This is a genomic window from Bradyrhizobium jicamae (assembly GCF_001440395.1).
Taxonomy (GTDB): domain Bacteria; phylum Pseudomonadota; class Alphaproteobacteria; order Rhizobiales; family Xanthobacteraceae; genus Bradyrhizobium; species Bradyrhizobium jicamae.
Genome location: NZ_LLXZ01000011.1, coordinates 1 through 49,950, shown reverse-complemented (window position 1 = coordinate 49,950; position 49,950 = coordinate 1). Strand labels below are relative to the sequence as shown.

The window sequence follows — 49,950 nt, the reverse complement described above, 5'->3', positions numbered from 1 at the left end:
TTCATGCCGGCGGCAACCGACTTGGCGCCTTCACGGACGATCGCAGCCGCCAGAACGGTTGCGGTGGTGGTGCCGTCGCCGGCAGCGTCCGCGGACTTGGAGGCGACTTCGCGCACCATCTGCGCGCCCATGTTCTCGAACTTGTCGTCGAGCTCGATCTCCTTGGCGACGGTGACGCCGTCCTTGGTGATGCGGGGAGCGCCGAACGACTTGTCGAGCACGACGTTGCGGCCCTTCGGACCGAGCGTGACCTTCACGGCATTGGCGAGAATGTCGACGCCGCGCAGCATGCGGTCGCGGGCATCAACGCCGAATTTGACTTCTTTGGCTGACATATTTGGTTTCCCTGAGTTGATCTTTGTTTCTCACCCTGTCGGGGAGGCGCCTCGCGGGCGCTCCTCAGGGTGAGCGTGGCAGGCGAAGGGCTTAGGCGGCCTTCTTCTTGGAGGCGGGGACGTCGAGCACGCCCATGACGTCGGACTCCTTCATGATCAGGAGATCTTCACCGTCGATCTTGACCTCGGTGCCCGACCACTTGCCGAACAGGACGCGGTCGCCAACCTTGAGGTCGATCGGGATCAGCTTGCCGGCTTCGTCACGGCCACCCGGGCCAACGGCGACGACTTCGCCCTGGGAGGGCTTTTCCTTGGCACTGTCCGGAATGATGATGCCGCCAGCGGTCTTCTCTTCGGCGTCGATGCGCTTGACCACGACGCGGTCGTGAAGCGGACGGAATTTCATGCAGTCCTCCTAAGTTTCTGAAGATGTTATCAGAATTGGCAATTTTGGCAGTCCGAGCCAGCGAGTGCTAACTCGGCTGCGGCTGATTTAGGCCAGTATTCTTCGGGGGACAAGGGCTTCTAGCAGAAAAATTGGCACTCAAATATGACGCCTGCCAATTTCGTTAGTCATGATTAACCGGGGCGGACGTACTCCGGGACCCCGTATTAGCACGTGCGGTAAGCTGCTGCTAACGCGTGAATTTTCAACAGTTCATTAAACATTTAGACTTGTGATGGGTTGGTCTCGTGCGTCACATTTCTCTCATGTGAGCGCATCTCCGCCGGGGTGGCTCGGTGTGTGGCCACCACGTGAAATGCGCTTCCAGCAATGGAGGTTTGGCATGGTGTCGCGGGTTGGAGTTGCTTCCGACGACTTCCGGAAGCAGGTGCTGGGTTACGGGCTGACGACGGCGCAAATTCTTTATCGGATGCCGGATCACCCCTCGTTGCTGCAGACCTATGTCTGGCAGAACTACGATCTGTTTCCGAAATTCCCGGCGCTGAAGGATTTCCTCGCCTTCTGGCAGGAAAAGCTCGATGGCCCGCTATTTTCCGTGACGGTTGCGCATTCCAGGCTGATCAAGCCGGCCGAGTTGCGCGCGGTGGACGGGGTTTTCAGGCTGCATTGATTGAGATGCTGTAGGGCGGGCAAAGGCGCTTGCGCCGTGCCCACCATCTGACACTCTGCTAGTGGTGGTGGGCACGCTTCGCTTTGCCCACCCTACAAAATTGAATTCGTGTTAGCCTCTTTGCATAAACAAAAAAGGGAGGCTCCCATGGCCAAGAAGAAAGTGACGTCACGTCCCGCGGCGCAGCCTGCCGTGAAGAAGAAATGGTCGGGCCACAAGACAGCCGCCAAATCCAGAGCCCGCAAGGCCCTCAAATCCAAGGGGCGTGTGTCGAAGGCCAAGCCGGCCAAAAAGGCGCGGCCGAAGCAGACCATCGCCATCAGCCATCACCGCGAAGAGGATTTCAAGGCCGACGGCCTGCGCACCTACGCCAAGTACCGCGACCTCGGCATCAAGGATGCGACCCACGGCCTGGCGCAGGCGCATGTGATCCGCCTGCAGGGGCCCTGCAATCCGGCGGAAGTTTCAAAGCTGCATTACCACGACGTCGAATTCCAGATGGTTTATGTGCTCAAGGGCTGGGTGAAGACCTACATGGAAGGGCAGGGCGAGACGCTGATGCAAGCGGGCAGCGCCTGGACCCAGCCACCACGCATCAAGCACCTGATCATGGATTATTCGGACGACGTCGAACTGCTGGAAGTGATTTTGCCGGCGGATTTCAAGACGGTGGAATTGGCATCGTAAGGCTCGCCGTCATTGCGAGCGAAGCGAAGCAATCCATTCCTCAGTCCGGGATAGATGGATTGCTTCGTCGCTTCGCTCCCTTGCGCAAACGCTTCGCGTTTGTCGCTGGCAATGACGAACCTACGTCAACACCCCCACCACCGCGCCCATCAAACACGTCGCCAACGTGCCTGATACGATCGACTTCAGCCCGAGCGCATTGATCTCCTCGCGCCGCTCCGGCGCCATGGTGCCGAGGCCGCCGATCATGATGCCGAGGCTGGCGAAGTTGGCAAAGCCGCACATCGCGTAGAGCATGATCAGCCGCGAGCGCGGATCGAGCGCGTCAGCGCCGAGCTTCGACAGTTCGACATAGGCGATCAGCTCGTTGAGGATAGTCTTGATGCCCATCAGGCTTCCGGCCGTGACGGCTTGCGGCCAGGGCAGGCCCATCAGCCAGCAAACGGGCGCCATCAGGTAGCCGAGCAGCCGCTGCAGCGAGATTTTGGCGCCGCCAATCTCGGGCAGCAGCCCCAAAATCGCGTTGGCGAGATAGACCAGCGCCACCAGCACCAGCAGCATGGCGACGATGTTGAGCAAAAGCTCGAGCCCCGCCGTGGTGCCCTTGACGATCGCATCCATGGTGCTCGAGACCTGCATGTCAGGATCTTCCAATGATCCCCCGGTGCGCTTGTCCGACGTCTCCGGCACCATGATCAGGCTGATCAGGATCGCAGCCGGCGCGCCGAGCACCGACGCAATGACGAAATGCGCCGCCGCATCCGGAATCAGCGGGGCGAGGAAGGTCGCGTACAGCACCAGGACCGTGCCGGCGATGCCCGCCATGCCACCGGTCATCACCAGGAACAACTCGCTGCGCGTGAGTTGCGCCAGATAGGGGCGAATGAACAAGGGCGCCTCGACCATGCCGAGAAAGATGTTGGCCGCGGTCGACAGGCCCACCGCGCCGCCGACGCCGAGCGTACGCTCCAGCAACCAGGCCATGCCGCGAACGACCGGGGGCAGCAGGCGCCAGTAGAACAGCAGCGTGGTCAGAACGCTCATGACGAGTACGATCGGCAGCGCCTGAAAAGCCAGGATGAAATCCGCGCCCGGGGCCTTGAGATCGAAGGGAAGGGGGCCGCCCCCGAGATAGCCGAACACGAAGGAAGTGCCGGCGCGCGTCGCCGCCGAGATCGTGTTGACGGCGTCGTTGATGGCGCCGAACGCTTTTGCCACCGGCGGCAGCTTGAGCAGCACCAGTGCGGTGACGATGGTGACGGCAAGGCCAACCGCCATTTGCCGCAACGAGACCGCGCGGCGGTTCTCGCTGAGCGCCCATGCGATTGCCAGCAGCGCCAGCACGCCAAACGCTGATTGCAGTTGCAGCATGAATCCCCCGAAGCCCCGGCGCGCGATTATGCCAGCGCCGCGTGGCCGCGCAATGCCGTGTTGCGGGCCTGCCCGTTGACATCGGCGCCGCGCTCGGTCACCCGTCTCGCCCATGTCCTCGACGATACCGGTGGGCGCCCGCGAACTGCTCAGGCACGCCCCGTTTCTGTATTTTCTGCTTTCGCGCAGCCTGTCGCGCTTCGCCAGCCAGATCGCGGCGGTCGCGATCGGCTGGCAGATCTACGACCTCACCGGCAGCGCCTTCCAGCTCGGCATGGTCGGGCTGGTGCAATTCCTGCCGACGGCGCTATTGGTTTTCGTGGCGGGGCACGCCGCCGACCGGTTCGAGCGCAAGCGCGTGGTGCAGCTTTGCCAGATTGCGGAAGCGGTGACCGCGCTGTTCCTGGCGGTCTCGACCTTTGCCGGCTGGCTCGACGAGGTGCAGATCTTCATTGCCACCTTCGTGATCGGCATCGCCGGCGCCTTCGAGAGCCCGGCGACGGCCGCGCTGCTGCCGCTGATTGCGCCCAGAGGCTCGCTGCAGCGTGCGACCGCGATTTCCTCGGGCGCCGCGCAGATCGCGACCATCACCGGTCCCGCACTTGGCGGTCTCATCTACGTCTTTGCGCCGAGCCTGCCGTATCTCGTCATCGTCGTGTTCTGGCTGGCGGGCGCGGTTCTCACCGGCTTCATCCACACGGAGAAGCAGGAGCTTTCGAAAGAGGCGACGGTCGCAGACGATGTGTATGCCGGTGTTCGCTTCATCCGCAACAATCCGGCGATCCTAGGCACCATCTCACTCGACCTGTTTGCCGTGCTGCTCGGCGGCGTCACGGCGCTGCTGCCGATCTATGCCCGCGACATCCTGCAGACCGGTCCGCTTGGCCTCGGCGTCCTGCGCGCCGCGCCCGCGGTCGGCGCGCTGTTGATGACCGCTTATCTCGCGCGTCACACCATCAATCGCCATGTGGGATTGCGGATGTTCCAGGCCGTGATCGTGTTCGGCGCGGCGACCATCGTGTTCGCGCTGTCGCAATGGATGTGGCTGTCGGTACTGGCGCTGGCGCTGTTGGGCGCCGCCGACACGATCAGCGTGGTGATCCGCTTCTCGCTGGTGCAGCTCGCGACGCCCGATGAGATGCGTGGTCGTGTCGGCGCGGTGAATTTTCTCTTCATCAACGCTTCGAACCAGCTTGGCCAGTTCGAAAGCGGCGTCACCGCGGCGCTGTTCGGCACCGTGCCGGCGGCCGTGCTCGGCGGCGTCGGCACCATCGCGATCGCGCTGTTGTGGATGAAGCTGTTTCCGTCGCTGCGGAAGGTGGAGCGGTTGGAGTAGGGGCTACGATGTCTCAGCATGTCGTCCCTGCGAACGCAGGGACCCATACCGCGTGAGCCCATCATGTGCACACGAACGGTAGAGACCTCGTAACCCAACGAGCGCTGCGGAGTATGGGTCCCCGCTTTCGCGGGGACGACGTCAGAGTGGCGCTAGCCCCGTCCGACGAACGGCATCTTGGTCGCCATGACCGTCATGAACAGCACGTTGGCATCGAGCGGCAGGCCCGCCATGTAGGCCACCGCATCGCCGACTGCCTTAGCATCCATGCGCGGCTCATGCTTCATCGTGCCATCGGGCTGCATCACGCCGGGGCCGGCGACCATGCGATCGGTCATCGGGGTGGCGGCATTGCCGATGTCGACCTGGCCGACTGCGATATCATACATGCGGCCGTCGAGATTGCTCGCCTTGGTCAGGCCGGTGATCGCGTGCTTGGTCGAGGTATAGGCCGACGAGAACGGCCGCGGGGCGTGCGCCGAGATCGAGCCGTTGTTGATGATGCGGCCGCCGCGCGGGGTCTGGTCCTTCATGATGCGGAAGGCGTGCTGCGTGCACAGGAATGGGCCGGTGAGGTTGGTGTTCACCACCGCCTGCCACTGCTCGAGGCTGAGGTCTTCGAAATTGACCGGTGGCGCGCCCATGCCGGCATTGTTGAAGAGAACGTCGAGCCGGCCGTAGGTATCCTTCACCTTGGCGAACAAGGCCGCGATCGACTCCGGCTTGGTCATATCGGCGGAAACGCACATGCTCTTGCCGACATTGTCGCCGAGCTTCTTGGTCTCCTCCAGCATCTCCATGCGGCGCCCGGCCAGCACCACGGTGTAGCCGGCATTCATCAGCGCCAGCGATGCGGCGCGTCCGACGCCGGTGCCTGCACCGGTAACGAGCGCGATCTTGTTGGTTGCGTCGGCCATTGTTTTCCTCGCCTTTACTTCTTTGCTTCTGTTTCGGATTTGTAGGGTGGTCTTGGAATATTCTGGTGTGCCGCGCGTAGCGCCGCCGACCAGCGCGCGCGCAGGTCGTGGAAATAGGGCTCGCCGGCCTCGATGCGGTGGTTGAGATCGGCCTCGCAGGCATCCGTGCGCACCACCAGCACGTCGATCGGCAGGCCGACGCCGAGATTGGAGCGCATGGTCGAATCCATCGAGATCAGGCCGGTCTTCAGCGCCTCATACAATTCGACGTCGTAATGCATCGCTCGGTCGAGCACCGGCTTGCCGTATTTGTGCTCGCCGATCTGCAAATAGGGCGTGTCGGTGGTGCATTCGATGAAATTGCCGGCGGTGTAGACCATGAACAGCCGCATCCGCGAGCCCTTGATCTGCCCGCCGAACAGGAAGGAGACATCGAAAGAGACGTCTTCGGACCGCAGCGCCGGGCCCTCGGTGGCATGGACCTGGCGGATCGCCCGCCCGATGCGCTGGGCCGCCTGGAACATGGTCGGCGCGTTCATCAGTGTCTCGACCTCGCCGGTGTTGGGGTCCTCGATGCCCTCGGTCAGGGTCGACAGCACCGACTGGCTGATCGCCAGATTGCCGGCGCTGGCAATCGCCATGATGCGCTCGCCGGGCTTCGAGAAAATATGCAGCTTGCGGAAGGTCGAGACGTTGTCGAGGCCGGCATTGGTGCGGGTATCCGCGATCATGACCAAGCCGTCCCGCACCAGAATTCCGCAGCAATAGGTCATTCAAAGTCCCCGACGCGTCCGTTTTTCGGCGGCCAAACTAGTAGCCAATTTCGGGGGGCCATCCAACCCCAATTCCCCTTGGCGCGGCATGCTCCGGGCGGCACGAACCTGCTCCGCTGGGCGGCGTAGCGGCTTGTGCCGGAGGCTTACCGCCGCCTGGACCCATCCCGGAGCTCAAACCGGGATCAGGCCCGCGCCAGAACGACATGCGCCTGGATCTTGGCGGCAACTTCGCCGTTTCCATGCTTGCGCGCGATGGCGGCTGCGGCGTGGTCGGTGGCGGCCTCGAGCTTGTCGGCGGCACGCGCCTCAATCTCGTTGCGTAGCGGCGTTCCCTGGCAATAGGCGGTCGCGATATGACGGGGCGAGGGTCCGCGGCTCTCCTCCGCCCTGGTTTCGATGGTCACGTTCGAAAAGCCTGCTTTGGCCAGATCGCTGCGGATCAACGCGACGTCGTGATAGCCGTGCGGCGTGCGCGCCAGAAAGCGCGGCGGATCGTTTGCAAAGAATTCCGCGAGCGCGTTGGTCACGTCGTCCGCGAACACGTTCTCCTCGATGCGGTCCCATGCGTTGAACAGGAAAGTTCCGCCCGGCTTGAGCACGCGCCTGGCCTCACGATAGGCCGACGGGCGATCGGGAAAGAACATCCCGCCAAACTGGCAGCAAACCAGATCGAAGGTGGCATCTTCGAACGGCAGTGCCTGTGCATCCGCTGTGCGCCAGCTGATGCGATCGTCGGCATTTTGCCGCGTGGCGGCATAATCAAGCATCGGTTGATTGAGGTCGGTCACGACGTAACGGGCATCGGAAGAAAGTCCGGGCGCCAGTGCGCGTGTCACCACGCCGCTGCCGGCCGCGATTTCCAGCACGGCCTTGGGTGAAAGTGCCGCAGCCTTTTGCGCAATATCCCGGGCGTAGCTCTCGAAGATCAAGGGAACCATGTAGCGGTCATAGTTTTCCGGGATCGAACCCGCGAAGATCTTGTCGCCTGCTGACATGGCCTGTCCTCTGCGTTACGCTTCGATCTCTCGTCATTCTAATGAAAAAGAAAATACATGGGGAGGCCGTCGTGCGCGTCAGAAAACTGCCGGGCAAGTCACATGCTGCGTTGGCGTCGCTTTTTTGCATTGCACTGATTGCCGCAAGCCCTGCCGCGGCGCAGAAAAAAGGCGGCACGCTCCGGCTCTATCACAACGACAATCCGCCCTCGACCTCGCTGCATGAGGAAGCGACGATTGCCTCGGTGACGCCGTTCGCGGCGATCTTCAACAATCTCGTGGTGTTCGATCCGGCCAAGGTGCACGAGAGCATCGACACCGTCATTCCGGATCTCGCCGAAAGCTGGTCGTGGGATTCAACCAACACCAGGCTGACGTTCAAGCTCCGGCAGGGCGTGAAATGGCACGACGGCCAGCCGTTCACGGCCAAGGACGTGCAATGCACCTGGCGGATGCTGATCGGCAAGACCGAGACCCAGGACTTCAAGCGCAATCCGCGCAAGGTCTGGTACACGAAGCTGCAGGACGTCTCCATCAACGGCGATTATGAGGCGACCTTCGAGCTGAGCGAGCCGCAACCGAGCCTGCCGGTGCTGCTGGCGAGCGCGTTTTCGCCGGTTTATCCCTGCCACGTGCCGCAGCAGGCCATGCGCACCAAACCGGTCGGCACCGGGCCGTTCAAATTCGTCGAGTTCAAGCGGGGCGAGTCGGTGCGCCTGGTGCGCAATCCCGACTACTGGAAGAAGGACCGTCCCTATCTGGACGAGATCACGTTCCGGATGATCGACAGCCGCGCGACGCGGATGCTGGCCTTTGCCACCGGCGAATACGACATCACCTTTCCCTCCGACGTCAGCGTTCCCCTGATGAAGGATGTCAAGGCGCGCGCGCCGAACGCGATCTGCGAGATGACGACGACGGGGACGCAAATCAATCTGATGGTCAACCGCGTCAACCCGCCGTTCGACAATACGGATATCCGCAAGGCGATGTCGCTGGCGCTGGACCGCAAACCCTTCAACACCATCCTGATGGAAGGGTTGGCGCGCATGGGCGGGGCCATGCTGGCCAAGCCAGAGGGCGAGTGGGGCATGCCGCCGGACATGGTATCGTCGCTCACGGGCTATGGTCCTAACGCCGAGAAGAACATCGCCGAGGCGCAGGCGATCATGCAGAAGCTCGGCTATAGCGATGCAAAGCCGCTGCAGATCAAAATCCAGACCAGGAACCTGCCGACCTATCGCGACCCCGCCGTGATCCTGACCGACCAGCTCAAGAAGATCTACATCACGAGCGAACTCGACATTCTCGACACGCCGCGCTGGTACGCGCGGCTGGCGAAAAAGGATTACACGATCGGGCTGAACGTCACCGGCGTCAGCGTCGATGATCCCGACGGCAACATCGTCGAGAACTATTCCTGCAAGTCGGAGCGCAACTACACCCAGTATTGCAACCCCGAGGTCGACCGGCTGCTGGCGGCGCAATCGAGCGAGCTCGATCGGGAGAAGCGGAAGAAGATCGTCTGGGAGATCGAGCGGCTGCTGGTCGAGGACGCGGCGCGGCCGATCATCCTGCACTCGTCGGCCGCCAATTGCTGGCAGCCCCATGTGAAGAACTTCCAGCCGCACGACAACAGCCAGTACAACAATCTGCGGTTCGAGGACGTGTGGTTGGACAAGTGACGGCCGTAGGGTGGGCAAAGCGGAGCGTGCCCACCATCTGGCATCACGATCGTAGATGGATGGTGGGCACGGCGCGATGCGCCTTTGCCCACCCAGGCTCGTCGCAATGCCGGCTGAATGCTACTGCGACTGGCTCTGCCACTGGCCGGGACGTCCCGCTTGTTCGACTTTCACCGCCACCGTCAGCGTCTCCGCGCCGCCGCCATAACGCGTGCCGCGCACTGGGGCGGCGCCGAGATAGTCGAGCCCGATGGCGACGCGGGCGTGGGCATCGGTGGTGCAGATGCCGTTGGCGGCATCGAAGCCGACCCAGCCAAGATCCGGCACATAGGCCTCTGCCCAGGCGTGGCCGGCCTGCTGATGAGTGGTGCCGTCGGAGCGCAGGAAGTGTCCGGAGACGAAGCGCGCCGGAACGCCGCCGGAGCGGGCGCAGGCGATGAAGATGTGCGCATAGTCCTGGCAGACGCCGCGCTTGAGCGCGAAGGCTTCCGCCGCCGAGGTGCCCGAGTTGGTCGGGTCTTCGTCGAAGATCATGTGCTCGTTGATCTGCACCATCAGCGCATGCAGGAAGCCGAGCACGTCGCCGTCGGATTCCGAGCGCATTTCGCGGGCGAACGTCGCCATCGCCGGGTTGACTTCGGTCAGCGCGGTGGAGCGCAGGAACAGGCTCGGCGGAAAGCGTTCGTCGGTGCCGCGCAGCACGCCGCCGGTGTCGTGGGTCTCGATCAGCCCTTCGACATGAATAGACAGGTCGGCGATCGGGCCGTGAGTCAATACATGGGTGACGTTGCCGAACGCGTCCTGATGGGTGTCGAGGCGGGAATCGGTCGAGACGTCGATCTGCCATTCGGCGACATATTGCCCGTCATGGCTGCCGGGCGTCATGCGCAGGATCTGGATCACGCCCGAGGCCGGGGGCTCGTAGCGATAGCTCGTGGTATGGGCAATTCGCAGGCGCATTGGGTGTCTCTTCTTTCGCGCCGTCATTCCGGGGCGATGCGAAGCATCGAACCCGGAATCTCGAGATTCCGGGTCTGGCGCTTGCACGCCATCCCGGAATGACAGCGCTCGATCAAATCAAATACTGCCTGGTGATGATCTCGCCCAGCCTTGAATTGTCCGCGATGAATTCCTGGATGAATTCATGGACGCCGTGCTGGAAGATATCGTCCATATGGCTGTGTTCAAGCCGGTTTCGCACCCCGCGGGCATGGCGCTGGGAGGCGCCCTGGCGGCCATAGGCGACGCCGATCTGGTCGAGATTGCGCACCAGATTGCTGTAGCAGCTCGCCAGCGACCGCGGCAGCGTGTCGTTGAGGATCAGGAGGTCGGCGATCAGCCACGGTTTCAAGGTCTCGCGATAGACCCAGTGATAGGCCGTCAGCGCCGACACCGAGCGGAGGATCGAGGTCCACTGGTAGTAATCGAGCGGACCACCGACATGCTCCTCCTCGGGCAGCAGCACGTGATACTTCACGTCGAGAATGCGGGCGGTGTTGTCGGCGCGCTCCAGGTGCAGCCCGAGGCGGGAGAACCAGTAGGCGTCGTTGCGTAGCATGGTCCGGTAGGCGGAGCCGTCGAATCGCAGCGAGGTCTCCTGCACGAAGCGGAGAAACCGCGCCAGTTCCTCGCGGCTGGAGGTGCCCTTGCCCCAGACTTCCTGCAATTCGATCCAGGCCGAATTGATGGTGTCCCACATCTCGCTGGTCAGCGCCGTGCGCACCGAGCGCGAATTGAGCCGGGCCGCTTCGATGCAGTTCTTGATCGAGGAGGGATTGGCCGGCGAGAACGCCAGATACTCGACGACGTTCTGCTCGGTGGCTTCCTGATAGGTCTCGTAGAAGCTGGTGCTGACGCCGGCCGTCAGCAGCGCCGATTCCCACTCATTGGTCTTGCCGATATAGGCGGCGGGAAGCGCGGTGACGCGCAAGGTGGCGTCGATGGTGCGCGCGATATATTCGGCGCGCTCGACATAGCGGGCCAGCCAGTACAGGTTTTCGGCGGTGCGCGACAGCATACGAAAATTTCGCTCTCTATTCGTCCAGTATCCAGGTGTCCTTGGTGCCGCCGCCCTGGCTCGAATTGACTACCAGCGAGCCTTCCTTCAGCGCTACCCGCGTCAATCCACCGGGCACGATGGTGACGTGCTTGCTGCCCGTCAGCACGAACGGCCGCAAGTCGACGTGGCGGGGTGCAAGACCGGAGGCAGTGCAGGTCGGGCAGGTCGACAGCGCCAGCGTCGGCTGGGCAATAAAGCCCTCCGGCTCGCGCTTGAGCTTGTCGCGGAACGCCTCGATCGTCGCCTTGGTGGCGGCGGGGCCGATCAGCATGCCATAGCCGCCGGAGCCGTGCACTTCCTTCACCACGAGGTCGCCGAGATTGTCGAGCACGTAGGCGAGGTCCTTCGGCTCGCGGCAACGCCAGGTCGGCACGTTCTTCAGGATCGGCTCTTCGCCGAGATAGAATTTCACGATCTCCGGCATGTAGGAATAGATCGCCTTGTCGTCGGCAATGCCGGTGCCGACCGCGTTCGCCAGCGTGACGTTGCCGGCGGCATAGGCCGACATCAGCCCGGGCACGCCGAGCGCCGAATCCGGGCGGAAGGTCAAGGGGTCGAGGAAATCGTCGTCGACGCGGCGGTAGATCACGTCGACGCGCTTCAGCCCCTCGGTGGTCCGCATGAACACCTCATCGTTCTTGACGATGAGGTCGCGGCCCTCGACCAGCTCGATGCCGAGCTTGTCGGCGAGGAACGAGTGCTCGTAATAGGCGGAATTGTAGACGCCGGGCGTCATCAGCGCGACCGTCGGCTCGGCGGAAGCGGAGAGCGGCGCAACCGACCGCAATGCCGACAGCAATTCATCAGGATAGCGCTCCACCGGTGCCACGCGGTGGCGGGCGAACAGGTCCGGAAACAGCCGCATCATGATTTCGCGGTTTTCCAGCATGTAGGAGACGCCCGAGGGCGTGCGCGCATTGTCCTCCAGCACGATGAAATTGTCGGCGTCGACCCGGACGATGTCGATGCCGGCGATGTGGACATAGACGTCGTGGGGGACGCTCTGGCCGTTCATCTCGGGCCGGAAGACCGGGTTCTGGAAGATCAGGTCATCGGGAATGAGGTTGGCGCGCAGGATGTCGCGGCCGTGATAGATGTCGCGCAGAAACATGTTGAGTGCGCGGACCCGCTGCTTCAGGCCCTTTTCCAGCGTGGTCCATTCCTTGGCCGACATGATCCGGGGGATCACGTCGAAGGGGATCAGCCGTTCCTGGGCTTCGGCGTCGCCATAGACGGCGAAGGTGATGCCGATCCGGCGGAACAGGAGTTCCGCCTCCTGACGGCGATATTCCAGGGCGTCCGGAGGCGTCTCCTTCAGCCAGCGGGAGAGCTCCCGATAGGCCGGGCGGAGGTCGCCGCCGGGCCCGTTCATTTCATCAAAGGCAACTGCCATAAATCCTGACTATCTCGCAAAGCCATGCGGCACAGTGCATGACTTCACGGGATGGTAGCAAGGCTCGGGCCAGCGCGATATGCATTGGCTTGCGGCATTTCGTGTGGGTAGCCGGCCACGCTGCCCTAAAAAAAGGCGGCCGGGTGCTTATTTCGGCAGCAAAGCCTCGTGACTTCAATGCGTTGCTTGCGCAAAGTACGGGGACAGGTGAGGGGAAGTCATGAGCGAGATCGTCACGGCGGGAATTCTGGTCATCGGCGACGAGATCCTGTCCGGCCGGACCAAGGACAAGAATATCGGCTTCATCGCCGAGTATCTGACCAATATCGGCATCGACCTCAGGGAGGTCCGCGTCGTCGCCGACGACGAGGCCGATATCGTCTCGGCTATTGATGCACTGCGAAATCGCTACACCTATGTCTTCACCACCGGCGGCATCGGGCCGACCCATGACGACATCACCGCAGACAGCGTCGCCAAGGCGTTCGGCGTCGCGATCGACCATCACCCGGAAGTCGTGGCGCGCTTTCGCGAGCGCTGGAGCGAGCAGGACCTGAACGAGGCCCGGCTGCGCATGGCCCGCGTGCCCGACGGCGCCGAACTGATCCAGAGCGCGACCATCCTCGCGCCCGGCTTCAAGCTCGGCAACGTCATCGTCATGGCCGGCATCCCCTCGATCATGCAGGCGATGATGGACATCGTCGCGCCCAAGCTGAAGTCGGGCGTGCGGATGCTGTCGGATTCGGTCCGGGCCAATGCGCGCGAAGGCGATATCGGCGGGCCGCTGCGGGACATCGCCAACGCCCATCCCGACACCATCATCGGCAGCTATCCGTTCATGGACGAGGACAAGAAGCCGAACACCAATCTCGTGGTCCGCTCCCGCGATCCCGAAAAGCTCAACGCCGCCATGACCGCGGTGAAGGAGATGCTGGCGGGATTGAACGTGCCGCGATAGCAGGTCGGCAAGACGAGGCGAACCAACGTGGCAGACAGTAATTCTGAATCGAGCCCTGACGCGCGGGCCGGCCGGCCCTTTCCGGTTTCCTGGGACCAGTTTCACAGGGATTGCCGTGCGCTGACCTGGCGGCTCAATGACGTCGGGCCGTTTCACGCCATCATCGCGATCACCCGCGGCGGTCTCGTGCCGGCCGCGATCGTGGCGCGCGAACTCGGTATCCGCATCATCGATACCGTCTGCATTGCCAGCTACGACCACACCAGCCAGGGCGACCTGCAGGTGCTCAAGGGCGTGTCTCCCGAGGTCGCCAAACTCGGGGGCGGCACGGGCAAGGGGCTGTTGATCGTCGACGACCTCGTCGATACCGGCGCCACCGGCCGGCTGGTACGCCAGCTGCTCCCGGACGCCCATTTCGCCACCGTCTACGCCAAGCCGAAGGGCAAGCCGCTGGTCGACACCTTCATCACCGAAGTGTCGCAGGATACCTGGATCCACTTTCCCTGGGATACCGCGTTGTCGTTCCAGCCGCCGATCCGGCCGTGAGGGGTGGCGTGATGCCTCCCGGTCATTGCGAGCGCAGCGAAGCAATCCATAGCGCGGCATAACGGATAGATGGATTGCGTCGTCGCTGCGATCCTCGCAATGACGCCGTAGCTAACGGGCAATTTCGATGCCTCTCCAGAACCGTGTCACGCCATCAGGCGACATCATCGCCACCACGCATCGCGGGCAGTTCACCGGCAATCGCGGCATCATCCATGATCCCGCGACAAAGACGTTATTGAGAAAGCGCTGGTCGAGCCCGGCCTGGATTACCTGTCTTTGCGAATTCCGGGGCTGGCGGCGGCCGGTGATGGGCCGGCGGAGCTGGACCGAGCTGTTCTTTCTCGACGAGGCCACCGCCTTCGCGGCCGGTCATCGCCCTTGCTTCTTCTGCCGCCGCGACGACGCCAACCGCTTTCGCGCCGCGTGGGAGAAGGGCAATGGCGTTGCGGATATTCGTGCGCGGGAGATGGATAGCGTGTTGCATCGGGAGCGGTTGGAGCGCGGCAGGAAGCGGCTGCATCCGCTCCCGGTGCCGGTGATGCAATTGCCCGACGGCGCGATGGTGCAGTTGGGTGAGGAGAGCTTTCTAATCGTGCGGGGCAGGGCGTTGCGATGGTCGATGGCTGGTTACAGCAAGACCGAGGCGACGATCGAAGACGCGCAGCTGCTGACGCCGCCCTCGACGCTGCGCGCACTCAATGCTGGATACCGCCCAGTGCTGCATCCGAGCGCGAGTTAGTTAGAAAGTGATGCCGCCTGCGCGGTCTGCCCTCTCTCCCGCTTGCGGGAGAGGGGACTGAAGCATCACCCCAGCCGCTCCCGGGCCAGCTTCGCGCCCGCACCCAGCGCGGCCAGCTTCGCTTCCGCGATATCCCGCCGCATCGGGGCCATGCCGCAATTCGTCGTCGCGACGATGTTGCTGAGCGGCACGAATTTTGAGACCGCCTCGATCACCTTCACGACGTCCTCGGCGGTCTCCACCGTGTCGCTGGCGACGTCGATCACGCCGGCCTGGATCACCTTGCCGGGGAGCAGCGCCAGCAGATCCAGCGGCACCTTTGAATTGCGGCACTCGATCGCGACCTGCTGGATCGGGCTTTTTTCGATCGCCGGGAAAATATCCTCGTATTGCCGCCACTCGCCGCCGAGCGTCTGCTTCCAGTCGGTGTTGGCCTTGATGCCGTAGCCGTAGCAGATGTGGACGGCGGTGGTGCAGGTCAGGCCTTCAGCGGCGCGCTCGAGCGCTCTTATGCCCCAGTCGGAGACCTCATCCATGAAGACGTTGAAGGCGGGTTCGTCGAACTGGATCACGTCGATGCCGTCGGCTTGCAACGCCTTGGCCTCGTTGTTGAGCAGTTCGGCAAAGGCGAAGGCCATCTTGACCTTGTCGCCGTAATGGCTGTCGGCGACGGTGTCGGCGATAGTCATCGGGCCGGGCAGGGTGAATTTCAGCTTGCGGGTGGTATGGCTGCGGGCGACGCGGGCTTCGTCCGCATGGACGCGGCCCTTCAGGGTCAGCGGTGCAACCACCTGTGGCACCATCGCCTTGTAGCGGTCCTTGCGGATGCCCATCTCGACCTTGTGGGCGAAATCGATGCCCTCGACCTTCTCCAGAAAACCATGGACGAAATGCTGGCGGGCCTGCTCGCCCTCGGTAACGATATCGATGCCGGAATCTTCCTGCAGCTTCACCGCCAGCATGGTGGCGTCGCGCTTGGCGCGGGCGAGTTCGTCGCCTTTCGACCGCCAGGGGGCCCACAGCGTGTTGGGCTCGGCCAGCCATTCCGGCTTGGGCAACGAGCCTGCGATCGTGGTTGGAAACAGCATGGGAGCCTCCCGTTCGGTTCGGATTGAGCGCCTGTCTGCCATGTCTTAAGATCGAGGTACAGAACAACAAAAGTCGCCACCGCGGGGAATATTTCCGCATCGACAGCCAGGGGAGCCATGATCGACCTGCATTACGCGCCAACGCCGAACGGCTGGAAAATCTCGATCATGCTGGAGGAACTCGGGCTTCCCTATCGGGTCATTCCGGTCAACATCCGCGCCGGCGAGCAGTTCAGGCCGGAGTTTCTGGCGATCAGCCCGAATAATCGCATTCCGGCCATCGTGGACCACGAACCCGCCGACGGGCAGGGGCCATTCTCGGTGTTCGAGACCGGGGCGATCCTGATCTATCTCGCCGACAAGACCGGGCGTTTCCTGCCCACGGAGATGCGGGCACGGTCCCAGGTGATGCAATGGCTGATGTGGCAGATGAGTGGGCTGGGGCCTATGCTCGGCCAGCACGGCCATTTCGCGCTCTACGCGGCGGAGAAGATTCCCTACGCGATCGAGCGATACCGTGACGAGGCGGCGCGGCTTTACGGTGTGCTCGACACGCAATTAGGCAAGACCGGCGCCTATATCGCCGGCGACTATTCGATCGCCGACATCGCCTGCTTCCCCTGGACCATGACCCACAAGGCGCAGGGCTTTACGCTCGACGACTACCCGAACGTCAAGCGCTGGTACGCGGACGTGCGCGCACGACCGCAGGTGCAGGCGGGGCTGGCGATCGGCAAGTTCGTGAAGGAGCCGTTCGACGAGGAGGCGCGGCGGAATATGTTCGGTGCGCGCGCAAAGGAGATGGCGGGGAAGAGTTGAGCCCCAGCCATGCCGTCATTGCGAGCGCAGCGAAGCAATCCATTCTTTCTTTGGGCGGCGCGATGGATTGCTTCGCTTCGCTCGCAATGACGGTGGAAACAGCACAAGTCTGAATAACAAGAGGAAACACCCATGATCGAATTCTTCTTCGACTGTTCCAGTCCCTGGACCTATCTCGCCTTTCACAACATCCAGCCGCTGGCCAAAGAACTCGGCGTCGAGATCAGCTGGCGGCCGATCCTGGTCGGCGGCATCTTCAATACCGTCAATCCGAGCGTCTACGCGCAGCGCGAGACCCCGGTGCCGTTGAAGGCGCGCTACATGAAGAAGGACCTCGGCGACTGGGCACGCTCCGCCGGACTCGCGATCAAGATGCCGCCGACGGTATTTCCCGTGAACAGCGTCAAGGCGATGCGCGGCTGCATCTGGCTCGGCAACAAGGAGATGGTGCCGTTCGCCACCGCGGTGTTCGAGACCTATTGGGGCGCCGACAAGGACATCTCGCAGGACTCGGTGTTGACGGAGATCTGCAAGAAGGTCGGCATTGACCACGTCAAGTTCTTTGAAGGCATTGGCCAGCAGGCGATCAAGGACCAGCTCAAGGCCAACACGGACGAGGTAATGGCCCGCGGCGGATTTGGCTCGCCGACGATCTTTGTCGACAAGACCGACATGTATTTCGGCAACGACCGGATGCCGCTAATCCGCGAAGCGCTGGAGCGCGTGAAGGCGCGGGCCGCCTGATGCCGAGGGCTGTCGTCTGCCGCGAGCTCGGTCCGCCCGAGAGCCTGCGTCTGGAAACCTTTGCCGCGGTACCGCTGGCGCCCGGGCAGGTGCGCGTCGCCATTCGCGCCGCCGGGTTGAATTTCCCTGACGTGCTGATGGCGGCGGGCGAATATCAGCTCAAGCCGCCGCTGCCGTTCACGCCGGGCATGGAAGCCGCCGGCGATGTCGTCGAGGTCAACGAAGCCACGGGCGTTACGGTTGGCGACAAGGTGATCGTCAAGATGCGTCACGGCGCCTATTCCGATGAGGCCGTCGCCAGCCCGTCGCAGCTCGTCAAACTGCCTTCCACGTTCGACTACGCGGAGGGCGCGACGTTCCTGGCCGGGCACGGCACCGCCTATCACGCGCTGATCGATCGCGGCCGGCTCCAGCCCGGCGAGGTGCTGCTGGTGCACGGCGCCGGCGGCGGCGTCGGGCTTGCCGCCGTCGAGATCGGCAAGATGCTAGGGGCCATCGTGATCGCGACGGCGTCAAGCGACGAGAAGCTTGAGATTGCGAAAGCGAGGGGCGCGGATCATCTCATCCGCTACGACCGCGAACCGTTCCGCGACGCCGTCAAGCGCATTACCGACGGGCAGGGCGCGGACGTGGTGTTCGATCCCGTCGGCGGCGAGGTGTTCGAGAATTCGATGCGCTGCATCAACTGGGGCGCGCGGCTACTCGTCATAGGGTTCACCGGCGGCATCGGGCTGGCAAAGACCAATCTGTTGATGATCAAGGGCGCCAGCGTGCTCGGCGTGCGCGCCGGCGAAGCGGTGCGGCGAAATCCCGCGCTCGGCGAGGTCAGGATCAAGGCGCTGACGGAATGGGCGGAGGCCGGGAAGGTGCGCCCCAACGTCTCGCACCGGTTGCCGCTGGAAGACTATGCGAAGGCGATGCGGCTGTTGATCGATCGCAAGGCGATTGGACGTGTGGCGCTGACGATGGGATGAAGTCGTAGGAGGGCAAAGGCGCACTTGCGCCGTGCCCACCATTCTCGCGGCGTAAAAGGATGGTGGGCACGCTGCGCTTTGCCCACCCTACGGCCGGGCTATTTGTATTCCCGCTCGTCCCACCACGGGAAATAGTCGGGCATGTCAGACGAAACCTTGTTCTTGAACTCGGCCGGGCGCTTTTCCAAAAATGACACTACGCCTTCCTTCACGTCGTCCGAGCGGCCGCGGGCGTAGATGCCGCGGCTGTCGACCTTGTGGGCTTCCATCGGATCGTCGGCGCCCATCATGCGCCACATCATCTGCCGGATCAGCGCCACCGATACCGGCGCGGTCTTGGCGGCAAATTCTTTTGCCAGCGCGCGGGCGGTCGGCAACAGATCGTCCGGCGGCACCACCTTGCTGACGAGACGGCCGGCGAGCGCTTCCTGCGCCGGGAAGACGCGGCCCGAATAGCACCATTCCAGCGCCTGCGAGATGCCGACGATGCGCGGCAGGAACCAGCTCGAGGCGGCTTCCGGCACGATGCCGCGCTGGGAGAACACGAAGCCGAAGCGCGCGGCGTCCGACGCAATGCGGATATCCATCGCAAGCTGCATGGTGACGCCGATGCCGACCGCTGGCCCGTTCACCGCCGCGATCACGGGCTTCAGACATTTGAAGATGCGCAGCGTCACCTGACCGCCGCCGTCGCGCACCATGGGATCGCTGTAATCCACCGCGCCGCTGGTGAGCCGCTTCACCGGGCCACGCCGCGCGTCGCGGTCGAATGTGTTGGCGCCGGAAGAGAGATCGGCGCCGGCGCAGAAGCCGCGGCCTGCGCCGGTGACGATGATGGCGCGGACATTGTCGTCCTTGTCGGCGGCGTCGAAGGCGTCGATCAGCTCCTGCTGCATCGTGCCGTTGAAGGCGTTGAGCTTGTCGGGCCGGTTCAGCGTGATGGTGAGAATCTGTTCGTCGACCTCGTACTTGATGGTCTCATACGCCATGGGAGCGGTTCCTCGCGTAATGCTTGCTGTTGATGTTCATCTTGTCATTGCCGGGCTTGACCCGGCAATCCATCTTTTATGAAGACGATGGATGCGCGGGTCAGGCCCGCGCATGACAATCCCGCATGTCCCTGCAGGTCTTGCGTTTACTTCTTCGGCGGCGTCGGCCACGGCTTCTGCGGCCCGCGCAGGCCCTCGAACGCCTTGGCCATGCCGAGCACGCCGAGATCGTCGAAGCGGCGGCCGATGATCTGGACGCCGATCGGAAAACCCTTGGCGTCGTACCCGCCATTGATCGAGAGCGCCGGATTCTCCGCCATATTCCACGGCACGGTATAGGCAATGTGCTCGAACGGTTTATCCGGATCGTTAAGCGGGGCGGCAAACTCGGCCGGGAAGTTGACCACCGGCGATACCGGCGAAATCACGTAGTCGAACTCGCAGAACAGTTTTGCCGCCGCGGTGCGGATCGCCATGGTGGCGTTGAAGCCCCTGATGACGTCGACGCCGGAAAGTTTTGCACCGGCTTCCGCCCATTTGTGGATGTAGGGCAGCGTCTTGCCGCGCTCCTCGGGCGACAATTTTGACAGATCGTCCCACAATCGCGCCCGCCAGAAATTGTCGAGGCCGTCGATGATCTCGCGCGTCAGGACGCCGCTGACCTCGCTGACGACGGCGCCGGCGGATTCGAACGCCTTGGCCGCGTTGACGGCAACGTTTCGCACGTCGCTTTCCAGCTTCTGCCCGGCGCCGGCATCGAGCATGAGGCCGATCCGAACCTTGCGCGGCGACTTGTCGTGCGCCCGCCAGTTGATGGTATCAGCCGGCAGGCTCATGCCGTCGCGGCGATCCGGCTTCGACAGCACGCACATCATCAGCGCCGCATCGTCGACCGTGCGGGTCATGGGGCCGGCGACCCGGCCGACATAGGGCGGATCGATCGGAACGCGCCCGAGGCTCGGCTTCAGCGCGACCAGACCGCACCACGAAGCCGGCAGCCGGACCGAGCCGCCGATATCGGTACCGAGATGCAGCGGGCCGTAACCGGCCGCGCCCGCCGCGCCCGCGCCCGACGAGGAACCACCGGGATTCTTGCTCAGGTCCCAGGGATTGCGGGTGAGGGGATGGAAGCTGGAGAGACCTGACGACAGCATGCCGTAATCCGGCATCGTCGTCTTGGCGAAGATGATCGCGCCGGATTCGCGCAAGCGTGCGGCGGGCGGTGCATCCTTTTCCGCCGCCACCAGTTTCACGCTGGCTGACCCCAGCGGTATCGGCTGACCCTTGGTGGCGATATTGTCCTTGATCGTCACCGGCACGCCGTCGAGCGTGCTCACCGGCTCGCCCTTCTGCCAGCGGTCGGTCGATGCTTTCGCGACCGCGCGTGCGCCGTCGGGATCGTACAGATACAACGCCTTGATGTGCGGCTCCCACGCCGCGACATGCTCGATCACTTCCTCCAGCACTTCCGAGGGCGAGAACTGCTTTGCGCGATAACCTGCGATCAGATCAGTGGCGGAGAGGTCATGCAGCGAGGTGACCTCTTCCTCGGGGGCTGCGTTCTGCATGCTAACCTACCGGTAGCCGGGTTTCGATGATGCGGGCGAACATGCTGGCGCCGATCGGCAGGATCTTGTCGTCGAGTACGTAGCCGGGATTGTGCACGGGCACCGAGCCATCATGGCCGACCCAGAAATAGGCGCCGGGCACCACCTGCATCATGTCGGCGAAATCCTCGCTGCCCATCTTTGGGGCCGAGCGCGTCAACACGTTGGCTGGATCGACCACCGTCTTTGCCACGGCTTCGACCACCTTGGACTGTTCCTCCTCATTGATGAGGACGCTGAACGTGTCGTTGATGTCGGCGGTGATTTCGCACTCGAATGTCGCGGCAACGCCGGCGCAGATCTTGCGCATGCGCTCGCGGATCAGCGCGCGCACGCCGTCATCGAAGGCGCGCACGGTGCCGCCGAGCCTAGCCTCGCCGGGGATCACGTTGTTGGCGGAGCCGGCATGGATTTGCGTGACCGACAGCACCGCCGACTTCAACGGGTCGACGTTGCGGCTGACGATGGTCTGCAGTGCCTGCGCCAGCGTCGTAGCGATCACCACCGCGTCCTTGGAGCGCTCGGGCATCGCGCCATGCGCGCCATAGCCCTGGATGGTGATGTCGAAGAAGTCGGCGCCGGCCATTGCCGGGCCCGGCAGGATCGCGATCTCGCCATGGTTCAGGTCCGGCGCGTTGTGCAGCCCGTAGATCTCGTCGCAGGGAAACTTCTGGAACAGGCCATCCTTGATCATGGCGCGGGCGCCGCCGAGCCCTTCCTCGGCCGGCTGGAAGATGAAATGCACGGTGCCGTCGAAATTCTTGGTCTCCGCCAGATAGCGTGCGGTACCGAGCAGCATCGTGGTGTGGCCGTCATGGCCGCAGCCGTGGAAACGACCGGGAATGGTCGAACGCCATTTCAGGTTGGTGTTTTCCTCCATCGGCAGCGCGTCCATGTCGGCGCGCAGGCCGATGCGCTTGCCGCCGCTGCCCTTGCCCTTGAGGACGCCGATCACGCCGGTGCCGCCGAGTCCGCGATGCACCTCGATACCCCAGCCCTTCAGCTTCTCCGCGACGATACCGGAGGTGCGAACTTCCTCGAAGCCGATCTCGGGGTGGGCATGCAGATCGCGACGGATGGCGGTGAGTTCGTCGGCAAAGCCGTCGATGCGTTCAATGTTAGGCATGTCTGTTATCCCGTGACTGAAGATTTTGAGCGTGATTGGGCGGATGGGGTGAAGGCGGCGCCGTTCGGCTTGATGCGGATGCCCGGACGCAGCCGCGTCCAGGGCAGCGTGGCCGTATCGGCCGGCATCGCGCCGGGCGCGGCGCAGATCAGGAGCTTTTCGGCGATCGGTTCGAAATCGGCGCGGAAATGCACCGAGCTTTTGTTGACCAGGATCTTCTGTTCGGTCGGCTCGATGCCGACATAGCGGTACATCGACTGATCCGCAAGTTGCGCCTTGTAGGAGCCGACGACGACCCTGACATCGCCGATGCGCAGGCAGGCCGACGGACCCATGTCCATGTCGCGGCCGCCGTAATAGGGGCCGGACGCCACGAATTGTCCGTCCGACAGTTTCTCGACGAAAAAGGTTTCCTTGTAGGGCGTATCGCCCGGAATGCCGGACTTGCCGCCGAGCTCCAGCGTGACGGTCGCGCCGACGCCGGCCGCATGCGCGGCCTTGGCCGACTCCGGATCGTAGATCACGCCGGTGGCACCGGACGCCTTGTTGCGCACCAGCGCGCGCAGCATGCCGGTGGTGTCGGAATCGCCGCCCGCACCGGGATTGTCCTGGGTATCGGCAATGATGATCGGCCTTGTTGCCGATTTCGAAAGCTCCATGGCGAGGCGCACGCCGTCATCGGGCGAATAGATGCGGCCGTCGAAATCGTCCTCATGGCTCTCGATCAGCGCGACGATCCTGTCGGCGGCGGCATCGGCGTCGGCCTGCGTCCGGCCATAGGCAAACACGCTCGGTCCGCAATGAGGAAAATCCGCCGCCGGAAAGCCCGGCGCAAAGGACAGCGTCGGCACCGCGTCGCTTTCGAGCGCTGCGAGCCCTTCATAGATGCCTTTGGTCGGCTGGTCGTTGGTGCATTGCCACGAGATCGGGATCAGGAACGGCAACTGCCGGAATGCCTTGGCGAAGCGTTGCCCGCTCTTCAATATCAGCGCGAGGTGCCTTGCACAGGCTCGGCCGGTGTCGGCCATGTCGACGTGAGGGTAGGTGCGGTAGGCAATGAGTGCATCCGCATGCTCCACCATCTCGGGCGAGACGTTGGCGTGGAGGTCGAGACTCGCGACCAGCGGCAGATCCGGGCCTATCACCTTGCGCACGCGGGCGAGGATCTCGCCTTCGCCATCATCGTGCTGCTCGGTCACCATGGCGCCGTGCAGATCAAGGTAGACGGCGTCGATCGGGCCGGCATTGGCGATGCCGTCGACCATCTCCTTCATGACGCGTTCGAAGGCATCGGTCGTGACATGCGCCGATGGGCTGGCGGCCGCGGCGATGGTCGGGACCAGTTCCCAGCCATTGGCCTCAGCCGTCTCGACGAAGCCGGCAAGGCCGACATTGATCTTGCGCATGACCTTCAGCACATCGGGCCCATGGGCCATCGATGGCCAGCCGCCGCCATGAACGAAATCGGCATAGGTCGCCTTGGTCGGCGCGAAGGTGTTGGTCTCGTGCAGGAAGCCGCCGACGGCGATGCGGGTCATATGTCTCAGCCGGTGTTTTTCGTTGGGGGGACGTTAAGCGGGAGATCGCGGCAAGCGCAAGCCGCGGAGCAATTCCGTTTTGCATGCCGCGTGGGCGTTAGTAATTGTCTTGCACCGCCATAAGCCCGTCATTGCGAGGAGCAAAGCGACGAAGAAATTCATCTATCCCCGCGCGGAGAGATGGATTGCTTCGTTTCGCTCGCAATGACGCAGAAAGGCCGTCGCTACTCCGCCGCGACCTCCACTGGCCGGAAATTCGCGAAATCCCAGCCGCGGCCGGGCGCGGCATCGAGCAGCGCCTTGGTATAGGGCTGTTGCGGATGGGTCAGCACCTCTGCCGCCGGTCCCTGTTCCACAATCCGGCCATGTTGCATCACCGCGACGTCGTCGCAGATCTGCGCTGCAACACGAAGATCGTGGGTGATGAACAGGAGCGCGATGCCCAGCCGCTTCTGGATTTCGTCGAGCAGTTCGAGCACCTGCGCCTGCACCGAGACGTCGAGGGCGGAAACCGCTTCGTCCGCAACCAGAACGTCGGGATCGAGCGCGAGCGCACGCGCGATCGCGATGCGCTGGCGCTGGCCGCCGGAGAATTGGTGCGGATAGCGCGAGACCGCATCCGCCGGCAGGCCGACCAGCTCGAGCAGCTCGCGCGCCTTCGCCAGCGCCTCCGCACGCGGCATGCCGTAATTGATCGGGCCTTCCGCGATGGTCTCGCCGACGGTGATCCGCGGATTGAGCGAGCGATAGGGGTCCTGGAAGATGATCTGGATCTTCTTGCGATGCGGCTGGAGCAGCCGCCGCGACAGGTCGGAAATCTCGCGGCCGGCGAGCCGTACGCCGCCCGACGTCGGATCGATCAGGCGGACGATGCAGCGCGCCACCGTCGATTTGCCGGAGCCGCTCTCACCGACGATGCCGAGCGTACGGCCCTTGCGCAGCGTGAGAGTGACGTCCTTGGCGGCGGCGACTTCGCGGGATTTTCCGAAGAAGGAACGCTCGCGGTAGACTTTGCCGAGTTCGTTGGCTTCCAGCACGATCGGCTCGTCGGTTTCCGCGCGCGGCGCCCGCGGCACCAGGCTCGGCACCGAGGAGAGCAGGTTGCGGGTGTATTCCATCGCCGGCGTGCGCAGGATGCCGTCGAGCGTGCCGGTCTCGACCAGCCGGCCGTAGCGCATCACGGCGACGCGGTCGGCAATCTCCGCGACCACGCCCATGTCATGGGTGATGAACAGCACCGCGGTGCCGTGGTCGCGCTGCAGGTCGCGGATCAGGGTGAGGATCTGCTTCTGCGTGGTGACGTCGAGCGCGGTGGTCGGCTCGTCCGCGATCAGGAGTTTCGGTTCGAGTACCAGCGCCATCGCGATCATGATGCGCTGGCGCTGTCCGCCGGACAGCCGGTGCGGGTAGGAGGCAAAGATGCGCTCCACATCCGGCAGCCGCACATGCTCCATCATCGCCAGGATCTTCTGGCGGCGGGCGCGGGCATCGAGGTCGGTGTGGGCGCGCAGGACCTCGTCGATCTGGCGGCCGACGGGCACCACCGGATTGAGCGCCGTCATCGGCTCCTGAAAGATCATTGCCATCCGTGTGGCGCGCAATTGCCGCAGGCGCTTGTCGGTGGCGGTCAGCAGTTCTTCGCCGACCAGCTTGACGCTGCCGCCGGAGGGCACCAGCGCGCCCTTTTGCAGCAGGCCCATCACGGTGAGCGAGGTTACGGACTTGCCGGAGCCGCTTTCGCCGACCACGCACAGCGTCTCGCCTTCGCGGACCTGCAGCGAGACGCCGTCGATGATGCGCTGGCCGGACGGATTCTTGCCGAGGCCGACGACGAGGTTGTCGATGTCGAGAACGATGTTTTTCATCTCAGTTATTTCTGCCGTCATTGCTAGGAGCGGAGCGACGAAGCAATCCATTCTTTCTTCGTGCGGCGAGATGGATTGCTTCGCTTCGCTCGCAATGACGGGGAGAGGTCGAACTCATTTTCCGGCCTCCCGCTGCTTCATGCGCGGATCGAGGGCATCGCGGGCGGCGTCGCCGATCAGGTTGATGCTCAGGATGGCGATCGACAGCAACAGGCCCGGCCAGAAGATCAGCGACGGCTTGACCTGGAAGTAGGCGCGGCCCTCGGCCATGATGTTGCCCCAGGTCGGCGTTTCCGGGCTGATGCCGGCGCCGAGGAACGACAGGATGGCTTCGGTGAGGATGGCGGAAGCGCAGACATAGGTGCCTTGCACGATCAGCGGCGCGACCGTGTTCGGCATCAAATGCCGCCACATGATCTTGGGCAGGCTGGTGCCGACCGAGATCGCGGCCTCCACATAAGGCTCCTCGCGCGCCGACAGCACGACCGAACGCACCAGCCGCGCCACGCGGGGAATTTCCGGAATGGTGATCGCGACCAGCACCGTCGTCAGGCTAGCGCCCGACAGCGACACCACGGCGATCGCGAGCAGGATGGACGGGATCGCCATCAGGCCGTCCATCACCCGCATCATCACGGCGTCGACCCAGCGGAAGAAGCCGGAGACGAGCCCGATCAGAAGGCCGATGCCGATCGAGAAGACTGCGGCGCCAAGGCCGATCAGCAGCGAAATCCGTGCGCCGTAGATGATGCGCGACAGCACGTCGCGACCATAGGCGTCGGTGCCGAGCAGGAATGTCGCGCTGGCCGGCTTCAGCCGTTGCGCCGGCAACAGCAATTGCGGGTCGTGCGGCGCGAGCAGGGGCGCGAGGATTGCCATCAGGATGATCAACCCAAGGCAGATGCTCGCGGTCGCGATGATCGGGGTCGCCGTGAGGAATCCCAGTTTCGGCCGGAACGGCGTGGTGACCGGGATTGACGGTTCGGGAAGGGTTTCGATTGCCATCGTGCCGAACCTCAGTAACGAATTCTTGGATCAAGAAGGGTGTAGGCGAGGTCGATCAACAGGTTGACGGTGACATAGATGCCCGACGTCAAAAGGATCATCGCCTGAATCACCGGATAGTCGCGCGCCAGCACCGCATCGACGGTGAGGCGGCCGATGCCGGGCACGTTGAACACGCTCTCGGTAACGACGACGCCGGAAATCAGCAGCGCGAAACCCGTTCCGATCACCGTGATGACGGGCACGGCGGCGTTGCGCAGTGCATGGCGCAGCAGCACACCGGTCTCGCTGATGCCTTTCGCCCGCGCGGTGCGGACGTAATCCTCACCCAGCACATCGAGCATTGCCGCCCGCGTCATGCGCGCGATCAGCGCAACGTAGATGAAGGAGAGCGTGCAGGTCGGCAGGATGATGCGCTCGAAGAATGGGCCGAACCCTGCCGTGATGCTGCGGAAACCCTGCACCGGCACCCAGCGCAGTTCGATCGCAAAGATCTGGATCAGGACATAGCCGATCACGAACACCGGCACCGAAAAGCCGATGACCGACAGGCCCATCACGAAACGGTCGATCCAGGTGCCGTGCTTCCACGCCGCGATTACGCCAAGCGGCACGGCGACAATGACAGCCAGGATGATGGTGCAGAGCGCGATCGAGATCGACGGCTCGACGCGCTTGCTGATCATCGTCAGCACCGGCACGTTTGATATCAGCGACATGCCGAGGTCACCCTGCAGCAGCTTGCCGATCCAGGTGAAGAACTGGGTGTAGAGCGGCTCATTGAGGCCGAGCGACGTGCGGATGCGCTCGAGCTGCTCGGGCGTCGCATTGTCGCCGGCCAAAATCGCGGCGGGATCGCCCGGCGTCAGCCGCAGCAGGAGGAACACAAACAGCGCGACCACGCCCATCACGGGAATGGCGGCGAGAATGCGGCGAAGCAGATATCCGAGCATCTTGATCCGTCAGTTGTGGGTGAATTGGGCAGCGCCGGTCTTGGAGTTGGTTTCCGCGCCGTCAGCGTAGCATTTCAGCAAGTCCCGTGCCATTGCGCCTGCGTTTTTTGCGATGCAGCTAAGCGGTTCGAAGGAAGAACATTCGTCCTCATTACGAGCAAAGCGAAGCAATCCACGCATCCGCCGAAAGATGGATTGCTTCCGTCGCCAAGCCTTGTCATCGGCCGCGCATTCACGCGACCCGTTGGCTCTTCTCAATGACGGCGCAGGGCAATCGCCATTACTCCAGCGTCGCCAAAAGCCCAGCCATCAGCCGGCCGCGTTCGGCGAGGCTGTCGACCTCGATATGTTCGTTGAGCGTGTGGGCATCGGCGCCGCGGACGCCGAGGCCGTCCAGCGTCGGGATACCCATCGCGCCGGTAAAGTTGCCGTCGGAACCGCCGCCGGCGCTGCCATGCGGCAGTTCGAGGCCAAGCTGCGCGGCAATGCCGCGGGCCTTTTCGTACAGCGCCATGGTACCGGCATCGGGCTCCCAGACCGGGCGGGTCACGCCGCGCGTCACGGTGAAGCTCACGTCATTGCTCGTGCCAGACAACGCCAGCATGCGTTCGACGCCGCGGTCGAGATCGGCCTGGCGCTTGGCCATGCTGAGTGCCTCGCCGGTGCAGGTGGTGGCGACACAATTGACCCACTGGCCGCCATGCACGATGCCGACCGAGAACGTACAATCTTCGGTCGTCATGCCGTCGATGGCTATAATCTGGCGTGCCATTTCGCGGATCGCGGAGCGGCCGGAGGAGAGCGTCGCGCCGGCGTGGCTCGGCTTGCCGACAGCTTCGAGATTGAAGCGTGCAATTGCGTAGCGGCCGGTGACGACGCCGTTGTTGGGCCGTCCGGGCTCCGGCACCAGCACATATTTGTTGCGCGCCGCTTCCGCCTCGATGATGTCGCGGGTCGAGGGCGTGCCGACCTCCTCATCCGGCGTGAACAGCACGGTAATCGGCAGGGGTGTCGTGAACGCGGCGCGGGCCAGTTGCCGGATCGCTTCCAGCGAGAGGTAATTGCCGCCCTTCATGTCGAAAATGCCGGGGCCGAAGCATTTGCCGCCCTCGCGCCGCCATTTCAGTTTCTCGATGGTGCCGACGGGGTGGACGGTATCCATGTGGCCGGCGATCAGGATGCCGGGCTCGCCTTGTTTGGGGTGCGGAAAGCGGGCGCGGACACAGCCGGCAAAACCTTGGCGGCCGGCGATGCGCTCGATGGTCGCACCCATGATCGCCATGTCGCGTGCGGCGAGGTCAAGCATGCGCTCGACGGCGCTCTTGTCCCAGGTCGGGCTTTCGCATTCCACCCAGCTACGCAGACCCTGCAGCATGGCCTCGGAATCAAAGGGAAGATTGGCTGGGTTCATGGACTTCTCTTGGTTTTCTTGATCTTGGGTTTCGACTAATCGGGCACCGGTCTCGCCGCCTACGAGAATGATCTCGCGCGGATTTGTAAAGTGAAACATGAGCGCGCGTCCGCGGTATCCGCAGGGTGGTGGTCGCCTCAAAGCCGATTGACGTGCCGCGCGCTTGATGCAAGTCTTCAAATAGTCAGGATTTACAGCGTGTTAGTTCGCCCAAATAACGAACCGCATGCATAATGAATCAGCGGACTTTGACCAGTTTCACGTCAGGAGAGATCGAATGTTCCCCATCATGCGTTGGAAGCGTCCCACGATAGCGTCCGCATTGTCGGCGCTTGCGCTGTCGGTAGCGGTGACGTCGCTAGCCCTGAGCTCGCAGGCCATGGCCGCCGGCAAGAAGACCATCACCGCCGTGATGCATTCCGACCTGCGCGTCATCGATCCCGGTTTCACCACCGCCTACATCACCCGCGACCATGGCTACATGGTCTACGACACGCTGTTGGCGACGGATTCCAGCTTCAAGATCCAGCCGCAGATGGCCGATTGGAAAGTCAGCGATGACAAGCTGACCTACACATTCACGTTGCGCGATGGCCTGAAGTGGCATGACGGCCAGCCGGTCACGGCGGAAGATTGCGTCGCCTCGCTGAAGCGTTGGGGCCGCAACGACACGATGGGCCAGAAGCTGATGGATTTCGTCGCCAGCCTGGAGCCGATCGACGCCAAGAGCTTTGCGCTGAAACTGAAGGAGCCCTACGGCCTAGTGCTGGAGTCGATCGGCAAGCCGTCGTCCTACACCCCGTTCATGATGCCGAAGCGGCTGGCGGAAACGCCCGCCGGCCAGCAGATCAAGGAACAGGTCGGATCAGGTCCGTTCAAGTTCGTGCAAGCGGAATTCCAGCCGGGCGTGAAGGCCGTTTATGAAAAGAACCCGGACTATGTCCCGCGCAAGGAAGCGCCGAGCTGGACCTCCGGCGGCAAGGTCGTGAAGGTCGATCGCGTCGAATGGATCACGATGCCGGATGCGCAGACCGCGGTGAACGCGCTGCAGTCGGGCGATATCGACTTCATGGAGAACCTGCCGTTCGATTTGCTGCCGGTGCTGGAGGCGAACAAGGACATCAAGGTCGACGTCCTCAACAAGTTCGGTTTCCAGACGCTGGGCCGGATGAACTTCCTCTATCCGCCCTTCGATAACGTCAAGGTTCGCCGCGCGGCCTTCCTGGCCATGAAGCAGAAGGACGTGCTCGACGCGCTGGTCGGCAATGCCAAGTATCAAAAGATCTGCGGTGCGATCTTCGTATGCGATACCCCGCTGGAGAGCGATGTCGGCGCCGAGAGCCTGGTGAAGGGCAATGCCATGGCGGAAGCGAAGAAGCTGCTCGCCGAGTCCGGTTACGATGGCACGCCGGTCGTGGTCATGGCGCCCGGTGACGTCGTGACGCTGAAGGCGCAGCCGATCGTCGCGGCGCAATTGCTCCGCGAAGCCGGCTTCAAGGTCGACGTGCAGGCCACCGACTGGCAGACCGTCGTGACCCGCCGCGCCAGCCAGAAGCCGCCGAAGGAAGGCGGCTGGAACATGTTCTTCACCAACTGGGTTGCCGCCGACGTTTCCAACCCGGTCGCCAACGCTTCAGTGGGCGGTCGCGGCAAGAACGGCGGCTGGTTCGGCTGGGCCGAAGACGCCAAGATCGAAGAGCTCCGCGACAAGTTTGCGCGCTCCGCCACGCTGGACGAGCAGAAGAAGATCGCTGCCGACATCCAGAAGCAGGCCTATGAACAGGTGATCTACATCCCGCTCGGCCAGTATTTGATCCCGAGCGGCTGGCGCAAATCGCTCACCGGCATCGTCGACGGCCCGGCAACGCCGGTGTTCTGGAATATCGACAAGAGCGAGTAGGGCGCACCAGCTTCAAGCGGACAGCAAAAAGCGCGACGGAGGTTTCGTCCTCCGTCGCGCTTCGTTTTTTTGCAGTCGGCTTCAGCAGTGGCTGTCGCGCTCCAGTTCCGGGCCGTCGTTCAGAAGCGGCGAGCGAACCTGTGGCTGTTGTGGCTGACGCGCCTGGTTCCGGGCCGGCTTGCGGTTGGTTGCGGCGGGTTTATCCAAGGGTTGTTCGTTGGCCAATTTGTCGTGCTCCTTTTTGTGCACGACAACATTCTTGCGTGCGTTGCGTTCCTTACATCGGATGCGCCGCGAGATGTTCCAGCATTAATTCGCATACACGTTCCGGCGCCTGATCCGCCGCAAAGTGGCCGACGCCGGGCAACTCCTCGAAGCGATAGGGCGCGGCGATGAAATCGACGGTGCCTTCGGCCGCGATACGGCCGACGGTGTCGTCGGCATCGCCCCAGACATAAAGCGTCGGCACGCGGATCGGGCCGAGCGGCCCGCGGATCGCGCCGCGCGCGCGATACCAGGCCAACGCGGCTTCCATTGCGTCTTTGTTGCCGAGTACGGCGAGATGCATCTCGATCGCGTCCGCGGGAACGCCGTTGGCGGTGAGACGCTCGCGCAGCCATCTGGCGTCGTCCGCGAGCACAATATCGGCGGCGTCAGGTTCCAGAAACGCCTTGTGATGTTTTGAGCGCTGCGCCTGTTCGCTGTCGGTTTCGAGCGCGCGGTTGAAGGCGTTTGGATGTGGCCGCGAGAGAATCGTGAGCGAGGCCAACCGTTCGTGGTGGCGGTCGGCGATGCCCCAGGCGATGCTGCCGCCCCAGTCATGGCCGGCGAGATGAAAGCGTGCGTCGCCATAGCCTGCGGCCGCGGCGATCGCCAGCGCATCGTCCATCAGGCGGTCGATCAGGTAGTGCGAAAATTCGCGCGGATCGGGGCGGGCGCCCGGCGAATAGCCGCGCTGGCCCGGCGCAATGGCGCGATAACCCATGTCGCCGAGCGCCGTGACCTGCGCGCGCCAGCAATGCATCGATTCCGCAAAGCCGTGCAGCAACAGCACCAGCGGCGCGCCGGGCGGGCCGGCCGTGATGGCATCGAAGACGAGATGCGGCGCGATGACGATCTTTTCGCTGTCGGGCATGCGGCGATCCTGGACGGATAATCGGGCCGATCCATGTCGACGCCTATTTCAGCCGGGCGGGCGGAATTGTGCAAGCCGGGAAAAGTGCTGTATGGGAAGCCGCATCAGAGGCCCGAGAGGACGGAACGTTTGCATTATCTGAGGTCCATACTGTTCGATGCCGTCGTGGTGATCCTGACGGTCGTCGTTGCATCGACGGTGCCGTTCATGGCGCTGTTCAACGCGAGCAGCGCGACGGTGCGTGCGGTGTCCCAGGTGTGGGCCAAAGGCATCATGTTCCTGATGAAATACGTGGTCGGGCTGGATTATCGCGTCGAGGGGCGTGAGCACGTTCCCGACGGCCCCTGCATCATTGCCTGCAATCATCAATCGCTGTGGGAGACCGCAGCGCTCTGCGTGATCTTCCCCGACGCCAGCATCGTCGCCAAGAAGGAGCTGAGAAAGCTACCGATGGTGGGCTGGTTTCTCGAGCGCTATCCAATGATCCTGGTCGATCGCTCGGCCGGCCGCCATGCGCTGCGCCAGATGGTCGATGAAGCCAAGCGCGCGGTCGGCGAGGGCCGCAAGGTGCTGCTGTTTCCGCAAGGGACGCGGCAGGCGATCGACGAGCCCGTGGTGTTTCAGTCCGCCGGCATCTCCGCGCTCTACACCAATCTCGAAGTCCCCGTGGTGCCGGCAGCATGCAATTCCGGGCTGTTCTGGGGCAAGAAGACCCTGATGATGCACTCCGGCACCATCACGCTCTCGTTCCTGCCGCCGATCGCGCCGGGCCTGCCGCGCAAGGAATTTCAGGAAAAGATGGAGCGGATGATTGCGGAGGAGGCGAGCCGATTGCTGAAGGTGAGCGAGGCGAAGGTCGCGCGCTAGCTCTCGCGCCGCGCGGCGAGCCAGCCTGCGAGCGGCGCGAGAAACGCCAGGCACCAGATGAGCTGTGAGATTCTCGGCGCGGCGAAAGCTACGACCGTCCCGAGCACGAACACGCCCAGTGGAAACAGCGCCGTCGCCAGCAACTGCGGATTGCTTTGGCCCCGCAGCGCTAGCACCCACAACAGCGCGTTCAGCGCGGCGATCACGGTCAGGTGGAATCCATAGAGCACCGCGATCACGCCATCGACCCGATAGACGCCGTAGAGACCGTTCGTCACCGGCAGGATGATGATCGAGAGCAGAAAAAACAGATTGAGAAACACTACGCCGCGGCCGCCTTCCGGCGCGACCGCAAGCCGCCGGTGATGACTGAACCAGAACAGCCCGGCGACGATGAAACTGATCGTCAGCGCGATGACGGGATGCGCGTAGACGTGAATCAGACCCATCCAGGTCGGCGCTTCCTTGAAACTGCTGGCCTTCGGCAGATCATAGGCGAGCAGCGTCATGGCAACGCCGAAGATGGTGTTGCTCAGCATCTCCAGCCGGCGCATTTCGAAAAGACCGATTTGCGGCAATGTAGTCCCCCGTCTCCCAAGTCCGTTCCCGGCCACACGGCTCAAGCTATGCCTCGCAGGGCGCGGCTTGCCTAGCCATAGCTCGCGGCCGAAAAGCCTGCCTTCGCCTGTCGGCTTCGGCGCGGCAGCCTTCACTCGCTTTGCGAGCGAAGGCTGGTGCGGGCGGTGGGACTCGAACCCACACGACGTTGCCATCGAGGGATTTTAAGTCCCTTGCGTCTACCAGTTCCGCCACGTCCGCTTAGTCTCAGGAGATCAGATACTTAGCGCGTTTTCCGGAGAAGTGAAATTGGGTTATTCTCCGGCCCGAACGCCCCCCACCTTTAAGTGAGCGCGCGCGCCAAAGCAAAGCCTCAATGCGGACACTTGGGGTGTTTACTTGCGGCGAGCTTTAGGCGATCTCAACATAATCCACCTAACGAAGGTCCGATGTCGAACTCGTTGTCCCATCGCCGGTTATTTTCGCGGAGCCTTGCCGCGCTGGCGCTGGTTGCGCTCAGCGTCGGGCTGGCCGGCTGCGCCAGCATGAGCGATACCATTTCGCCGGCCTTCGCCGATCCCGCCAAATACGATCTCTACGATTGCAAGCAGCTCGAGCCGGAGCGCAAGAGCCTTGCCGCGCGCACCGCGGAATTGCAGGGGCTGATGACGAAGGCTGAATCCGGCGTCGCCGGTCCGGTGGTGGCGGAGATGGCCTACCGCAACGACTACATCGCGCTCCGCGGACAATCGAAGCTGGCCGAGGAGGCGTGGCAGAAGAACCGCTGCTATGAATCGCAACCGGAAGCCAGGCCGGCGCCGACCCCGCCATCGATTGCGCCGGCTCCCGTCGCCAAGAAGGGCCGTACGAAGACGAGCGGCTAGCGCAAATTAGTAGCTGTCTTGTAGCCCGGATGAGCGAAGCGACATCCGGGAATTACGCGGGTAGCCGTTTCCGTTTGTCGCTGCGCTCATGCGGGCTACGGTCTCCCCACTACACCCGCCAGTCATAAATCCAGTTCTGCCGCGCCAGCATGCGCTCCCGGCCCATCGCCTTGATGGCGAGATCGCGCGCCAGCGCCAGCGGTCCGGTGAGATGATAGATGCGTCCTTGTTGTCGGGCGGCGCGCTGCACCCGCAGCACGCGGCCGCGACGCTGCCGGCCATAGCGCTTCAGCGCCGCCGGGATGCCAGCGATATTGTCGCCCTGGCTCTCGCTCAGGCATTTTGCGAGCACCGCAGCGTCTTCGATCGCCATGCCCGCGCCTTGCGCGGCAAACGGCAGCATCGCATGCGCGGCATCGCCGAGCAGTGCGACCGCGCCCTCGGTCCATTCGCCGAGATCGGGCAGGGTGAACAGCGCCCATCTCCGCCAGCCGTCGACGGCGCCGATCAGCATCCGCGCGGTCGAAGGCCAGCGCTGCGAGGCGAACGCGCTCTTCAGTTCATTGGCGTCGCCCGGCGCGCTCCAGCCCGGCCGGTTCCAGGTTCCCGGCACGATCGCGACCACGTTGATTTGCCGCGCTCCCGAGATCGGGTAGGCGACCAGATGCGCATCCGGCCCCATCCAGAGCTGCACGCGGGCCGAGGTATATTCGCGCGGCAGCGTCGTCGCATCGAGAGTGCCGCGCCAGGCGATCAGGCCGGAAAATTGCGGTTGCACGTCCGGGAACAGATGGTTCCGCACTGCAGACCAGATGCCGTCAGCGCCGACCAGCGCCGCTGCCAGCTCCTGTTGCCGCGTATTGCCGCGGCGCTGCACCACCGTCAGCCCCCTGGCATGCGAAGTCACGTCTTCGAACTGGCTGCCGAGCCTGAGGTCGATGTCCGGATGTTCGTTGACCGCCGCCAACAGCGCGGCTTGCAGATCGGCGCGGTGCATCACCCAATAGGGCGCGCCGGCACGAAGGCTGGCGGCCTCGCCGAGCGGCAGGCGGGCGATCTCGCCACCCGCGCGGGCGCTCATGATGTTGATGGCCTCGGGCGTCACGGCCCGGGCTGCGAGCCGTGAGCGCAGGCCGAGGTCGACCAGGATCCGGCTGGCGTTGGGAGAAAGCTGCAGCCCGGCGCCGGCTTCCTCCAGCCGTTCCGCCTTCTCCAGGATAATGACGCGAAAGCCCTTGGCCGCGAGCGAAAGCGCTGCCGTCAATCCCCCGATCCCGGCACCAGCAACGATGATGGTGCGCGGGGCAGCCACCGAAAGGTCAGGCGACCTTGTCCCTCAGGACGCATTCCGGCGGGCGGGCCTCGCCTGCGGCGAGGTCGGCGGCAAAGCGGTACAGCGTCGAGCAATAGGGGCAGATGATCTCGTTGTCGTTGCCGAGGTCGAGAAAGACGTGCGGATGGTCGAACGGCGGGTTGGCGCCCACGCACATGAATTCCTGCGAGCCGATCTCGATTACCGAGACCCCGGCGTCGTTATGGAAATGCGGGACGACATGGTCGGACATCAGTTTCACCTTGGATAGCGACGACAGGCGCACGCAATCAACGCGACGCGGCAGGTTCGAAATGCCGCGCACCATAGTGGGGGGTGCCGATGATTCCTAGAGCCGATTCGGGATGTCCCCGCCGCACATTTGCTCATGCAAATTCGACACAATCTTGTCGTCGGTGAAAAGCCCTTCTTTCGTCGGGGCAGTTGTGTCTTAAAAACGGCATACCATTTAGAGAAAGACGAAAACATTAGGTTTTTTGGATGAGGCGATTGCGGCTCGGTTCGGCTCTGGCAGGGGCATTGGGATGCCTTGCGCTCAGCGTGGCGGTGTGCGCCGCGCTGTGGCCGCACGCCCGTGAGGCCGGCGCCATTCTGGCCGCGCAGGACGATCCCGCGGCGCTGTCCGATATCCATATCAATTCCGCCCTGCGGAGCAATCAGGCGCTGGTCACCGAGAATATCGAGGCCGCACTCGCGGAGGGCGATTCCGACCTCGCCAACAGCTTCGTCGAACTCGCCCGCGACAGGGGCATTGCCGTCAGCGATGAACTGTCGAAGCGCGTCAGCGATGCCGTAACGGAGGCAGGTTCGGCGTCGCATTTTGCCAAACGCTTTGCCACGGGTCTCGTGACCGGCAACGCCGACGACGTCGCGAGCCTGTCGGGCACGATCGCCGGCGATCTGTTCGTGTTCGGCGACATCAGGGACGTCGTGCGCGAGGGCAAGCATCTGGCGACCGGCGAGGAAGTAGACCGGCTGGTGCTGGGTCTGGCGACGGTGGGTCTCGCGGTAACCGCCGCGACCTACGTATCCGTCGGTGGTCTCGGCCCGCTGCGCGCCGGTCTTTCCATGGTCAAGGACGCCCGCAAGGTCGGACGTCTCGGGGAGGGGCTGACGCAATGGGCCGGCCGTTCCGCGCGCGAGGTCGTGGACGCGCCTGTGCTGCAGCAGGCGGTCGCGAAGGGTTCGGTGCTGCGGCCCGGCGACACCATCAGCGCGATCAAGGCGGCGTTCCGCGCCGAGAAGGCTGGCGCGCTGGTGCGGCTGGCAAAGGACGTCGGACGCGTCGGCGAAAAGGCCGGCACGCGCGGCGCGCTCGACACGCTGCGCATCGCGCAAGGACCGAAGGATGTCGCCCGCGCGGCGCGGCTTGCCGAATCCAAGGGCAGCCAGACCCGTGCGATTCTGAAGGTGCTTGGCCGCGGCGCTCTGCTGCTGGCAACCGGCGCCTTCAATCTGACGATGTGGGTGTTCGGCGCGCTATTGGCGCTGTTCGGTTTCCTCTCGTCGATCAAGGCGACCACCGAGCGCGCAACGGAAGCGTGGCTGCGCCGCAAGAAAGCGCGGCGGTTAAGAATGCAGGCGGCGGCAACCTTGCCGTCCGGCCCGGCTCTGGCGGGCGCTGCCGCGCAGGGCTAGACTTGCAGCCATTGCATACTCGTCCGTTTTGATCCCCCAAGAAATGGAACTGATGATGCCGAGTTTTCACAACGGCGCTGTCGAAATTGCCTATCTCGATGAAGGCGAGGGTGATCCGATCGTTCTCGTGCACGGCTTTGCCTCCAGCAAGAATGTGAACTGGGTCTATCCGACCTGGGTTTCCGACCTGAAGAAGGACGGCCGCCGCGTCATCGCGCTCGACAATCGCGGCCATGGCGAGTCGGAAAAGCTCTATGATTCCGCTGATTACGAAATTGCGATCATGGCCGGTGACGTCATCGCGCTGCTGGATCATCTGCAAATCGAGCGCGCCGACATCATGGGTTATTCGCTGGGCTCGCGCATGACCGCGATCCTGGCGCGCGAGCAGCCGCAGCGGCTGCGCTCGGCGATTCTCGGCGGCATCGGGATCGGGCTGATCGAGGGCGGCGGCCCCGGCGAGAACGTGGCGATCGCGCTGGAGGCGCCGTCACTGGAGGACGTCACCGATCCGGTCGGGCGGACGTTTCGCGCTTTCGCCGACCAGACCCGCTCCGACCGCCGCGCGCTGGCCGCCTGCCTGCGCGGCTCGCGGCGGCTGATGACATCGGAGGAAGCCGCAGGGATCGGCGTGCCGGTGCTGATCGCGGTCGGTACCAAGGACGAAATCGCCGGCTCAGCCGCGGCGCTCGGGAAAATCATTCCGGGGGCCGAGGTGCTCGACATTCCGAACCGCGATCACATGCGCGCGGTCGGCGACAAGGTCTACAAGGTCGGCGTCACCGACTTCCTGTCGCGACGGCAATGAGCGGTTGCGCGCGTCTTCACCGCCGAATTGCCTGACGGCCGCGACCAGCACCACCGTGGTCGCAAGCCACGCCATCCGCGCGCCGTAACGGTCATGCGGGCCGGATATTACCGCGCAGATGAAGGCGTTGCCGAGCACGGCTGATGAGACCGTGCCGGCGAGCAAGGTGAGATCATCTAACCGTCGGCGCAGCACGCCGTGGCCGAACAGGATGACGGCCAGCAGCATCGACGCCAGCGCGACGGGAACGTGAATCCGGTTGATCGCGGTGAAGTCGAAATGCCAGCGCTGCTGCTGCGCCGCGCGCATCGGCTTCACCTGTGCGGGAAGAAAGCGCTCGATGATGCCGTAGGTATGGCCGAGCCAGACACCGATGCCTTCGCCGGTGGCGACCTGTACCAGTTGCTGCGCCGTCCCCGTCAGCGCCGACTGGGCCTGCCAGGCCGGATATTCGGCCAGCGAATGCAGCACGATATAACCCATCTCGTCGTTCAGTCCCTGAAAGCGGCCTAGCTTGTTGAACATGCTGTTGCCCCACAGGAACTGATCCGCCGTGGCGGGAAGCCGGTCGCGATAGGGGCAGAGCTTGAAATCTTGCTTCGGACAATGATCGCGCAAATATTGCGCGACGATGCCGTCCTGCAGCATCCGTCCGAAGGCGACGCCATAGCCGCCGGGCGTCCATGCCAGTTTGCCTGACAGAGCAAAATTGGTCGCGAGCAACAGCGCAGCTCCGGCGACGATGCTGAGGCTGCCTTGCGTCAGCCCGGAAACGGAAATCCGACCGCGCAGAAAAGGGCAGGCGATCCACCCCATGCAGCACAGTCCGAGCAGCACCGCGAGTGTTGCACTATGCGTTGCCGCGGCGAACGCGGTAAGGCCGAACAGCAGGCACTTTTCCGGAATCGAGGTCCGCTCGCCCTGCGTGACCAGGATGAAGAGCGCGAGCACGGCGAGGCCGGCAAAAATATCGGTCAGGAGCGTGCTGGTGAGCCACGGGAGCGAGGTGGTCAGGGCCAGGACGATGCTCATGGCCAGCAGTCGCAATGGTTGGGACTGGCCCAGCACGCGCAGCGTCAGCTGCAGGATCCACAACGTCGCCAGCGCCTGGATTCCGAGATTGATCCAGAAGCTCGAATCCTCGCCGAAATGCAGATAGAGGCCAAACGTCGTGGAGCGGCTGGGCACCAGGTAGCCTTCGTACCATCGCGCCAGATAGCCGCCGGTATCCCACTGGAGCAGGGGGTAGCCATTCCACAGGGCGGGGGCTAGCAACATCAAGGGGATGGCGATGGCGGCAATCCACGCAGCCCGCGAGTCAGCAGCGGTCCGCGCCTGCAATATCTGCGTGCTGATGTGACTTTCCCCCATCAGCCCCAGCATCCGGGAATGGCTGGCCGGCTGAAATTGACCAATAGTCGGACATGATCCGGCTTGATTTCCTGTTTTGGCTGACCACCTTGAACTGACCCCGGACGGCATTTGGCGGTGGTTTACTCTGCCAAAGCGTGCCCGGGACAGAAGCCCGCCCGCCGTGCTATAATATCGGCCAACCAAGCGAATTTGCGAGAGCCATATGGCAGTGCATCAGGTCAATCCGCAAGCGTCGAAGATCGCCGCGCTCGATCCGATCTGGGACCGCATCCGGGGTGAGGCGGAAGACATCGTCCGCCGCGAGCCCGAGCTTGCTTCCTTCATCTATTCGACCGTGCTGCATCACGACCGCCTCGAAGATTCGGTCGTGCATCGTATCGCTGAGCGGCTCGATCATTCGGCGCTATCGGGCGATTTGATCCGCCAGACCTATGACGAGGCGCTGCGCGACGAACCCGATCTCGGCAACGCATTCCGTGCCGATCTTGTGGCGGTCTACGATCGCGACCCCGCAACCTCGCGCTTCATCGATCCGTTGCTCTACTTCAAGGGCTTTCACGCGTTGCAGACCCATCGCCTTGCGCACTGGCTTTATCAAAAGGGTCGCAAGGATTTCGCCTATTATTTGCAGAGCCGCTCGTCGGCGGTGTTCCAGACCGACATCAATCCCGCCGCGAAGATCGGCCGCGGTATTTTCCTCGACCATGCCACCGGCTTCGTCTGCGGCGAGACTGCCGTGATCGACGACGACGTTTCGATCCTGCACGGCGTCACGCTGGGTGGCACCGGCAAGGAGAACGAGGACCGTCATCCGAAGATCAGGCGCGGCGTGCTGATCGGGGCGGGCGCAAAGATTCTCGGCAATATCGAGATCGGCCATTGCGCACGCATCGCGGCAGGCTCAGTGGTGGTCAAGCCGGTGCCGCACAACGTCACGGTTGCCGGCGTTCCCGCCAAGATCGTCGGCGAAGCCGGCTGTGCGGAGCCGTCACGCACCATGGATCAGATGCTCGGCGCAATCGGCCTTTGATTTTCCACACTTTCTGCCATCCGTATTTGTGAAGTTACGGCTGGTAGTCTGCGCCGTCTCGTCCTAAAAACCTCCCGGAAATTTAGAGAATCCGATTGGAGACCGCCCGTGGACGTTCAGGAAGTCAGGAAGCTAGACGCCTATCTCAAGCGCGTATTCGGCAATCCCAAGATCCGCGTCGTGCCGCGCCCGAAAAAGGACGACTCCGCCGAAGTCTATATCGGCGAGGAGTTCATCGGCGTGCTGTTCGTCGATGACGAGGACGACGATCGTTCGTTCCAGTTTCAGATGGCGATCCTCGAGGAGGATCTCGCCGACGTCGGCTAGGGCGCGCATTTCTTGCCACAGCGCCGTAGCGCCGTAGGGTGGGCAAAGCGAAGCGTGCCCACCATTTCGAAGCGCGATCAATGATAGATGGTGGGCACGTCGCTAACGCTCCTTTGCCCACCCTACGAAATCTAGCCCCTCGGCCCACGCATCTGCGCCGTCAGCCGCTCCATTGCGTTCGCAACTTCGCGCCATTGCGACAGCCAGCTCCGCGGAAATCGGAACGTCAGGTCGGCGCCGTCGACGCGGCGCTCGCTCAGGCACATGCCGGGCGTCTGGCCATCGCGCGAGCAGCGTGCGTTGAGGCTCGGCGACGTGGCGGAGAACAGGTCCTCATTGGCGTAGGGCGAGCCGTCGCGAAAGGCGCGCATCGTCAATGCATCGTCGATCGGTGCTGTCTTCTGTTCGAGGTAACGCGGATAGATGGTGCGAACCCGCATGTCCGGCGCCAGTGAATCGTGGTGGGCCGATATCGAGACGAAGATCCGGTCGATCGGCTGCACCTTTTCCTCGACCGTATCGGCGCTGACGTGCTTCGGCGCATCCGGCGGTTCGAGCGAGGGGAAGACGAAGCTGAGATCGACCCGTTCCTGCGGGCCCGAGTGGCGCTGGATCTTGCGGCGGATAGCTGATGTCGGCACGTTGAAGAGCGTGGCGCCGACGCTGACGGGCAGCCGTCCCGGCGCGCTGGCGGGCCGCGCTACCCAGGTCGGCCACAGCAAGTAGGCGACCAGCGCGATGGCGCCCGCCGCAATGGTTACCGCGACCATGATCAGGATCATGTGCGAGCGCGGGTCCCTGCGGGTATCGCGGGCAAGGTGCTGGGCCGTCGAAAGCAGGGTCATGAACGAGGCATCGGTCGGGGAGGCGTCAGGCGAATCATCTAGCGAATATGCCATGGGGCGCGTGATTTCCTCATGATTTCGCGGGAGTCAGCCCCTTCAAGCCATGCGCAAACGAGGTTCCGGCGGCCCGTCGTTAACCTTTCCTTAAGGATGCTGTGGCGGCCACCGGCCAATTTTGCGAAAGCAGGGCGCGCGGTTTGTCGAGTAGCGGAAGTTGTCATGTCGCCCGAAGCATTGAATTCCCTGTTCGCCCTGTGCATCGGCTTTGCGTTCGCAGGCGCGCTCGCCAGCGGCTATCAGGCAATGGCGGAGCGGCCGGCGGGGTTCGGCCTGCTGGGCGAGGGCGTGGCGCCGAAGACGTTTGCTTTCGTGCCGTTCCTAGTCTTCGCCGCACCGTTCATCATCATGCGCAACACGCTGCGCGGCGCGAAGATCGAGCGCCGCCGCTTCGAATTCGTGATGATGGCGACCGTGCTTTCCGGATTCTGGAGCATGATGTCCGGCACGTTCTTCCTGATGACGCTGCGTGCCGCGGGCGTGCTGGCCTGAGGCTGTCGGCCTGTTCGCTTGATCCCCTGCCTGCGGCTGTGCCAAGGTCTCCGTCAACGGAGACCTTTTTGTTATGGCGATCTACGAACTCGACGGGCAGGGGCCTGAACTCCCCGGAGACGGAAACTATTTCATCGCAGATACCGCTGTCGTGATCGGCAAGGTGCGGCTGCTGAATTCCGCCAGCGTGTGGTTCGGCGCGGTGCTGCGCGGCGATAATGAGTGGATCGAGATCGGCAAAGGCTCCAACGTGCAGGACAATTGCACCTGCCACACAGATCCCGGCTTTCCGCTCACGATTGGCAGCAACTGCACCGTTGGCCACAACGTTATCCTGCACGGTTGCACGCTTGAAGACGACGCGCTCGTCGGAATGGGCTCGATCGTCATGAATGGCGCGCGAATACGCCGCGGCAGCGTCGTAGGCGCAGGCTCGATCATTACCGAAGGCAAGGAGTATCCCGAATATTCCCTGATCATCGGCTCGCCCGCGCGCGCGGTCCGGACGTTGACGCCGGAGCAGTCGACAGCGATGGGGCGTGCCGCGAAGTCCTACGCGCTCAACGGACCGCGATTCAAAAACGGACTGAAGAAGATCGGCTGAAGACCCGCAGGTCTGCATCCGGCATTCAAACGCGGCTCAGGTGCCCTCGCTCTCGTTGGCTTCGCGAGGGCCGGCGATCTGTTCATGCCCGGCGGCCCACAGCGCATGCTCGTCGCTGCCATTCTGGTACGGATTGGCTTCCGCCGGAATGTTCTGGCGCGCGGCGCGCTGGCCTTCCTCGAAAGGGTCCGGGTCGGAATTCATGACGGCGTCCTTCCGGTTTTCGATTTCGTCTTCCGCCCCGTCGCGGCCTTCGAAACACCGGCGCTCTTCTTCAGCGCATCCTTGAGATCGATCGGAATGCCGTGCTTCTTGAACAGGTCGGCAAAGGCCTCGTCGGCCAGTTCCTGAAACGTCGCCATCCGGTCGCGTGCAAGCTGTTTGAGCTTGTCGAACGTGTCGTCGTCGAAGGCGATCAATTTGCGCAAGCGCGATCACTCCGGGCGTCGAACGGTTGTGATTGAATGATCTGGCGCGGGAATCGTTCCGGCAGGAACAAGGGCAGGGGCGCGGTCGTTGCTCTCGAAAGGGAGATTTCCGATGAAGCTGGCGTCTGTAACGGCCGCGGTTGCGGCAATCGCAATCCTGATATTCCCGGTCGCTTCCTTTGCTCAGAGCTCAGGCGGGTCCGCGGGCGGATCATCCGCCGGTAGCAGTAGCGGAAGCGCTGCCGGCTCGCCGAGCGCAGGCTCCGCCGGTGCCGGATCGCAGGGCATCAGCGGCGTTCCTCCCGGGCCCGCCGCCCCCGGCGGACTGAACAACGCTGGCGAAGATCCGAGCGGCGCGGCGAACCCGGTAAGGCGCGCGTCGCCGCCCGCGCCAGGCACGAATACCGCGGGCACCGCCCAGTCGTCGGGTCGCGGCGTCAACACCGAAAGCGGTGTAACGACGGGCTCAGGAAGATCGGCGGGGTCAGGAAGCGTTGACGCTGCAATCTCTGACGAGAACAAGACGGTCGATCGCAAGATCAAGAGCATCTGCCGCGGCTGCTGATCTTGAAAATACAGTCGCGCAGAAGTGAGCAAAATTACCCAGCCACTTCCGAGAACTCGTCCTAGAGTTGGTCCGGGATCTGTGAGGATCCGACGCCGAAAGCGTCGAGCGTTCGAACGCGAGATCACGGAGGGATGGGTCATGTTACGCAAGATGATGATCGCCCTGTTCGCATGCGCATCGGTCGCCATGCTTGTGCCGGACGTGGCGATGGCCCAACGCGGTTTTGGCGGTGGCGGCTTCCGGGGTGGCGGAATGGGAATGGGCGGCGGTGGTTTCCGCGGCGGCGGAATTGGAATCGGCGGTGGCGGCTTCCGCGGCGGCGGGATGGGAATAGGCGGCGGCGGCTTCCGCGGCGGTGCGATTGGAGTAGGTGGCGCCGGCTTCCGGACTGCTGCGATCGGCGGCGGTTTCCGTCCGGCCGCGATCGGGGGTGGCTTCCGTGCGGCCGCTCTGCCGGCTGCCGGATTTCGCGGTGGCGGATTTGCGGTCAACAATTTCCGCGGTGGCTTCCGCCCCGGATTCGGATTCAGGCATCGGAGATTTCCGATCGCCGCGGCGGCAATCGGCGTCGGATTGGGCTACGGCCTCTACGGTGGCGGTTACTACGACGATTATTATGACTACGGTTATCCGTATTACGCCGGCTATGGCTACGACGATCCCTACTACTATGGCGACGGCGGTTGCTACATCGTACGGCGAAGTGTGCTTACGCCGTATGGCTGGCGATTCCGGTCCGTGCAGGTCTGCGGCTAATCAGACGCAGACGGGATGAATAGCGCGGCCTCGGTGCTATTACGCCGAGGCCGCTGGTGGTATTTCTTGCTGACACTGTCCGCGTCACACGGGGGATGTTGAACATGCTCACAGCGCCCGCATTGACATTGTTGTTCCTGATGGTGGTGGTTGCCCTGGGTACGGCGTTCGTCTGGATGTTCTGGGAAATCGAGCAGGCGATGTCCCGGCTGCGTCGGATGTCCAGACCACGTCGCAAGAGCGATGGCTTGCACTAGCGAACGTCACATTGCCCGGTCTGTCTCGCGCGATGCCTCGCGACTGGCTTCCTGCCTGATATCTGCAATTTTCCGATAAATTGCGCTTGATGCTTGATACATCCTTAGATGGGAACCTGTCAGGGTTCCATCTGCACGAAAACGTGCATGTCCGACAAAGAACTTGGGAGACGAACAGCTTGCAGTGCCGCCTTACGCGGATGGTGGTTCAATGATCGTCTCATCCAGGTTGTGTTTTTTGTCGTCCGACCGGCCGTCCACCAGGATTTTTCGAGCCTCCGTCAGCCTGATCGCGCTGCTATGCGGCCTTGGTTGTGCGCAACCGTCGATGGCGCAATCGCTGCCGACCGGTGGCACGGTGGTCGGCGGGAACGTTGCGATCGGCTCGACGTCGCCGACCAGCCTGACAATCTCGCAATCGAGCCGCACCGGAATCGTCAACTGGTCGAGCTTCTCGGTCGGGCAGGGCAATCAGGTCCAGTTCAATAATGGCAGCGGCGCGACGCTCAACCGCGTCACCGGCAACGTGCCGTCGTCGATCAACGGCGTGGTGTCGGCAACCGGCTCCGTCTACCTCGTCAATCCGTCGGGGGTGGTCGTCGGGCCAACCGGCATGATCAAGACCGGCGGCAGCTTCGTCGCCTCGACGCTGGATGTGAAGGACGCCGATTTCCGGGCCGGCGGCGCGCTGACCTTCAGCGGCAACAGTAATGCCTCGGTCGTCAATCTCGGCAAGATCGGTTCGTCGAAGGGCGACGTCGTCCTGATCGCGCGCCAGGTTCGTAACGACGGCTCGCTGACCGCGCGTGGCGGCACCGCCGCGATGGCGTCCGGCAGCGAGGTGCTGCTGAGCGACGGCTCGCTCGGCAATGGCAAGGTGCTGGTGCGGCGCCCGGCGCAGGACGGCGAGATCAGAAACAGCGGCGCGATCCGCGCCACGGAAGTGGAGTTGCGCGCCAATGGCGGCAACATCTATGCGCTGGCCGGCAATATTGGCGGGGCGATCTCGGCAACCGGTGTTGCCAGCAAGGGCGGGCGCGTTTTCCTCACCTCCGAGGGCGGCTCGGTCAATGTGACGCAGAAGGTGGTGGCGCGGCGCATCCAGGCGGATGCCCCAACTGCGCCGGTGCGTTCAGGCGGAGAGCGCGCGTTCACCGGCGGCGACGTCGTGGTCAGCGGCGACAAGGTGATGGTCGGCGGCGCTATCGTTGCCAAAGGCAGCAACGGCGCCGGCGGCACCGCGGTGGTGACCGGCAGGGACGTCACCCTGACCTCGGGCGCAAAGATCGACGCCAGCGGAACGTCGGGCGGCACCGTGCTGATCGGCGGCGACCGCGCCGGCGGATCGGACGCCGCGCGGAAGTTTCTGCCGCAGGCCATCGCCAACGCGCAGAACGCGACGATCGAGGCGGGCGCAACGATCATGGCCGATGGCACGTCGGGCGCCGGCGGCAATGTGGTGGTGTGGTCGGATGGCGCGACGTCGTTTGGCGGCGCCATCAGCGCCACCGGGCTGCGCGGCGGCTTCATCGAGACCTCGGGCCATGCGTTCGACTTCGCGGGCGGCAGCGTCAATGCCGGTCCCGGCGGCACCTGGCTGCTCGATCCGGTGGATCTGACGATCAATTCGACGCTCGCCGCCACCATCGCGAGCGCGCTCAACGGGAACAGCAACGTCACCCAGGAGACGAACGCCGCCGGCAGCGGCGGCAGCGGCGACATCACGGTGGCCAGCGGCATCAGCTGGTCGACCAGCGCGACGCTGACGCTGAGCGCCTATCGCAACATCGCGGTCAACGCCAACATCACCAGCACCGGCGGCGGTGGCCTCGTGCTGCGTGCCGACAATGCCGGCACAGGCACCGGCACCGTGACGTTCGGCGGCGGGCAGGTATCGACCGCGGGCGCGGTCTCGATCTACTACAACCCGACCGGCAGCAATTCGACGGTCAACGCCACCAAATACACGGCGCCGACGCAGACGAATTTCAGCGGCAACGTAACCGGTGGCGCCACGCTCAAGACGAACATGCTGGTCAACACCGTCTTTGACCTGCAGAACATGAAGAATAACCTGGCCGGCGCCTATGCGCTCAGCCGCGACATCGATGCCAGCATCACGTCCACCTGGAACAGCGGGGCCGGGTTCCAGCCGATCGGTGGCAGCAACTCCTTCACCGGGAATTTGGACGGCCAGGGCCACACGATCTCGGGCCTCTTCATCAATCGGCCGTCAGACCAATACGTCGGGCTGGTCGGCTATCTCGCCGCCGGCAGCATGGTAAGCAACGTTGGCATCATTGATGCGTCCGTCACCGGCGGGACTACTGTCGGTGCGATCGTCGGCGGGAACTACGGAACGGTCAGCAATGTCTACTCAAGCGGATCGGTCACCGCCATCTCTGCCGGCGCCGGCGGGCTCGTCGGCTACAACTTTTACAGTCTGTCGAATGGTTACTCGAACAGCACTGTGCGCGGACCGTTGTATGTCGGCGGCGCCGTTGGGTTGAACAATTGTGCCAATCCATGCGTCAATTTTCCCGGCGTAGTATCGCAAGTCTATGCGACGGGCGCTGTGATCGGTACGGGCACTGGCCCAACTTCTATCGGCGGCCTCGTCGGCTTCAACGGCAGCACAGTCACGGCGTCCTATTGGGACAGCTACACCAGCGGGCAGACGCTCGCCATCGGCAGCGGCTCAGGCAGCGCGACGGCCGTGACCAGCGACCCGGCGCAGTCAGCCGCGGCCAACTACGCCTTCAAGCAGAGCGCCTATGGCGGCTTCAGCTTTCCGGGAACGGGCTCGACCGGCTGGTACATGGTCGACGGCCAGACCCGGCCGTTCGGCCGCTGGGAATACCAGACCACCATCACAAACGCGCACCAGCTTCAGTTGATGGCGATGAATCTCGGCGCGAGCTACACGCTGGCCGGCAATATCGACCTCAGCTCCAGCCTTGCGGCCGTCAACGGCAAGTATCCCGGCATGTGGACGTCGGCGGGTTTTTCCCCGATCGGCAGCACCGCCTCGAAATTCACCGGAGCGTTCAACGGCCAAGGGTACACCATTGCCAACCTGACCATCAATCGATCGACGACCGATGATGTCGGACTGTTTGGATATGTCGGCACGGGTGTAACGGTGCAGGACGTCGGTCTGCTCGGCGCCGCAGTAACCGGCAAGGCCGAGGTCGGCGCTTTGGCCGGCAACAATGCCGGGACCATTACGCGGTCTTATGCGACCGGCGTGGTGAACGGCAGCGGCAATGATGTCGGCGGGCTGGTCGGCAGAAACACCGGTACAGGCAGTAACATCACGCAGTCCTATGCAGGAGTGACGGTCGGCGGCAGTTCCAACCCTAATGTCGGTGGACTTGTCGGCTTCAATGACGGCACGATCACGCGGTCCTATGCGACCGGTGCGGTGAGCGGCACCGGCAATAATGTCGGCGGGCTGGTCGGGATAAGCACCAGTACGGGCAACATCACGCAATCCTATGCCAGCGGGACGGTCGGCGGCGCCAACTCTTATGTTGGTGGACTTGTCGGCATCAATGAAGGCACGATCACGGAGTCCTACGCGGTCGGCGCTGTCAACGGTGGGAGCGAGGTCGGTGGGTTGGCCGGCGGTAACGCCAAGGCTATCACGCGCTCCTATTCGACCGGCGCGGTGAACGGCAGCGGCAGTGATGTCGGGGGGCTGGTCGGGAAAAACGTTGGTACGGGCAGCAGCATCACGCAATCCTACGCCAGTGGGACGGTCGGCACTCCCAACTTTTTTGTCGGCGGGCTTGTTGGCAACAATGAAGGCACAATCGCGCAGGCCTACGCTGTCGGTACTGTCACTGGGCAGTACGTTGGAGGTCTGGCCGGCAACAATAGCGGCAGCATCACCCAGGCCTACGCCGCCGGGGCGGTGAGCGGCACCGCCCCCGGCGGGCTGATCGGCAATAACGGTGGCACCATCAGCCAATCCTATTTTGACACGGTGACGACAGGCCAGAACGCCGCCATCGGAAACGGAAGTGTCAACGGCGGGATCGGCCTGACGACCAGCCAGATGCAGAATCCTGCCAATTACGCGACCACATACACCGGCTGGGATTTTACCAACGTGTGGTCGGCGCCGAGCGCCGGCTACTATCCGCAGCTCTACGGCGTCAACTACGTCCTGCGCGTCGAGCCCGCCAATGCGTCACGGGTCTATGGCGACGCCAATCCGGCTTTCACCTATACGACGACCTACGGCCTGCACACGGGCGACACGTCAGCCATTCTCTCCGGCCTCTCGCTGTCGACGGCGGCGACGGCGACCTCCAATATCGGCAGCTACGCGATCACAGCGGGCGGTAGCGTCATCAGCGCCACCGGGCAGGCCTATCGCCTGATCCAGACACCTGCCACGCTGACGGTGACGCCGCGGGCGATCACGGTGACGGCCGACGCCAGGAGCCGCGTCTATGGCGATGCCAATCCGGCGCTGACCTATCAGGTCGGGGGCTCCGGGCTGGTCAATGGTGATACGCTGTCGGGCGCGCTGGCAACATCGGCGACGACAGCCAGCAATGTCGGCACCTACGGGATCACCCAAGGTACGCTCGCGGCCTCGTCTAACTACACACTGTCTTCCTTTACCGGCGACAACCTGACAGTCACGCCGCGCACGATCACGGTGACGGCGGATGCGAAGAGCCGCGCCTATGGCGACGCCAACCCGCCGTTGACCTATCTGGTCGGCGGCTCAGGCCTCGTCAATGGCGATACGCTGTCGGGCGCTCTGGCGACGTCGGCGACCACGGCGAGCAATGCCGGCGTCTACGGCATCACGCAGGGTACTCTGGCCGCCTCGACCAACTACACGCTATCCTCGTTTACCGGTGCCAACCTGACGGTAACACCACGCGCGATCACGGTGACTGCGGATACGAAGAGCCGCGCCTATGGCGATGCCAATCCGGCGCTGACCTATCTGGTCGGCGGTGCTGGTCTGGTCAATGGCGATACTCTGTCGGGCGCTCTCGTGACGTCGGCGGCGACATCGAGCAACGTCGGCACCTACGGGATCGGGCAGGGAACGCTGGCCGCCTCGGGCAA

The 49,950-nt window shown here is 63.6% G+C and carries 48 protein-coding genes, 1 tRNA gene and 1 pseudogene; 22 read left to right on the top strand and 28 right to left on the bottom strand.

Annotated features, from left to right (window positions below; all coding sequences use genetic code 11):
• Window positions 1-335 (bottom strand): TCP-1/cpn60 chaperonin family protein (locus tag CQ12_RS02445; protein ID WP_283807342.1); only part of this gene is annotated, 335 nt, incomplete at its 3' end.
• A gap of 91 nt (window positions 336-426) precedes the next feature.
• Complete coding sequence (locus CQ12_RS02440) at window positions 427-741, bottom strand: co-chaperone GroES (protein WP_057833773.1); 315 nt, start codon at window positions 739-741, stop codon at window positions 427-429.
• A 382-nt stretch (window positions 742-1,123) separates the two neighbouring features.
• Between CQ12_RS02440 and CQ12_RS02435 the strand changes: the two genes are divergently transcribed.
• Complete coding sequence (locus CQ12_RS02435; protein WP_057833772.1) at window positions 1,124-1,411, top strand: usg protein; 288 nt, start codon at window positions 1,124-1,126, stop codon at window positions 1,409-1,411.
• 147 nt (window positions 1,412-1,558) lie between these two features.
• Window positions 1,559-2,098, top strand: a complete 540-nt coding sequence (locus tag CQ12_RS02430) for a cupin domain-containing protein (protein WP_057833771.1) — start codon at window positions 1,559-1,561, stop codon at window positions 2,096-2,098.
• Window positions 2,099-2,218: 120 nt separating this feature from the next.
• Here CQ12_RS02430 and CQ12_RS02425 read toward each other — a convergent pair whose 3' ends face one another.
• Window positions 2,219-3,469 carry a NupC/NupG family nucleoside CNT transporter gene (locus CQ12_RS02425; protein ID WP_057833770.1) on the bottom strand — a complete coding sequence of 417 codons (1,251 nt, stop codon included), beginning with the start codon at window positions 3,467-3,469 and terminating at the stop codon, window positions 2,219-2,221.
• Between the two features lie 112 nt (window positions 3,470-3,581).
• On the opposite strand from CQ12_RS02425, the gene CQ12_RS02420 reads away from it, so the two are divergent.
• Entirely contained in the window at window positions 3,582-4,805 is a 1,224-nt protein-coding gene (locus tag CQ12_RS02420; RefSeq protein WP_057833769.1) for an MFS transporter, read from the top strand.
• A gap of 152 nt (window positions 4,806-4,957) precedes the next feature.
• Here CQ12_RS02420 and CQ12_RS02415 read toward each other — a convergent pair whose 3' ends face one another.
• The 3 genes from CQ12_RS02415 to CQ12_RS02405 all read right to left on the bottom strand — a co-directional run bounded on the left by CQ12_RS02415 (window position 4,958) and on the right by CQ12_RS02405 (window position 7,493).
• Window positions 4,958-5,722, bottom strand: a complete 765-nt coding sequence (locus CQ12_RS02415; RefSeq protein WP_057833768.1) for an SDR family oxidoreductase — start codon at window positions 5,720-5,722, stop codon at window positions 4,958-4,960.
• A 14-nt stretch (window positions 5,723-5,736) separates the two neighbouring features.
• The gene (locus tag CQ12_RS02410) at window positions 5,737-6,495 is read right to left on the bottom strand and encodes a proteasome-type protease (protein WP_057833767.1); all 759 of its coding nucleotides are present in this window, start codon (window positions 6,493-6,495) and stop codon (window positions 5,737-5,739) included.
• Window positions 6,496-6,680: 185 nt separating this feature from the next.
• A complete protein-coding gene (locus tag CQ12_RS02405) occupies window positions 6,681-7,493 on the bottom strand; it encodes a class I SAM-dependent methyltransferase (protein ID WP_057833766.1) in 813 nt (270 codons plus the stop codon).
• Window positions 7,494-7,564: 71 nt separating this feature from the next.
• Here CQ12_RS02405 and CQ12_RS02400 point away from each other — a divergent pair, with 71 nt between their 5' ends.
• Entirely contained in the window at window positions 7,565-9,178 is a 1,614-nt protein-coding gene (locus CQ12_RS02400; protein WP_245309698.1) for an ABC transporter substrate-binding protein, read from the top strand.
• Between the two features lie 120 nt (window positions 9,179-9,298).
• On the opposite strand, the gene CQ12_RS02395 is transcribed toward CQ12_RS02400, so the two are convergent.
• The 3 genes from CQ12_RS02395 to CQ12_RS02385 form a co-directional block, all read right to left on the bottom strand.
• The gene (locus tag CQ12_RS02395) at window positions 9,299-10,138 is read right to left on the bottom strand and encodes a transglutaminase family protein (protein WP_057833764.1); all 840 of its coding nucleotides are present in this window, start codon (window positions 10,136-10,138) and stop codon (window positions 9,299-9,301) included.
• 112 nt (window positions 10,139-10,250) lie between these two features.
• Window positions 10,251-11,195, bottom strand: coding sequence for an alpha-E domain-containing protein (locus CQ12_RS02390; protein ID WP_057833763.1), 945 nt, complete (start codon window positions 11,193-11,195; stop codon window positions 10,251-10,253).
• A gap of 16 nt (window positions 11,196-11,211) precedes the next feature.
• Window positions 11,212-12,630 carry a circularly permuted type 2 ATP-grasp protein gene (locus tag CQ12_RS02385; protein ID WP_057833762.1) on the bottom strand — a complete coding sequence of 473 codons (1,419 nt, stop codon included), beginning with the start codon at window positions 12,628-12,630 and terminating at the stop codon, window positions 11,212-11,214.
• Between the two features lie 220 nt (window positions 12,631-12,850).
• On the opposite strand from CQ12_RS02385, the gene CQ12_RS02380 reads away from it, so the two are divergent.
• The 3 genes from CQ12_RS02380 to CQ12_RS02370 all read left to right on the top strand — a co-directional run bounded on the left by CQ12_RS02380 (window position 12,851) and on the right by CQ12_RS02370 (window position 14,876).
• Window positions 12,851-13,588: a competence/damage-inducible protein A gene (locus tag CQ12_RS02380; protein ID WP_057833761.1), complete on the top strand. Its 738-nt coding sequence runs from the start codon at window positions 12,851-12,853 to the stop codon at window positions 13,586-13,588.
• 27 nt (window positions 13,589-13,615) lie between these two features.
• On the top strand, window positions 13,616-14,134 hold the full coding sequence (gene gpt, locus CQ12_RS02375) for a xanthine phosphoribosyltransferase (RefSeq protein WP_057833760.1): 519 nt from the start codon (window positions 13,616-13,618) through the stop codon (window positions 14,132-14,134).
• A 127-nt stretch (window positions 14,135-14,261) separates the two neighbouring features.
• Window positions 14,262-14,876, top strand: coding sequence for a hypothetical protein (locus tag CQ12_RS02370; protein WP_057833759.1), 615 nt, complete (start codon window positions 14,262-14,264; stop codon window positions 14,874-14,876).
• 65 nt (window positions 14,877-14,941) lie between these two features.
• Here the strand turns inward: CQ12_RS02370 and CQ12_RS02365 are convergent, their stop codons facing one another.
• Window positions 14,942-15,964 (bottom strand): methionine synthase, encoded by a 1,023-nt coding sequence (locus CQ12_RS02365; RefSeq protein ID WP_057833758.1) that lies wholly within the window; start codon window positions 15,962-15,964, stop codon window positions 14,942-14,944.
• Window positions 15,965-16,081: 117 nt separating this feature from the next.
• Between CQ12_RS02365 and CQ12_RS02360 the strand changes: the two genes are divergently transcribed.
• The 3 genes from CQ12_RS02360 to CQ12_RS02350 all read left to right on the top strand — a co-directional run bounded on the left by CQ12_RS02360 (window position 16,082) and on the right by CQ12_RS02350 (window position 18,501).
• Window positions 16,082-16,783, top strand: a complete 702-nt coding sequence (locus tag CQ12_RS02360; protein WP_057833757.1) for a glutathione S-transferase N-terminal domain-containing protein — start codon at window positions 16,082-16,084, stop codon at window positions 16,781-16,783.
• A 132-nt stretch (window positions 16,784-16,915) separates the two neighbouring features.
• On the top strand, window positions 16,916-17,527 hold the full coding sequence (locus CQ12_RS02355) for a 2-hydroxychromene-2-carboxylate isomerase (RefSeq protein ID WP_057833756.1): 612 nt from the start codon (window positions 16,916-16,918) through the stop codon (window positions 17,525-17,527).
• Window positions 17,527-18,501 (top strand): NADPH:quinone oxidoreductase family protein, encoded by a 975-nt coding sequence (locus CQ12_RS02350; protein WP_057833755.1) that lies wholly within the window; start codon window positions 17,527-17,529, stop codon window positions 18,499-18,501. The genes CQ12_RS02355 and CQ12_RS02350 overlap by 1 nt, the downstream gene beginning before the upstream one ends.
• A 98-nt stretch (window positions 18,502-18,599) precedes the next feature.
• On the opposite strand, the gene CQ12_RS02345 is transcribed toward CQ12_RS02350, so the two are convergent.
• The 8 genes from CQ12_RS02345 to CQ12_RS02310 all read right to left on the bottom strand — a co-directional run bounded on the left by CQ12_RS02345 (window position 18,600) and on the right by CQ12_RS02310 (window position 28,995).
• The gene (locus CQ12_RS02345) at window positions 18,600-19,490 is read right to left on the bottom strand and encodes a crotonase/enoyl-CoA hydratase family protein (RefSeq protein ID WP_057833754.1); all 891 of its coding nucleotides are present in this window, start codon (window positions 19,488-19,490) and stop codon (window positions 18,600-18,602) included.
• A gap of 146 nt (window positions 19,491-19,636) precedes the next feature.
• Entirely contained in the window at window positions 19,637-21,058 is a 1,422-nt protein-coding gene (locus tag CQ12_RS02340) for an amidase (protein WP_057833753.1), read from the bottom strand.
• A 1-nt stretch (window position 21,059) separates the two neighbouring features.
• The gene (locus CQ12_RS02335; RefSeq protein ID WP_057833752.1) at window positions 21,060-22,223 is read right to left on the bottom strand and encodes a M20 aminoacylase family protein; all 1,164 of its coding nucleotides are present in this window, start codon (window positions 22,221-22,223) and stop codon (window positions 21,060-21,062) included.
• 5 nt (window positions 22,224-22,228) lie between these two features.
• A complete protein-coding gene (locus CQ12_RS02330) occupies window positions 22,229-23,761 on the bottom strand; it encodes a M81 family metallopeptidase (protein ID WP_057833751.1) in 1,533 nt (510 codons plus the stop codon).
• A 224-nt stretch (window positions 23,762-23,985) separates the two neighbouring features.
• Window positions 23,986-25,626, bottom strand: a complete 1,641-nt coding sequence (locus CQ12_RS02325; protein ID WP_157087955.1) for an ABC transporter ATP-binding protein — start codon at window positions 25,624-25,626, stop codon at window positions 23,986-23,988.
• A gap of 114 nt (window positions 25,627-25,740) precedes the next feature.
• The gene (locus tag CQ12_RS02320; RefSeq protein ID WP_057833749.1) at window positions 25,741-26,631 is read right to left on the bottom strand and encodes an ABC transporter permease; all 891 of its coding nucleotides are present in this window, start codon (window positions 26,629-26,631) and stop codon (window positions 25,741-25,743) included.
• A gap of 11 nt (window positions 26,632-26,642) precedes the next feature.
• A complete protein-coding gene (locus tag CQ12_RS02315; protein ID WP_057833748.1) occupies window positions 26,643-27,584 on the bottom strand; it encodes an ABC transporter permease in 942 nt (313 codons plus the stop codon).
• 280 nt (window positions 27,585-27,864) lie between these two features.
• Window positions 27,865-28,995: a M20/M25/M40 family metallo-hydrolase gene (locus CQ12_RS02310; protein WP_057833776.1), complete on the bottom strand. Its 1,131-nt coding sequence runs from the start codon at window positions 28,993-28,995 to the stop codon at window positions 27,865-27,867.
• Between the two features lie 277 nt (window positions 28,996-29,272).
• Between CQ12_RS02310 and CQ12_RS02305 the strand changes: the two genes are divergently transcribed.
• Window positions 29,273-30,895 (top strand): ABC transporter substrate-binding protein, encoded by a 1,623-nt coding sequence (locus CQ12_RS02305; protein ID WP_057833747.1) that lies wholly within the window; start codon window positions 29,273-29,275, stop codon window positions 30,893-30,895.
• 81 nt (window positions 30,896-30,976) lie between these two features.
• On the opposite strand, the gene CQ12_RS43305 is transcribed toward CQ12_RS02305, so the two are convergent.
• Both CQ12_RS43305 and CQ12_RS02300 read right to left on the bottom strand, forming a co-directional pair.
• Window positions 30,977-31,120 (bottom strand): hypothetical protein, encoded by a 144-nt coding sequence (locus CQ12_RS43305; protein WP_157087954.1) that lies wholly within the window; start codon window positions 31,118-31,120, stop codon window positions 30,977-30,979.
• A 52-nt stretch (window positions 31,121-31,172) separates the two neighbouring features.
• The gene (locus tag CQ12_RS02300; protein WP_057833746.1) at window positions 31,173-32,030 is read right to left on the bottom strand and encodes an alpha/beta fold hydrolase; all 858 of its coding nucleotides are present in this window, start codon (window positions 32,028-32,030) and stop codon (window positions 31,173-31,175) included.
• A gap of 129 nt (window positions 32,031-32,159) precedes the next feature.
• Between CQ12_RS02300 and CQ12_RS02295 the strand changes: the two genes are divergently transcribed.
• The gene (locus CQ12_RS02295) at window positions 32,160-32,897 is read left to right on the top strand and encodes a lysophospholipid acyltransferase family protein (protein ID WP_063799664.1); all 738 of its coding nucleotides are present in this window, start codon (window positions 32,160-32,162) and stop codon (window positions 32,895-32,897) included.
• Here the strand turns inward: CQ12_RS02295 and CQ12_RS02290 are convergent.
• Together CQ12_RS02290 and CQ12_RS02285 are read right to left on the bottom strand one after the other, a co-directional pair.
• Window positions 32,894-33,451, bottom strand: coding sequence for a TMEM175 family protein (locus CQ12_RS02290; protein ID WP_057833744.1), 558 nt, complete (start codon window positions 33,449-33,451; stop codon window positions 32,894-32,896). The genes CQ12_RS02295 and CQ12_RS02290 overlap by 4 nt on opposite strands.
• Before the next feature lie 178 nt (window positions 33,452-33,629).
• Window positions 33,630-33,716 (bottom strand) — tRNA-Leu (locus tag CQ12_RS02285).
• Between the two features lie 188 nt (window positions 33,717-33,904).
• Here CQ12_RS02285 and CQ12_RS02280 point away from each other — a divergent pair.
• The gene (locus CQ12_RS02280) at window positions 33,905-34,339 is read left to right on the top strand and encodes a hypothetical protein (RefSeq protein WP_057833743.1); all 435 of its coding nucleotides are present in this window, start codon (window positions 33,905-33,907) and stop codon (window positions 34,337-34,339) included.
• Between the two features lie 109 nt (window positions 34,340-34,448).
• Here the strand turns inward: CQ12_RS02280 and CQ12_RS02275 are convergent, their stop codons facing one another.
• Together CQ12_RS02275 and CQ12_RS02270 are read right to left on the bottom strand one after the other, a co-directional pair.
• Window positions 34,449-35,651 (bottom strand): FAD-dependent monooxygenase, encoded by a 1,203-nt coding sequence (locus CQ12_RS02275; RefSeq protein ID WP_057833742.1) that lies wholly within the window; start codon window positions 35,649-35,651, stop codon window positions 34,449-34,451.
• Between the two features lie 7 nt (window positions 35,652-35,658).
• Window positions 35,659-35,904, bottom strand: coding sequence for a zinc-finger domain-containing protein (locus CQ12_RS02270; protein ID WP_057833775.1), 246 nt, complete (start codon window positions 35,902-35,904; stop codon window positions 35,659-35,661).
• 248 nt (window positions 35,905-36,152) lie between these two features.
• Here CQ12_RS02270 and CQ12_RS02265 point away from each other — a divergent pair, with 248 nt between their 5' ends.
• On the top strand, window positions 36,153-37,310 hold the full coding sequence (locus CQ12_RS02265; RefSeq protein WP_057833741.1) for a hypothetical protein: 1,158 nt from the start codon (window positions 36,153-36,155) through the stop codon (window positions 37,308-37,310).
• 55 nt (window positions 37,311-37,365) lie between these two features.
• The gene (locus CQ12_RS41715; RefSeq protein WP_083519091.1) at window positions 37,366-38,118 is read left to right on the top strand and encodes an alpha/beta fold hydrolase; all 753 of its coding nucleotides are present in this window, start codon (window positions 37,366-37,368) and stop codon (window positions 38,116-38,118) included.
• A gap of 15 nt (window positions 38,119-38,133) precedes the next feature.
• Here CQ12_RS41715 and CQ12_RS02255 read toward each other — a convergent pair.
• Window positions 38,134-39,489, bottom strand: a pseudogene (locus CQ12_RS02255) (hypothetical protein); the annotation flags it as partial.
• 205 nt (window positions 39,490-39,694) lie between these two features.
• Here CQ12_RS02255 and cysE point away from each other — a divergent pair.
• The gene (cysE, locus tag CQ12_RS02250; RefSeq protein WP_057833738.1) at window positions 39,695-40,522 is read left to right on the top strand and encodes a serine O-acetyltransferase; all 828 of its coding nucleotides are present in this window, start codon (window positions 39,695-39,697) and stop codon (window positions 40,520-40,522) included.
• 108 nt (window positions 40,523-40,630) lie between these two features.
• A complete protein-coding gene (locus tag CQ12_RS02245) occupies window positions 40,631-40,849 on the top strand; it encodes a DUF3126 family protein (protein ID WP_025590201.1) in 219 nt (72 codons plus the stop codon).
• 131 nt (window positions 40,850-40,980) lie between these two features.
• Here CQ12_RS02245 and CQ12_RS02240 read toward each other — a convergent pair whose 3' ends face one another.
• Window positions 40,981-41,694 carry a hypothetical protein gene (locus CQ12_RS02240; protein WP_057833774.1) on the bottom strand — a complete coding sequence of 238 codons (714 nt, stop codon included), beginning with the start codon at window positions 41,692-41,694 and terminating at the stop codon, window positions 40,981-40,983.
• 219 nt (window positions 41,695-41,913) lie between these two features.
• Here CQ12_RS02240 and CQ12_RS02235 point away from each other — a divergent pair, with 219 nt between their 5' ends.
• The gene (locus CQ12_RS02235; protein ID WP_057833737.1) at window positions 41,914-42,243 is read left to right on the top strand and encodes a DUF6949 family protein; all 330 of its coding nucleotides are present in this window, start codon (window positions 41,914-41,916) and stop codon (window positions 42,241-42,243) included.
• Window positions 42,244-42,316: 73 nt separating this feature from the next.
• Entirely contained in the window at window positions 42,317-42,847 is a 531-nt protein-coding gene (locus tag CQ12_RS02230; protein WP_057833736.1) for a gamma carbonic anhydrase family protein, read from the top strand.
• A 36-nt stretch (window positions 42,848-42,883) separates the two neighbouring features.
• On the opposite strand, the gene CQ12_RS44820 is transcribed toward CQ12_RS02230, so the two are convergent.
• Together CQ12_RS44820 and CQ12_RS02225 are read right to left on the bottom strand one after the other, a co-directional pair.
• The gene (locus tag CQ12_RS44820) at window positions 42,884-43,051 is read right to left on the bottom strand and encodes a hypothetical protein (protein WP_198164047.1); all 168 of its coding nucleotides are present in this window, start codon (window positions 43,049-43,051) and stop codon (window positions 42,884-42,886) included.
• A complete protein-coding gene (locus tag CQ12_RS02225; RefSeq protein WP_057833735.1) occupies window positions 43,048-43,275 on the bottom strand; it encodes a hypothetical protein in 228 nt (75 codons plus the stop codon). Before CQ12_RS02225 ends, CQ12_RS44820 begins: the two co-directional genes overlap by 4 nt.
• A 706-nt stretch (window positions 43,276-43,981) precedes the next feature.
• On the opposite strand from CQ12_RS02225, the gene CQ12_RS44815 reads away from it, so the two are divergent.
• The 3 genes from CQ12_RS44815 to CQ12_RS02205 form a co-directional block, all read left to right on the top strand.
• A complete protein-coding gene (locus CQ12_RS44815; RefSeq protein ID WP_083519088.1) occupies window positions 43,982-44,599 on the top strand; it encodes a hypothetical protein in 618 nt (205 codons plus the stop codon).
• Window positions 44,600-44,703: 104 nt separating this feature from the next.
• The gene (locus CQ12_RS43295; RefSeq protein ID WP_198164048.1) at window positions 44,704-44,856 is read left to right on the top strand and encodes a hypothetical protein; all 153 of its coding nucleotides are present in this window, start codon (window positions 44,704-44,706) and stop codon (window positions 44,854-44,856) included.
• A 328-nt stretch (window positions 44,857-45,184) separates the two neighbouring features.
• A partial coding sequence (locus CQ12_RS02205) for an MBG domain-containing protein (RefSeq protein WP_198164046.1) occupies window positions 45,185-49,950 on the top strand: 4,766 nt, incomplete at its 3' end.

Coding starts and splice junctions, on each gene's coding strand:
- CQ12_RS02305 (WP_057833747.1), top strand. CDS start 29,273: ATGTTCCCCATCATGCGTTGGAAGCGTCCCACGATAGCGTCCGCATTG.
- CQ12_RS02330 (WP_057833751.1), bottom strand. CDS start 23,761: ATGACCCGCATCGCCGTCGGCGGCTTCCTGCACGAGACCAACACCTTC.
- CQ12_RS02380 (WP_057833761.1), top strand. CDS start 12,851: ATGAGCGAGATCGTCACGGCGGGAATTCTGGTCATCGGCGACGAGATC.
- CQ12_RS02335 (WP_057833752.1), bottom strand. CDS start 22,223: ATGCCTAACATTGAACGCATCGACGGCTTTGCCGACGAACTCACCGCC.
- CQ12_RS02360 (WP_057833757.1), top strand. CDS start 16,082: ATGATCGACCTGCATTACGCGCCAACGCCGAACGGCTGGAAAATCTCG.
- CQ12_RS02230 (WP_057833736.1), top strand. CDS start 42,317: ATGGCGATCTACGAACTCGACGGGCAGGGGCCTGAACTCCCCGGAGAC.
- CQ12_RS02410 (WP_057833767.1), bottom strand. CDS start 6,495: ATGACCTATTGCTGCGGAATTCTGGTGCGGGACGGCTTGGTCATGATC.
- CQ12_RS02270 (WP_057833775.1), bottom strand. CDS start 35,904: ATGTCCGACCATGTCGTCCCGCATTTCCATAACGACGCCGGGGTCTCG.
- CQ12_RS02340 (WP_057833753.1), bottom strand. CDS start 21,058: ATGCAGAACGCAGCCCCCGAGGAAGAGGTCACCTCGCTGCATGACCTC.
- CQ12_RS02365 (WP_057833758.1), bottom strand. CDS start 15,964: ATGCTGTTTCCAACCACGATCGCAGGCTCGTTGCCCAAGCCGGAATGG.
- CQ12_RS02325 (WP_157087955.1), bottom strand. CDS start 25,626: ATGAAAAACATCGTTCTCGACATCGACAACCTCGTCGTCGGCCTCGGC.
- CQ12_RS02300 (WP_057833746.1), bottom strand. CDS start 32,030: ATGCCCGACAGCGAAAAGATCGTCATCGCGCCGCATCTCGTCTTCGAT.
- CQ12_RS02235 (WP_057833737.1), top strand. CDS start 41,914: ATGTCGCCCGAAGCATTGAATTCCCTGTTCGCCCTGTGCATCGGCTTT.
- CQ12_RS02425 (WP_057833770.1), bottom strand. CDS start 3,469: ATGCTGCAACTGCAATCAGCGTTTGGCGTGCTGGCGCTGCTGGCAATC.
- CQ12_RS02415 (WP_057833768.1), bottom strand. CDS start 5,722: ATGGCCGACGCAACCAACAAGATCGCGCTCGTTACCGGTGCAGGCACC.
- CQ12_RS44815 (WP_083519088.1), top strand. CDS start 43,982: ATGTTACGCAAGATGATGATCGCCCTGTTCGCATGCGCATCGGTCGCC.
- CQ12_RS02395 (WP_057833764.1), bottom strand. CDS start 10,138: ATGCGCCTGCGAATTGCCCATACCACGAGCTATCGCTACGAGCCCCCG.
- CQ12_RS02280 (WP_057833743.1), top strand. CDS start 33,905: ATGTCGAACTCGTTGTCCCATCGCCGGTTATTTTCGCGGAGCCTTGCC.
- CQ12_RS02370 (WP_057833759.1), top strand. CDS start 14,262: ATGCCTCTCCAGAACCGTGTCACGCCATCAGGCGACATCATCGCCACC.
- CQ12_RS02290 (WP_057833744.1), bottom strand. CDS start 33,451: ATGCGCCGGCTGGAGATGCTGAGCAACACCATCTTCGGCGTTGCCATG.
- CQ12_RS02405 (WP_057833766.1), bottom strand. CDS start 7,493: ATGTCAGCAGGCGACAAGATCTTCGCGGGTTCGATCCCGGAAAACTAT.
- CQ12_RS44820 (WP_198164047.1), bottom strand. CDS start 43,051: ATGAATTCCGACCCGGACCCTTTCGAGGAAGGCCAGCGCGCCGCGCGC.
- CQ12_RS02355 (WP_057833756.1), top strand. CDS start 16,916: ATGATCGAATTCTTCTTCGACTGTTCCAGTCCCTGGACCTATCTCGCC.
- CQ12_RS02420 (WP_057833769.1), top strand. CDS start 3,582: ATGTCCTCGACGATACCGGTGGGCGCCCGCGAACTGCTCAGGCACGCC.
- CQ12_RS41715 (WP_083519091.1), top strand. CDS start 37,366: ATGCCGAGTTTTCACAACGGCGCTGTCGAAATTGCCTATCTCGATGAA.
- CQ12_RS02390 (WP_057833763.1), bottom strand. CDS start 11,195: ATGCTGTCGCGCACCGCCGAAAACCTGTACTGGCTGGCCCGCTATGTC.
- CQ12_RS43295 (WP_198164048.1), top strand. CDS start 44,704: ATGCTCACAGCGCCCGCATTGACATTGTTGTTCCTGATGGTGGTGGTT.
- CQ12_RS02240 (WP_057833774.1), bottom strand. CDS start 41,694: ATGACCCTGCTTTCGACGGCCCAGCACCTTGCCCGCGATACCCGCAGG.
- CQ12_RS02350 (WP_057833755.1), top strand. CDS start 17,527: ATGCCGAGGGCTGTCGTCTGCCGCGAGCTCGGTCCGCCCGAGAGCCTG.
- CQ12_RS02310 (WP_057833776.1), bottom strand. CDS start 28,995: ATGAACCCAGCCAATCTTCCCTTTGATTCCGAGGCCATGCTGCAGGGT.
- CQ12_RS02430 (WP_057833771.1), top strand. CDS start 1,559: ATGGCCAAGAAGAAAGTGACGTCACGTCCCGCGGCGCAGCCTGCCGTG.
- CQ12_RS02435 (WP_057833772.1), top strand. CDS start 1,124: ATGGTGTCGCGGGTTGGAGTTGCTTCCGACGACTTCCGGAAGCAGGTG.
- cysE (WP_057833738.1), top strand. CDS start 39,695: ATGGCAGTGCATCAGGTCAATCCGCAAGCGTCGAAGATCGCCGCGCTC.
- CQ12_RS02385 (WP_057833762.1), bottom strand. CDS start 12,630: ATGGCAGTTGCCTTTGATGAAATGAACGGGCCCGGCGGCGACCTCCGC.
- CQ12_RS02265 (WP_057833741.1), top strand. CDS start 36,153: ATGAGGCGATTGCGGCTCGGTTCGGCTCTGGCAGGGGCATTGGGATGC.
- CQ12_RS02320 (WP_057833749.1), bottom strand. CDS start 26,631: ATGGCAATCGAAACCCTTCCCGAACCGTCAATCCCGGTCACCACGCCG.
- CQ12_RS02345 (WP_057833754.1), bottom strand. CDS start 19,490: ATGGCGTATGAGACCATCAAGTACGAGGTCGACGAACAGATTCTCACC.
- CQ12_RS02315 (WP_057833748.1), bottom strand. CDS start 27,584: ATGCTCGGATATCTGCTTCGCCGCATTCTCGCCGCCATTCCCGTGATG.
- CQ12_RS02440 (WP_057833773.1), bottom strand. CDS start 741: ATGAAATTCCGTCCGCTTCACGACCGCGTCGTGGTCAAGCGCATCGAC.